This is a genomic window from Bacillus cereus group sp. Bc031 (genome assembly GCF_027716265.1).
In the GTDB taxonomy this organism is placed as follows: domain Bacteria; phylum Bacillota; class Bacilli; order Bacillales; family Bacillaceae_G; genus Bacillus_A; species Bacillus_A paranthracis.
The window spans coordinates 1-56,801 of the sequence record NZ_JAQFUL010000029.1 but is presented as its reverse complement, the minus strand read 5'-3'; the positions used below and the strand labels follow the sequence as shown (position 1 = coordinate 56,801).

Genomic DNA, 56,801 nt, shown 5'->3' with positions numbered 1-56,801 from the left:
TCCATTGAATTTGCATACTTAGTATGCGAATTCAGGAGGTGTTTTTTTCATGTGCCACTATTCGGGTTCACTTCAAATGAGTGATGGGCTTTTTTTATATAATCAGTATTATCTTTTCAACTGCTTCAAATGTTTGAGTTGTGTAACAATCATAATGCTAATAACAACGAGTAAAAACCATGAGCTGATTTTACTTAAGTGAACGAGATTCCAAGCTTCCCGTTGGTTTGGATATTGCCATGCACCGAAAAATGTTGCGATGTTTTCTGCAATCCAAATAAAGAATCCGATAAGAAAAAAGGAGAGAACGAGCGGCATTTTATATGTAACGCCTCGTAATGAAAATTCCACAAATGTTCGAAAGAAAACGATGAATAGAAGTAACGTTAAGAACCATCTAAAATCGTATAGAAAATGATGTGTGAAAAAATTGAAGTAAATCATTGCTCCTAGAGGTATTACAAAAATAGCTTTCGGCCAATGATACATTTGTAAATGTAGTCTTCTCCACGCTTGGCATATGTAACTTGCAACACTTGCATACATAAAGCCGCTGTAAAGTGGAACTCCAAAAACCTTTGAATATGCCTCTTCCGGATAACTCCATGAACCGAAATGAACTTTATATATTTCTAGTAAAAGGCCGATGAGGTGGAAGACAGTAATTACTTTTAATTCGTCTTTCGTCTCAAGGCCAGTCTTATACATAACCCACTGCATAAGAAGGCATACGATGAGTATGAAATCGTAGCGGTATAACCCTGGGATCGAAACGATTTTTGAAAGGGCTAGTGTTAAGAAAATAACGACTGGGAATAAGCAGGATAATGCTTGCTCGTAAGTAAAATGTAGTAGTTGTTTTATATAGAACATTATGTCTCCTTTATTTTTTGTTAGAAAACTCAAAATAATGACTAAGTATACTACAATTTAAAAAATAAACCAGTAGTCTATTTTGCATGTATTTGTAAGTTTTACAGGGGAATTGTAATAAGTATTTTAATATGTAACAAAGCAAAAAATAGTTTGCTATTTAAAAAAAGTGGGGATATAATATCTAAATGAAAATGATAATTATTATCAATATTAATTATAAATAAAAAATAATTATAAAAAACAACTGAATATAAAGGATGAAATGAAACATGTTACATAAGTCTACTATACGTGCTGGCAATAACCGCTGGATACATATTAAGTTCATATGTTTCATGAGCTTAACAATTGTATGTTTAATTGGCTCTATATTTTTAGCTGTTGCATTTGGTGCAAAGGATATCCATTTGCAAACCGTATGGACAGCGGTTTTTGATTATAACCCGAAATTAACGCAGCACCAAATTATTTATGAATTAAGGCTCCCCAGGGTAATTGGTGCAGCAATTGTAGGAGCTGCTTTTGCAGTGGCTGGCGCTGTTATGCAAGGAGTAACACGAAATCCTTTAGCGGATGCAGGTGTGCTTGGCATAAATGCAGGTGCGATGTTTGTAGTAGCACTTAGTTTTGCCTTTTTCCCGCATATGCCGTATTCCTATTTAATGATTGTCTCCTTTATTGGAGCGGTCTTAAGTACAGTGCTCATTTTTATTATTGGATCAGCAACATCAGGCGGATTAACACCGATGAGATTAACGATCGCTGGGGCAGTTATGGCTGCGCTTTTACATTCGTTAAGTTCAGGTGTCGCGATTTATTATGACTTAAGTCAAGATTTAGCTTTTTGGTACGCTGGTGGTGTTGCAGGGGTTAAGTGGGAACACTTGAAATTTTTGGTTCCTATTATTCTCATAACCATTGTTTTTGCGACAATTTTAGGGCGGTCTATTTCACTCATATCAATGGGTGATGATGTCGCTACGAATTTAGGAGTAAAAACGAACCGAACGAGAATACTAGGGATGATTATAGTAGTCATTCTTGCAGGTGTATCTGTTTCAGCTGTTGGCTCTATTGGATTTGTAGGACTAGTTATCCCGCATATTGCTAGAAAATTAGTTGGTGTTAATTATCGACTCATTATTCCTATGTCAGCATTTTTAGGAGCCATGTTATTAGTTGTAGCTGACTTAGGGGCAAGAACAGTAAATCCTCCTAAAGAACTTGCAATAGGAATTATGGTGGCTCTTGTTGGAGTTCCGTTCTTCCTCTATATAGCACGTAAAGTTGGGAGGGAGTTGTAAGTGAAGAAGATTTTAAACACAGATAAAACGAGAGCCGTTACTGTAACTACAATATTCGGTTGTATTGGTATCTTAAATACGGGGACACTTAGCATTGCACCGCTCAAAGTAATTCAAACGCTTTTCGGTCATGGTGATTTTGAGAGTGCAACCGTGCTATACGATTATCGTATGCCAAGAATTATAATCACAATGTTAGCTGGTATTGGCCTTGGGATTTCCGGTGCGATTTTGCAAGGGTTATCAAGGAATGCGTTGGCCGATCCTGGTATTCTTGGATTGCATTCAGGTGCATCTTTCGGGCTAATTATATTCGTTACTTTCTTTCACTCTATTAATGAGAATGCATCGATATTAATACCGTTATTTACATTTGGCGGAGGAGTATTAGCTGCATTTCTTATTATTTTACTTGCGAGTGATCGGTCAAAAGGCTTACTTCCCATTAGACTTATTCTCGTTGGTATTGCGGTTTCAGCTGGCTTTAGTGCAATTTCGTTATTTTTCTCTCTCAAGTTAAATGATGAGACATATACATTCGCTTCTAGATGGCTAGTTGGTAACGTGTGGGGGAGGGATTGGATTCATGTCCTAGCATTATTACCTTGGATTTTCATACTAACCCCGTATGCATGGCTAAAATCTAAAACGTTAAATGCATTGTCACTAGGTGATAGTGTAGCAGCAGGACTAGGTGTTTCTGTTCAAAAAGAACGGTTACTACTTTTAGCTACAGCGGTTGGATTATCTTGCGGGAGTGTAGCGATGGCAGGAGGGATTGGTTTTATCGGTTTAGTTGCTCCGCATATCGCAAGGAAGTTAGTAGGTACTACATATCAACACTTCCTTCCTTTAGCTGGCATTATCGGAATGATTATTTTAGTGCTAGCAGATACGATAGGTCGTTCTATATTTGAGCCAAACTCTATTCCAGCTGGTGTAGTAGTGGCAGCTTTAGGAGCGCCGTATTTTCTATATTTACTTACAAAAACAAAATAAATACTTTAAAGAGGAGAACATATGAAAAAAAACTTACTATTTTATTTAGCATCATGTGTATTTTAGTATTAGCAGCATGTGGTCAAACGAAAGCTAATGAAGAGGAAACGAAAAAAACAGAAAAAAGTAATGACCCAAAAATTGCTTCAATGTCTATTCATTTAACAAATGATTTACTTGCATTAGGAATTACACCAGTAGGTTCTGTAATTGGTGGAGATTTAAAAGATTTCTTACCACACGCAAAAGAACAACTGAAAGATACGAAGAAATTGGGTGTTGTAACTGATCCGAATATGGAAGCATTACTTCAATTAAAGCCTACTGACATTTATGTGGATGAAAAATACGCGGGTAAAGATGTAGCGAAATACGAAAAAATTACAAAAACGCATACTTTCAATTTAGATGAAGGTACGTGGAGAGACCATTTAAAACAAGTTGGTAAACTTGTAAACCGTGAGAAAGAAGCGGATCAATATATTCAAGATTACGAAGAGCAATCAAAACGAGTAAAAGGTTTAATAGATAAAGAGCTAGGTAATAACGAAAAAGTAATGGCAATTCGCGTTACTGCAAAAGAATTACGTGTATTTAGTACGAAAAGACCGATGGGACCAATTTTATTCCAAGACTTAGGATTACAACCTGCAAATGGTGTAGAGAAAATCGATGGAAACCGTCCTTTCGAAGTCATTTCACAAGAAGTATTACCTGACTTTGATGCAGATGCTATTTTCGTTGTTGTAAACAGAGACGATAAAGCAAAAGCTGCATTTAAACAACTTCAAGAAACACCAATCTGGAAAGACTTAAAAGCAGTTAAAGGCAAGCACGTATACATTATCAATGACCAACCGTGGCTTGACTATTCTGCTTTAGGAAACAAAATGGCAATGGATGAAGCGGAGAAAATGTTTACGAAATAATATCGATTCGTCGTTAGGAAGATCCTCTAAATTTAGAGGGTCTTTTTTTATTGTTAGAATAAATGAAAAATTATACAATGAATTTAATTTAACGTAGAGGAGATGTGCCAATGTCAGCGCTTATTGTAAGTATCCCGTTTATGAAACAGTTTATGAAACGAGGGGGTAAATAGGCTCGAATAATTATCCCTGTTATTTAATAAAGGGGGAGTTTGAAATGATGATGAATCTTTTTCAAAATAAAACGATTAAATTATCAGCTATTAGAGAAGCTGATACTGCAGTAATGGCAATGTGGCAAGAAGATAGTGAGTATTTAAGAAATGTCGATACAGATGTAGCGTTTCCGCAATCGTTACAAGAAATAGCAAGTGATGGGCTATTAAAGGGACGGAGATCGAATAGTGTATCTTTGATGTTGAGGACAGTTCAAGATGATCGTTTAATTGGTTTTGTTGCAATTCATGGCATAGAGTGGAATAACAGAACAGGGTTATTAGCAATTGGTATAGGAGCTGCAAATGATAGAGGTAAGGGATATGGAAGAGAAGCAATCCATCTTATTTTAAAGTATGCTTTTTATGAATTGAATTTACACCGTGTCGGTCTGGATGTTATTTCTTATAACAAAGCTGCTATTGAGTTGTATAAAAAGATGGGTTTTCAAATGGAAGGCTGTATGAGAGAAGCAGTGCAAAGAGATGGGAAGTGTTTTGATCGCATGATTATGGGGATATTGCGGGATGAATGGATAGAGCTACAAGGTTAGAAAGTATATTCGAAATTATATATGTAGTATGCAGGAGATATAATGAGAATTGGCGAAAATTTACAGTGTACGGATTGAATTTATAAGGAGTCATGCAAAATGAATTTAGAAAAAGCAAAACCAGTAAATGAAGAGGTCGCTGAATTAAAAGAGTTAATTAAAGAATTGCACGGAAGTGTACATCAATTGCAAAGCGAAGTGCAGCAACTAAGGCACGAAAGACCGGTTGTTGAAGTGAGGAAAGGTGTCCAATTATCGCCAGCAATCGTTGGACAAATTGGTGGTATGATTTTAGGTGGTTTAGCAATTATCGGTATATTTTGGTGAACGAAAAAAGGTATGCAGTTTAGCGCTGCATACCTTTTTTCGTTGTCGTTATTTGTCGGTAAGTCGATATTCTCTGTCGAATCGTCGATATACTTAGAAAATCGTTGATATATTTTAAAAATCGTCGATATAATTTCATGCAATCCAACTTTTACATTAAATAACGTAAATATATATAAGCATGTGATAATAGTAATGCAATGATTGTTAACGGCAAACCAATTTTTAAGAAGTCCATATAAGAGAAAGCATGTCCTTCACGTTTAGCAATACCAGCAACGACTACGTTTGCTGATGCTCCGATTAACGTTCCGTTTCCTCCTAAGCAAGCTCCAAGTGATAATGCCCACCATAGTACTTCGATTTGCGGAGAATCAACAGATAGTCCGAGTCCTGTAGCTAAGTCTTGAATAAGTGGTATCATCGTTGCGACAAATGGGATATTGTCAATTGTCGCAGATGCGATACCTGATACCCATAAAATAAGTATCGCAGCGAAACCGATATCGCCATTTGTGACGCCGATTACTTCTTTTGCGAGTGAAGAAATAAGTCCGATATCAATTAAACCACCAACGAGAACGAATAGTCCGGCGAAGAAGAAAATAGTTACCCATTCAACGTGGGTAAATACATCTTCAATATCATGTTCTTTCACACCGATTAACATAAGAAGTGTAGCGCCTGTCATCGCGATAACTGCAGCATCTACATGAATAATCGAATGAAGTACAAATCCTAAAATAGTTAGTCCTAAAATCGAAATGGATTTTAAAAGGAGGCTTTGATCTTTAATATAATCTTTTTCATTTAATGCCATTAGTTTTTCGATTTGTTCAGGTGTTGTTTTTAGTTTGTTACGGTACATGAAGTAAATAATGCCAAGTGTCACAATAGAAATAATAATTACGATTGGAGCTAAGTTAAGTAAAAAGGCGTTAAAGTCTAAATGCTTGTTTGTTGATCCAATCATAATATTAGGTGGATCACCGATTAATGTTGCTGTTCCACCTATATTTGAAAATAGTACTTCTGAAAGTAAATAAGGAATAGGATTAACTTTTAAAATACGTGTAATGGATAATGTAACAGGAACGATTAATAAAACGGTCGTTACGTTGTCCAAAAATGCTGATCCGACAGCGGTTAATAGGGATAGCAGTAATAAAATACGGATTGGTTTTCCGCCAGCTGCCTTCGCTGCTTTAATGGCCACAAATTCAAAGACGCCTGATTGACTCGTAATATGTACGAGAATCATCATCCCAATTAAAAGGGTGATTGTTTCCCATTGAATATGTGATGTGAAAGCGGTATGTAAATCTACAATTCCAAAAATAATCATAATAGCAGCACCGAATAGTGCAATTACAGCACGATTCAATTTCTCAGAAATAATAAATCCGTACGTGACTAAAAATACGGCAATTGCAAAATAATATTGCCAATTTGCTACTTCATGTGCTGATTGTTCCAATCATGTCACCTTCTTTAAAGTATGTATTCAATTGTAAACATGCATCCTTCTGCATAATTTATATTGTAGCAAATTCAAAAAAGAAAGAAAACTATTTAACAAAGTGAAGGAAAAAATGTGTTTTTTACATATGATATAAAAAAATAAAGAAACACAGTGCAAATTATTAGGAAAAGTGAGAGTTGTCCTCTAATATAGAGATAGCAATTTACATTATTTTTGCGTAAAATGGTTTAAAGAGGTGAATTCCGATGGAAATAGTAAAAGATAGTTCTCTTATTCAAAATGAAATTGAACGTTTTGTAAATAAAGATGTATATATTCATTTAGAAACGACGAATGGAGCGTACGCGTCACACTTTAATGAAAAGATGATGACAGTTGGAGCATTCATTCGAAATGCAATTATTCGCTTTGAGCGCGGGAAAATAACTGGAACAAACCCATACCGAGTTGGTCTAAAGATGGATCATGGCTGGGTATATGCAGAAGGTATTACGCACTGGGAAGTAGACGATAAAGAGCGTTTATTACTAGCAGGGCACGATAATCAAGGCCGCTTAGCAGTTGCACTTGAGTTAAGCTTAACGCCATTTAAGTAAGAAGGAGGGAAACTTATGGAGAGACATGTACTTGTTGTATTTCCGCATCCAGATGATGAAGCATTTGCGGCGGGAGGAACAATTCGCTTATTAACAGATCAAGGAGTACCTGTAACGTATGCGTGCGGTACGCTAGGACAAATGGGACGTAACATGGGTAAGAACGTATTTGCTAACCGTGAAACGATTCCGAATATCCGTGAAAAAGAATTAAAAGATGCATGTGAAGCGATGGGAATCAAAGATTTAAGAATGCTTGGTTTCCATGATAAAACGTTAGAATTTGAAGATATTGATTTCGTTGCAGACAAAATTGAAGCGATTATTCAAGAAGTAAATCCATCTCGAATTATTACATTTTATCCAGAGCACGGCGTACATCCAGATCATGATGCATTTGGCCGCGCTGTCGTTCGCGCCGTATCACGTATGTCAAAAGAAGAACGTCCAGTTATTCATGCGGTTGCGATTACGAAAAACCGCGAAACTGTACTAGGTGAGCCGGATGTTGTAAATAATATTAGTGAAGTATTCGAACATAAATTAGCTGCATTAGGTGCGCACCGTTCGCAAACAGAAGCGATGCTAGAAGAAACACACGTGAAAATCAAAAATAAAGATGCAGCAACATTAAAATGGCTGCAACTTGAACAATTTTGGACTTATAAATGGGAGTAGGCTAGAAGGGTATCTTCTAGTAGCTCTTACATAGAAAAAGCACCGTCACTTGTGACGGTGCTTTTTTGTGCTATTAACAACATTAGCATCATCCCTTGTTCAAGATAGGAGAGCTTTAGCTACTTCCTTATTAGAATGAGGATGTTATAAGAAAGTTATTTGCTTTTATCGTTGTTCGAGATTAAAAAGGTGAATAAATATTGGTATATAATATTTTTTTGTTGAAAAAACAATTAATAATTATTATATATCAAATTGAAAGTTAGTAAGAGAGGTGCTTTGTATGAAATATAAAATGAATGTTATGTACTAAAAAGAAATCGATGGAAATTGGGAATGTTATATATTTTAATAGCAAAAAAAGAAAAGGGAGTTAGAGCACGATTCATAAAACAGTAAAGAAAGTTATCTTAATTGCAGGTGGTTTGTATATTACATATTTAGTAGGTGTAGTCATATTAGCGGAATCTATACCATATCCTACATCATCTCAACAACTTAACGAAGCTGAGAAAGTAGTTGAATGCTATGTAGGTGAAAGTAATGGAGTGAAAATGATAAATACATCTAGCAACTTCACGGCTGAGATGTTCGATCGTATAATTCATATTGAAGGAAATTCAAAAGAGAATTCGGAACAAGTACTTCGAATGGATTTAGATCAAGTTTCTAATGAAAGTGAAAAGATAACCGGAAAATCGATAAATAAAATTTGTAAATCAAATAATGGAGGAAAGAAATTTACGTGTGCTGATGCTGAATAGCTAAAGAGAGGGATGTGTAGCGTTGCGTTGATAACTACTATTCAAGTTAAATAGGAAAAAGCCTCGCAGGGGGCGAGGCTTTAAACAGGGTATTAAAATTTATAGATTCATTAAGAATAGCTTCTTTTGAATAAACTAATTTTAGCATGATAACTCATATATATGTGTTACGAATTTATGAACAAAAAATCAATGATAAGAATATAGAAAAGATAATAATTTATTTAGAATCTATGTCATTACATAAAGTTCAAGTGGAGAAGAGAGTATACTTTTTGTATGGTGTAATAAAGATATAGCCCGCCTACAGAAATAGGCAGGCTATTTTTTATAAAGAAAAGACAACTTAAGGCTAGAGCCCTTGTTAAGAAATAGGGTGAAAACAAGATTTTTTAACGAGAGATAAGGTCGTTCAACAGATAAAGATATCGTATTTGAAACACGTGATTATTCGTGGGTTAAGTTATATTTTTGATAAAAAATCTTTAAAAAGCATTACAATTCCTAGAAGAGATAAGACTTCAATCGAAAACCAAAATACACTTTTTTGAGGTTTTTTAAATTCCATTATTATGGAGAAAAATAAAAAGATAGCAATGAGAAAAAAAATTAAGAGACGAAGTATATCAAACATCAATAGCACTCCTAATAGTTAATTTGTTTCACTATATAGTTATTTCCAATATTACAGAACTTAAGAAGCGACTAATTAATATTAAAGCAAAAAGTTCTCAGAATCCATGAATTAAAAATGAAAAAATTTGAGCCACTGAAAACAGGGGGATTATATATTAATTAGTTTAGCGATTGAAAGAGTAATTTTTTAATCTTGTAAATGTCTGGTTAGTTCAACTAAACAATTAGTGGGGGATAGATACCCCTCTTAATGATTAGAATTTCATTTTATTTGTTTTCTTTTTTATATAAAGTCTTAGAACTGGAATTTAGTAATGGTTTATAAGAAACATATATTTTGAATTGTTTAATAGAATAATATATATTTATATAGATTTAATGATTTTAATTTATTAAAAATGGGGAAATCGATATGAAGGTTAAATTTGCTGTAATAAAAGATGAAAACTTTGACTGTAGTTTATTAAAAACAAAATTACTGAAAACTTTTAAAGAAGTAGATTGTGAAGCAGATATTGTAAAGGTTGAGGATGGAATTTTTGAAAACAATGGTATACAAACGCATTTATTAGAAATAACCATTCATGTTACTGGAAAAAATATTGGGTATAGGTCTGTTTCCGCCAGTATATTTATTGTTCTAGAGAGTTTATCAATGGAACTATTTCGTATTACTATTAGTATACATTAAGCAGCTAACAAAGTAGACTCTTCATAAAATCATACTGACTATATTGAGTTAGTAAACATGAAAATGGTGATGAAAACAATAGAAATTATCTTAGGTGCTCTCATATGCTGGAGAGCACCTTGTTTGCTGTTACATAAACAAGGGATTCCTTTTCTATATTTAATTTATCCTAACGCTAATTTAAATATAGAAGAATGGAAACATAATTAGATTGTACAAATAATTTGGTGCGCACATATACGGAATGTATTCACCGGTAAGAGGGTTGTCTCATAATATATATATAGATTTTTCTATTAAGATGAACAGAGGGTGTGAATATATGGAAGATGTTTACGCTAAAATTGACAGTCTCAAGGCGGAGCAAAAAGAAATGATGAGAGACATTCGAAATTTAGAAACGCGTACCACTATTAATGAGAAAGACATAGCAACAATCAATAAGCAATTAGAAAAAATAAGTACAAATACGACTTGGATTTTGCGAATTATTATTAGTGCGATAATAATGTCAGTTTTAGGATTGATATTAAAAGGAATGATTTAAAAGAAAGAGGGGAGCTCCCTCTTTCTTTTAAATAAATAAGAAACTATAAATTTTCCGTTTCCTTTTCATCTGCATACTTATCCTCTAAGGAAATTAATAGAGGGATTGATATAGTTACAAGAATGATTAAAGTGGTGATAAAAGATTTAGAAAGAGAAAAAGAACCTTCAATTAAAGGTAATAAAAACTTGAACGAAAGTATACTTGTTAGTAAGGAAATTACTAACAAGCTAAAAAGTAATATATTTTTATTCTTTATAGATGCCTCTATAAAGTCTTTAATACAGGCTATTACGACAAATATAGTTAATATGATCAGAGAAATAAAATAATGTGTTACATTTGTCATACTAATAGTAGGATCGTCTATGATATAAGCAAGTAACTTAGATACTAACATGCCTCCAAACAATAAAATAATAAAAGCGAGTAATCCTTCCGATATATAAGTGCTGAAATTATCTTTCTTGTTAAAAAGCTTATAGTTCAGAGTAGATTGGGTTATTTGAATTAGGAATAGGCTAATAATCCATACATAATATACAATTGGTAATTCTCCTGAGAATAGAGAGATTAGGAAGTTTAATAGTGTCCTTAAAATTTCAATCATTACGAAAGTCCTCCTGTTTGTAAGCTTGGCGAAATTAGAAATATGCTAGTCTATCGTTTAATAATTAGATCTAATTATTCAAACTATTTCTAATTATTCCATAAAAAGGTTGTTGATTCAAGGTATCTCTTTAATAAATCTGCCAAGGCCGAGTACTAGAAAAAGAAACACAATATGTAATATAATTGAAAAAGTATATTTAAAAATCGATGTTAATATTACCCTCCTATAAGTATTAACATACGTAATTGAGGTGTTTTCTTTGTTGTTTTATGAGCGAATTTCTATCATGGCCCCTCCTGTTCCGTAGCTAAAGAAAGTCTTTTTATTTCTGAGATTTTCAAAGTTATAGGAGGGTATGAAAAATGAAAAAAGTCTCAGTACCATCACTGTTGTTAATGATTATACTTGTCGCATTTCCGCAAATTAGTGAAACGATTTACACACCGTCTTTACCGGACATTTCAAAGGCGTTACATGTAAGTAATAATGAGGTACAGTTAACACTTAGTATGTATTTTGCTGGATTTGCTTTAGGTGTATTTTTTATTGGATGGTTATCAGATATAATTGGCCGTCGCCCGGCAATGTTACTTGGAATTGTCGTATATGGCGTTGGGAGTTTCTTATGCTTTATTACAAATTCCATTGAAGTTTTATTAGTAAGTCGTTTTATTCAAGCGTTTGGAGCAAGTGCAGGATCAGTTGTGACACAAACGATTCTACGTGAAAGTGTAGAGGGGCATAAGCGCCACGTTATGTTTGCTCAAATTTCGGCAGTTATTGCTTTTACACCAGCGATAGGACCGTTAATTGGTGGCTTTCTTGATCAAATGTTTCGATTTAAAATAGTATTTTTAAGTTTAGTAGTTATGAGTATCGGTATTTTTCTGTATACATTTGTTTCTCTTCCAGAAACAAAAACGGACTCGGTAACGAATAAAATAAATGTGTTTGCAGTTTTAAAGAAGTTAATTACAAATCCGAAAGTAGTAACGTATGGGCTATTAATTGGAGGAGCAAATGGTGTTTTATTTAGCTATTATGCAGAAGCACCGTTTATCTTTATTGAATACTTTCAATTATCGCCTAGTATGTATGGATTTTTAGGAATTGTTGTAGCGTCTGCTTCTATTGTTGGAGCGAAAGTTTCGAAACGTTTACTTGCTACTTATAAACCAGAGAAAATTATATATATCGGTTGTCTCGTAATGACAGGAGGAGCTATCCTTTTATCTGTTATTACGTTTGTTGGACCAAATCCGAATGCAATATATATGGTTGTATTTTTAGTAGCGATGTTTATATTGCTATTAGGAATCGGAGTAGCGCTACCTAACTGTTTAAGTTTAGCATTAGTAGATTTTCAAGATGTTATTGGTACAGCAGGTGCATTGTTTAGCTTAGGGTACTATGTAATTGTAACGATGACAATTTGGGGAATGAGTCAGCTGCATACGGGCTCGTTACTAGTGATGCCACTTTATTTTCTAGCTATAGTCGTTATCATGACAGTGTTTACTAAAGTGTTTATTTTAGGTAAACAAACTTCAAAAACGATTTAAATATGTAATGGTAAAAGGGTCTCATTAAAAATGAGACTCTTTTATATTTTATCCCGCTGTTTTGAAGCAGTAAGATTCCTGCCTCAAAATTAGATTAAAAAAGTTAGTAGTTTATTAATATATTAAATTTCTGGTTGGTATATGAATTGGACGCGTGGGAAATTACGTTATCAACTATAACGATTGAAGTACATGAGATGTGAAACCGAGGAAAAAATGCTCTCCTCGGTTATTTATATTGTAATAATATACATACCGGAATCATATTGAATAGATGTATTTTATTGTTAATTCAGTTAAAATTTAAACGTAATCATGCATATTAATTTATTGAAAAAATAATTGAATTTTTCAGATTAATGAATTAATATAAGGTAAGTAATTTTAAGATTTATAGAATATTGGAAGATGAAAGGTTTTGAGAATTTTATTAGGAGCACAAAACGATTTTAGGATAGCTTTAAAGCTAGTGTAAAATGACGTTTGCTTCATCATTTTCAGGGCCGAAAGGAATTAGGGGAAAGCATCTTGTTTTAAAATGCGGCTATGAATCATCTAAGAGGGGGAAGTGAAGTGGCAAACAAAGAATTGAAAAGAGGTTTAGAAGCACGTCATATTCAAATGATTGCTTTAGGCGGAACAATTGGTGTTGGTTTGTTTATGGGTTCAGCCAGCACGATTAAATGGACAGGTCCGTCAGTTATGCTTGCGTATGCAATTGCAGGTATTTTTATCTTCTTCATCATGCGTGCCATGGGAGAAATGTTGTATATGGAGCCAAGTACAGGATCATTTGCAACGTTCGGTCATAAGTATATTCACCCGTTAGCTGGTTATATGACAGCGTGGAGTAACTGGTTCCAGTGGGTTATCGTTGGGATGTCAGAGATTATCGCGGTTGGAGCGTATATGCAATATTGGTTCCCAGATTTACCAGCTTGGATACCAGGTGTAATCGCAATGGTTATTCTTGGCGCAGCTAACTTAATTTCTGTTAAGTCATTTGGTGAATTTGAATTTTGGTTTGCGATGATTAAAATTGTTACAATTCTATTAATGATTATTGCGGGATTTGGACTTATTTTCTTTGGAATTGGTAACGGCGGAGAAGCGATTGGTATATCGAATCTTTGGTCAAATGGCGGTTTCTTTACAGGTGGTTTTTCTGGATTCTTCTTTGCATTATCACTTGTAGTTGGAGCGTATCAAGGTGTGGAATTAATCGGTATTACTGCTGGTGAAGCGAAGGATCCGAAGAAGACACTTACAAGAGCGATTCAAAGTACAATTTGGCGTATTTTAATTTTCTACATCGGTGCGATTTTCGTTATTGTAACTGTGTATCCGTGGGATCAATTAAGTACAATTGGAAGTCCATTCGTAGCAACTTTTGCGAAAGTTGGTATTACGGCTGCTGCGGGATTAATTAACTTTGTTGTTATTACAGCAGCAATGTCTGGTTGTAATAGTGGTATTTATAGTGCTGGTCGTATGCTATATACGTTAGGTGTAAATGGACAAGCACCGAAATATTTCACGAAACTTTCTGGAAATGGTGTACCTTTATTCGGTACAGTTGGCGTAATTATCGGTTTAGCGGTCGGTGTAGTTCTAAGTTATATTGCACCAAAAAACTTATTCGTATATGTATATAGTGCGAGTGTACTTCCTGGTATGGTACCATGGTTTGTCATTTTAATTAGCCAAATTAATTTTAGAAAAGAAAAGGGAGCAGAGATGAAAGATCATCCGTTCAAAATGCCGTTTGCTCCTGTTACAAACTATTTAACAATTGCCTTTTTAATTATGGTATTAATCGGAATGTGGTTTAACGATGATACGCGCATTTCACTAGTTGTAGGTATTATTTTCTTAGCTATCGTTACAATTAGTTTCTATGCTTTCGGAATAGGGAAGCGAACTCCGTTAGACGTTCAAAATGATCAAGAGATTTCAAGTAAATAAAGATAGTAAAAAGTCCGATTTCTTATTTGGAAATCGGACTTTTTGTTATTAAAACTTTTCTAAAACGATCTTCCCAATTGTACTTCCGCTTTCAAGCAGGGCATGTGCTTTTTTTACATTTTGAGCGTTAATTGGTGTGAATGTTTCATTTAAAGTAGTCTTTAAAATGCCTTCATCTAGTAGTTCGCTTACTTTATTTAATAGTTCGTGTTGCGTAATCATGTCTCCAGTTTCATACATCGCTTTTGTAAACATAAATTCCCAAACGAGTGTAGCACTTTTACTTTTTAAAATACCCATTTCAAGAGGGTGCTCATTTTCTACGATAGAGCAAATTTTTCCTTGTGGTTTAATGAGGTCACATATTGCTTGCCAATGTTGATCTGTATTGTTTAAACAGAAAATATAATCTACATCTTTTAGCCCAAACTCTAATATTTGTTCTTGTAAAGGTTGGTGATGGTTAATGATATAATCGGCACCGAATTTTTCAACCCAGTGTATCGTTTCATTGCGGGATGCAGTTGTGATAACATTTAGTCCGGCCCATTTTGCAAGTTGAATGGCAATTGAACCTACACCACCAGCACCGCCTATAATTAAAATGTTTTTAAAGGAGTTCGTATCTTTCTTATTATAATCAATACCTAAACGTTCGAATAAACCTTCCCAAGCTGTAATAGCTGTTAACGGAAGTGCTGCAGATTCAGCATCACTTAACGTTCTTGGTTTTTTACCAACAATTCTTTCATCAACGAGGTGATATTCACTATAGGTACCTTGTCTCGTAATACTTCCAGCGTAAAACACTTCGTCGCCTTCTTTAAATAACGTACAACTTTCGCCAGTTTGTACAACAACACCACTCGCATCCCAGCCAAGTATTTTCGCTACTTCTTCTTTTTTATCTTTCGGAGATCGAACTTTTGTATCAACTGGATTAACGGAAATAGCGTTAATTTTAACGAGTATATCTCTCCCTGTAGCAACAGGTTTTTCAACTTCCATATCAATTAAACTGTTTTCTTCTTCAATAGGTAAGTATTCATGTAAACCAATTGCTTTCATTTGTATTCCCTCCATTAAAGTAAGAGTCATTTACTCTTTTATTATAGTAGGTGGAGTGTCATTATGTAAAAAAGTTAAGTCTCTTCTATTTTGTAAAAGGCCTGTTTCAGCATCATGTAGTACCGTGTAACTGGAGAGGATCCGCCATCGTTTTGATTTTATAGGCGTTGGATGAAAGTTATACTTATTTTTCCAGTGTACCTTGCAATGAACAATACCGAGTGTTATATTATACTTGTGGTTACTTATTATAAAACAGTACTGAACAATAAATAGTAGTGAACATCAATTAGAATAGGGTGAATGAATATTGAATGTACAATTTAAAAAAGGAGTTTTAGAACTTTGTGTTCTTGTCTTACTTGATAAGCAAGACCGTTATGGGTATGAATTAGTTCGAAGTATTTCCAATCGAATTGAAATATCAGAAGGGTCTGTTTACCCTCTACTGCGTAGATTAACTAAAGAAGAATATTTTACAACGTATTTACAGGAGTCTTCAGAAGGTCCTTCAAGGAAGTATTATACGCTGACGGATAAAGGTAGAACGTATTTGTACCAACTTTTGAGGGAATGGAATGAGTTCTCACAAGGTGTCAATCAATTAATAAAAGAAGGTGTAAGTAATGACGAAAAATGAATTTTTACAACAATTAAATGCATCTCTAAAAAGATTATCTGAAAAAGAGCGTGCAGATATTTTAAAAGATTATGAAGAACATTTTACTTTCGGATTAGAGGAAGGGAAAAGGGAAGAAGAAATTGTAGCTTCATTAGGTTCTCCAGCTCAAATCGCCAAAGAGTTATTAGCAGATTATCATATTGAGAAAGTAACAACAAGTGCAACAACAGGAAATGTTTTTCGTGCAATTTGGGCAGTAATTGGATTAGGTTTTTTCAATTTGTTAATCGTACTTGCACCTGCAATTACATTAGCGGCATTGATTTTTTCAGGTTGGGTTCTAGGTATCTCATTTTTAGGTGCACCATTACTTGTTTTAGTTGATACGATTATACATCCAAATACATTCTTGTTATTTAATCTTTTCGTTTCTTTAGCACTTTGTGGACTTGGATATTTCATTGTTATTGCTATGTTATTTTTAACGAAGTTAGCAACGAAAGGATTTGTTCGTTATTTAAAGTTCAATATAGCACTAGTAAAAGGTGGTTTGAAGCATGATAAATAAGAAGAGTTTCTCAATCATTGCAGGTATTATTTTCATTATTGGTATTATCGGAAGTTTATTCACTTATCGTTCAATTGCTGGGGTACCAATTTCAGAAAAAAAGGTCATTAATAATAATGTGTCAAGCGTCATTATCGATACGAATAATGTTCGTGTTAACATCAACCCTACAACAGGTAGTAACGTGAAAGTAAAATTAGATGGTGAGGTTAATCCAAACGTAAAAAGAACATTAGCTACGGATGAGAAAGATTCAACGCTTCTTATTTCTTATAAAGAAAAACAACAGAGTTGGTTCAACTTTAATATTTCGGAAGTGTTGGCACCATTAACATTAAATGTGTATCTACCTGAAAAACAATATGAATCATTAAAAGTTTCCAATAATAATGGCTATGTTTTTGCTAAAAAACTAAACGCAACAAATTTTAATATCAATACAAGCAATGGACGTGTTGAATTAAGAGAAATCAATTCGCCAAAAATTATCGCGGAAACAAACAATGGAATTATGGATTTCAAAGATGTATTGGCACAAAATATTCATGTGAAATCGAACAACGGACGAATAATGCTAGACCATGTTGAAGGTGAAATAGAGGGGCAAACTAAAAATGGAAGTCTTACTCTGAAAACAAATGAACTGGATCGAAATCTCAATTTTACGACTCACAATGGAAAAATTAATATTGAAACGGAAAAAGAACCAACTAATGTTCAATTTAATGTTGCTGTTGATAATGGTAGAGCGAATATCCTTGATAAATATAATGGAAATACCGTTATTGGAAAAGGAGAAAATATAATTAAATTAAATACACATAACGGAAATATTACAGTGGAAAAACAATAGCATATCTGCCAAATTTAAACTGCAAAATTATTGAAGGTGATTATGAAGTGGTACCTGGTGTTCGGTTATTGTATACACCAGGACATTCTCCAGGACATCAGTCATTATTAATTGAGACGGAAAAAAACGGTCCTGTACTATTAACGATTGATGCATCTTATACGAAAGAGAATTTTGAAGGTGAAGTGCCGTTTGCGGGATTTGATTCGGAATTAGCTTTATCTTCAATTAAACGTTTAAAAGAAATTGTGACAAAAGAGAAACCAATTATTTTCTTTGGACATGATATAGAACAGGAAAAGGGTTGTAAAGTGTTTCCTGAATATGTATAGTGCAAAAAGTCATGAGCTCACGTGCTCATGACTTTTTCGTTTAAATAATTTTTTTTAATAAGTTATAAACTTTTTTGGAACTATCTTCATTTAGTTGATAGTACGTTAGGTTTACATCATCAGGAGTATCTTGCTGAGCAATTATCACTTCGTTATTGTGATGATCAACTACCCATATGAAATACTTTTTATAAGTTCCATCTTCGAAAGTAATCCACATATCACAATCTATTAAATCTGATCCTTCTTCATCTAATGTTAATTTTCCTTTTTTTGCGGTATCCATACTATTAATAAACGTTTTTAATTCATCTGTTTTTGTGAGGAAGAGATCCTTTTTTGTTTTAATGGATTCGACATGTATATCTTTTATTTCCTGTTTTCCTAAAAAGACAGGGGGCTCATTTGGATCCCTTTGAGTGTAAATAATAGTAGCTTTTTTCTTGGGCTTATTTGCTGTATAGAGATCTTGAATAGATTTTCCAGAGTTTATAAACCATATGATCCCACAAATAATCAATGTGCTACAAAGCAGTAAAATAATTTTCTTAATAGAATATTCTCCTCTCTATTACTTCGTATAAAGAGCTTTTCTATTAATATATGATAGGTAAGCGTAAAGTATTATAGTTGAACGTGGCTATTCTTAACAGTTTTAAGAGGGCGATCAACGAGTAAATTGTAAGTAAGCCCAATTAATACGAAAACACCGCCGATAATCTTTCCAGTTGAGAGTTCATTTGTCAGGAAGAAATCAATGATAGTCCCTGCAAATAACTGTCCGATAAAGATGAGTAACGTTAAATAAAATGCTGATATTTTAGGAGTGATATAGTTCGATAATGAAATAACGATAACGCCTACTAATCCGCCTAAATATACAGCGATAGGTATGGATTGTAACGTATGCATTGGAATATACATTGAATCTGAACTGAAAATTAAAAATAACATAGAGAAAAATAAGCCAGTAATATAATTAAAAAACGTGCCTTCCCAATTTCCAATTTTCGCTGCTAAATTCGCATTAATAATTCTAGCAACGACGATAGAAACACCAGCTAAAATAGCGATCATAACATATAACATTTTCTTGCCCCCATTAATAAATTGTCATGATTATAATTCCAGAAGAGATGAAACATAATCCAATTAGTTTTTTCTTTTCAAACTTTGCAACTTTCATTCCTAATAAACCGAAATGATCAATAACGATGGAAGCAATGGATTGACCGAGTAAACTTAATGCGATCGTAATAGAGGCACCAAGGACGGAGAAGCTTATATTGTTAAAAAGAACAGTGAATACTCCAATCGCTCCAGCGCTATATAAAAAAAGTGAAATACTTTTATCAAAATGGATTTTATGTTTGTTTATGATTAAAACGAAAATAACTGCAATTAAACCGACAAAGTGAATGACAACACTTGCTGTATACTTGCCAATTAACTCAGATAAAATCCCATTCAATGGAAGCATAACGGCGATAAGCACGCCAATAAAGACAGAAAGAAAGTTATACAATGTAATATCCCCTTTGTATTTCATATTTGTAATGACTGTATCATGCTGAAATTGTGTATTACTATGACATATGTCATAGTGGAGGAAGAAAATTTTGATTACAATGGGGATGAGTTGTAAAGGTGGGGGACTATGAAGAAAGTATGTAATTCTATTAAATTAGCAAAGTATATGAAACAAAATAATATTGACTCACTTTTTAGTAATGATATGAAACCGTATATGGAACTTATATTTTTTAAGAAGAATGAGTTTATTTGTAGAGAAAATGAAGAGATAGATTATTTATATTTTTTCGTTGAAGGAAAAGCAAAAGCGTTTAATACATTAAGTAACGGGAAATCTGTATTATTATGTTTTTATGATAGTTTGCAGCTGTTAGGAGATGTGGAGTTAATTCATTCTCAAAAGACTGCTTCAAACGTACAAGTAATGGCAGATTCATATTGTGTTGGTTTGCCTTTAGGAAAAGTGAGAAATCAACTATTTCATGATGCGAAATTTTTACGATGTATTTGTGGATCGTTAGCACATAAATTAAACCGACTTTCAAAAAATAGTACCATTAATTTACTATATCCACTTGAAAATAGACTTGCGAGTTACATGTTAGCAGCGGGAGAACGAGCTGTGCAGCATGGGAATCGAATTGTATTTAGTGGGAATTTAACGGAAACAGCGGAATTGTTAGGGACAAGTTATCGGCATTTGTTGCGCACATTAAATATTTTTTGTGATAAAGAGATTATAAAAAAGAACGATGGATGCTTTGAAGTAGTGAATGTGGATGTTTTGAGAGAATTGGCGGCAGATGTTTATAAATAATATAGTAAAGTGGGGATTTAGATGAAAATAGCAATCATTTCAGATGTTCATGGAAATAGTCACGCTTTACAAGCAATATTAAAAGATTTGGAACGTCGCAAGGTCGAAATGATAATAAATTTAGGAGATAGTGTGTATGGGCCGTTAGATCCTTTAGGGACCATTGAAATATTAATGAAGAACGAGATGGTACATATTAAGGGAAACTGTGATCGCATGCTTTGGGAACCTATACAAGAGCAGTCGGCTACACTAACTTTTGTCCAAAATCAATTAACAAAAAATCATATAGATTGGTTACAATAACATCCGTCACAATTTATTATAGAAGATATGTTATGTTGTCATGGTACGCCAATTTCAGATGAAGTGTATTTGTTAGAAGAGATGAATGAAAATGGTGCGATATTAAAGAATGAAAAAAATATTATGGATCAACTTCAAAATATTGAGCAAAAAATAATAGTATGCGGTCATACGCACATTCCTAGAGTTGTGTATTTAGCAAACGGAAAAATCGTTATAAATCCGGGGAGTGTAGGACTTCCAGCATACAAAGATGAGTTACCTGTTATGCATAAAACGGGATCAGGAACTCCGCATGCAAAATATGTAGTGATAGAAGAGGTTTTGGGAGAATGGATAATTGAACAAATTTCAGTTCCTTATAATTGGGAAGAAGCTGCTGGATTAGCTGTTCAACAGGAAAGATATGACTGGGCACAAGCGCTAAAGACTGGGAAGGTAGAATGAAGGGGCAGTTTACTTGATGGTAAACTGCTCTTTTTATTTTGAGTACATATTGAATTATATAAAAATAAAATGTTATCATTATGGAAACGTATGAATATATGAACAATTATTCATATATTTAAGAAGAGGAGGGATTAGAATGAAAGACCTAATTATTATTGGAGCGGGTCAAGCTGGATTAACAATGGGATATTACTTGAAACAAGAAGGGTATAATTTTTTATTACTCGAGGCAGGAAACCGAGTTGGTGATTCATGGAGAAATCGATATGATTCTTTACAGCTTTTTACTCCGCGGCCTTACAGTAGTTTACCAGGTATGGCGTTAATAGATGAAAAAAATGAATTTCCATATAAAGATGAAATTGCAACGTATTTAGAAGAATATGCAAGACATTTTCAATTACCGATCCAATTGCAAACTAAAGTTTTTAAAATAAAGAAAGAAAGAGATATATTCGAATTACATACCCCTACAGAAATTTTACAAACGAAAAAAGTTATTATCGCAACAGGTGGTTTTCAGCAACCGTTTATTCCCTCAGTTTCAGCAAATCTATCATCACATGTTTTTCAAATACATTCATCACAATATAAATCACCATCACAAATTCCTAAGGAGAAAGTACTCGTAGTAGGTGGCGGGAATTCAGGAATGCAAATTGCAGTAGAACTGGCAAAAACTCATGAAGTTACACTGTCTATTAATCATCCTTTAACGTATTTACCGTTACATCTTTTTAGAAAAAGTATTTTCAATTGGTTAGAAAAATTGGGTTTATTGTACGCCGAAGTAAATACAAAGAGGGGGAAATGGTTTCAAAAGAGAAAGGATCCCATTTTTGGATTTGAAGGTAAGGAACTCATTCGTAATGGATCAATACAACTACAAGAAAAAGTAGTAAGTGCATTAGAAAATAACATTATGTTTCAGAACGGTGAAACATATAGTGCAGAAAGCATTATATGGTCAACAGGCTTTATTCAGAACTATAACTGGATTGAAATAGAAAAGGCAGTGGATGAGAATGGATTGCCTAATCATGTAAAAGGAATAAGTCCAGTAAGAGGATTATATTATATCGGCTTGCCATGGCAGTCTCAAAGAGGTTCTGCACTTATTTGTGGTGTAGGAAAGGATGCGGCGTATTTACTTTCTGAAATCAAAAAAATAGATCAGTAGCAGCGACTACTGATCATCCATATGTACATGAATTAGGAGAGGTCAAACATTTATTGACTTTATTATAATTGATTTTCATAAGAATAAAAACTGAAAATTCTAATTTCGTGTTGAGAAAGTTTTTTGTATCGAAATATATAAAAGAATAGGGGGTTTTTAGTAAAAAGAAATATGATATTTATATTTTAATAAATTATGATATAGTTTATAAAGAGTAGATTACATAAAATGTTATTTTATTACATATAAAGTAAGGGGGATGGCTGTGAAGTTTGATGATCAACGCCTACTAGGAGTACGATTAGGTTCTGTACTTGTAACAGAAGAAAATCAATATTTAGTAATAAAGAAAAAAGATCATTATGCACTTTTAAATATACATAATTTAGAATGCACACATGTTGAAGTGCAGCTAGAACATATTGAAGAAATGTTGCAGGAAGATTTCCAAGAAAGTATAACGGAGATTATCGCACCAGAACATATAAAAATTGTTGCGAAAAATGTAATATAGAGAATGAGAGAAAAAGAAAAAACTTCATCTTTTATCGATGAAGTTTTTTTAGTTAATTCGAAGTGAATGTTTTAAAAAATTTATCGCGGTACATGTACATAAGCCATGAGGCTGTAATTAATGAAATAATGATTTGTTTGTTTTGAATTGGTGCCTTGAAAACAAGCCAGCCAACGATATCAAATAATACATGTAGTGTAATTGAAAGAACTACAAATTGTAGTAACGTCTTAAAAAATCTTTTCATAAAGTGTCCCCCTGAAATAAAAGGTTTATCAACAGTGTTGTATATTACTATTATACATTAAATGTGTTTCGTGGTAAAATTTACATAAGTTAGTGAAATAAAACAAATGAAAGCTAGTGAGGAGGAATAGTCATGGAATTTTGGATGATCATACCGATAGCGATCTTTGGGTTTATTTATATCGTCGAAAAGTTAAATAAAATTGAAAAGAAAACGGATGCGAGTTTAAAGCGAATGGAAGATAGGTTACAGCTAATTACGAAAGAAATGGGAATTGTAGATAGAGAACCGGAAATTAATAAAGAGTTGCGTCAGCTTATGGAAGAAGGAAAAACAGTTACAGCAGTTAAGAGAGTAAGAGAAGCTTTTGGTTTTTCTTTACTAGAAGCGAAGCAATATGTTGATAAATTATAAAAAGATCATCCATTTGGGTGATCTTTTTTCACTGCACCATGCGTGTATTTACATAAGCAGCGATTATAAAGTGTCCAATTATAATGATAGGAAATAAGATTTTTACATTAGGAGTAAGGAAGACGCTACCAATTGTGGCAATAACACCAGCAGTTAAATTATAAAGACCAACTATTTTTGATAACTTATCTTTTTCTGGTACACGGCGTTCATTGAATCCTGATAAGAGCCAAGTGTATTGTTTTACTCCGATGAAATAAGCTAGTGCAAATGAAATGATTGCTAGTATGAATAATGATGGGGAAGCGAAGAGAGTCATTGAGAACACCTCCGTTAAAGGGCTATAAATCAATTATAGTATGAATGTTATAATTTAACAAAATATAAGTGTAATAGAAAATGGAGTATGTATCATGAAGGGGGATTAAGTATGAATATTGTGGAATTCCAGAGATATGTATCAAATTTCAGTGAAGAAAAAGGATTTCAAGATACAACAATTGAAGAGCGTACAATGTATACAATGGCGGAATTAGGGGAATTAGCGGAAGTTATATTAAAGCGCGATAAAATACAAGATGCAAAAAGAGAAATCGGTTTAGAAATGTTTGATGTCATTTGGAATATATGTGATTTAGCAAACAAGTTAGAAATTGATTTAGAGAAGGCATTTGAAGAAAAAATGATGATTAATAAAAAACGTGAATGGTAAAAGGGAAGTTAAAAAGCGTACAAAATTTTGTGCGCTTTAATTAATGGTATGAAAAATAGTAAGAAAAGATGGAACAAACACTGAAGATGAATTGTCTATTATAGGTAATAACTATTTCGTTTGAAAGAAAGGGTGGAGAAAATGAAAAAGAATATATTATTAAAATTAGGAGTATGTGTTAGTTTACTAGGAACAACTCAATTTGTTAGCACAATTTCTTCTGTACAAGCATCACAAAAGGTAGAGCAAAAAGTAATGAAAAATGAGGCAGGAACTATTTCGATTTCTCAGTTAAACAAAAATGTATGGGTTCATACGGAGTTAGGTTATTTTAACGGAGAAGCAGTTCCTTCGAACGGTTTAATTCTTACTACTTCAAGGGGGTTAGTACTTGTTGATTCTTCTTGGGATGATAAGTTAACGAAGGAATTAATAGAGATGGTAGAAAAGAAATTTAAGAAGCGCGTAACGGATGTCATTATTACACATGCACACGCTGATCGAATTGGTGGAATAAAAACGTTGAAAGAAAGAGGCATTAAAGCGCATAGTACAGCACTAACTGCAGCACTAGCAAAGAAAAATGGATATGAAGAACCACTTGGAGACTTACAAACCGTTACAAATTTGAAGTTTGGAAATATGAAAGTAGAAACATTTTATCCAGGGAAAGGACATACAGGAGATAATATCGTCGTGTGGTTACCGCAATATAACATTTTAGCTGGAGGTTGTTTAGTAAAATCTGCAGATGCCAAAGATTTAGGAAACGTTGCTGATGCTTATGTAAATGAATGGTCCACATCGATTGAAAATGTGCTGAAGCGATATGGAAATATAAATTTAGTAGTGCCTGGTCATGGAGAAGTAGGGGATAGAGGATTACTTTTACATACATTGGATTTGTTGAAATAAAAAAAGCGAGGAGAAACAATTTTCTCCTCGCTTTCTTCTAACTATATTTAAATGCGAAGTCCGCATACGTTACTGAGATTTTAATTCCAAGTATACAAATACCAGTACCGTCATAATTGCGATAACAACGTAAGTAGCATCAAGCATAATAAGTGTTTTTAAAGTTTCAGTCATCCTCATTCACCCCTGGTATGAAAATATAACATAATCTCTTATCAATTAAATCAGAGATTATAAAGATAACAATGTACATGAAATTTATTAAGTAGATTCTATATAAATATATCATATAAATAATGTAAACAATGTTAAGATAATGTAAATGTATTGTAAAGAAAAGGACGGTTCATCATGTCTGTAAATCTATTCATTTATAAATGCTATGTATCTCTCGTGTGCCGGATAGAACGCAGTTATAATATGTGAAAAATAGATTCATTTTGATAAATCAATCACGATGCTAGATGTTACTACATTTTCCTCTAATACTTCTACCTGTACTTGTTCATCGTTTCTCCAATTGATATTAAAGTTATCTGTCGTATACATTTCCTTAAGAGTGACCTCTTTATATTTTTCTAAAATGCTACCTCTTTTCCCATAATAGATTCTTACAGTTGAACTGGGACTTGGTCCTTTTGATTTTATTGTTTCTCTAAGCTCAATAATATTTATTAAATTTGGAGATTCACTTTTTTGAAAGGTAAAGGAACTGACCACTTTTTGTACCTTCTTAAAAATAGGACCATTCGATTTATTTGATATGTTAAATTCCACAACTTCAGGTACGGATTCTTTGCCTCGCAGTGTTATCGTTGCTTCATAATCATTTTTCCAATCTACGAAAACGTTTGAGGAATCGAGACGTTCTCCCTCATTTGCAATACTTATGTCAAAATGTTCCCATAAGCCGTATTTAATTCTGACGGGAGAGGAACCATGAGAAGAGTCTGAATCTATTTTCACTACTTTAATCGTATTTTTATTATTTGGAGAATGACTTTTTTCTAGTGTAATGTCCTGTAAATACAAAATGTAAGACAAACAGCCTACTACTAAAATAATTGGAATTACAATACGTAAGGCAGTAATTGGACGACCTCGTGTCCTTTTTTTTCTGAGTGCTTTTACTATTTTGTTCAAGGTCTTTTTCAATACTCGTTGGAGCTATTACTTTTGGCGGGCGAATAAGCCACCAAACGAAAGCTATAAGTAGTAAGAAAAGAGGTATTCCTTGAATAAAGAAAAATCCTTTCCAAAAATCAAGTGCAGTACTATATGGAGAATCCGTTGCCATCCCACCTATAAAAAGTGCCATTGGGCTTACAAGTATATTTATCCCTAAAGCGATCAATATGAATGAAAGATTTTTATTTCTAATTTTTCGTGACCCAGCCATAATAAACAGAAATACTGCAATACCGAGTATAAGAAACAGTGTTCCGTAGTAAACCATCATATTATCCCTCCATAACTTTAATTGTACCATCAGTAAGGAAAATTTTGTGAAATGTTAGGTGGATATGATATTTGTATTCCTTAAAAGTGTACCGATATATGATGCAAATAAATCATGTGCAAGTATGAATGCCAGGATATAGTAAAAATATTATGTCAACAATATGAACTGTCACAAATCTTTATATATTATTGTGATTGATATCACATCACTTTTTTTCAATGGATATTATGCTTAGGGTGTAATGAATGATTGGGAGAGGGTGGGATGATATGTTTTGTTATCAATGTGAGCAAACCCCAACAGGCGGATGTAAAGTAATGGGTGTTTGTGGCAAGAATGAAACGATTGCGAGTTTACAAGATACGATTGTTTTTGGGTTAAAAGGAATTGCAGCTTATCGCACACATGCTGCTCAGCTAGGGTATACGGATGCTTTTGTAGATGCTACGACGCAAGAAGCATTGTATATGACATTAACCAATTCTAACTTTAATGAACAAGAACATGTTGATATGGCTATGAAAGTTGGGAAATCAGCTTTACGGGTAATGGAGTTGCTAGATGAGGCACATACGAATCATTTTGGTGTTCCAGAGCCTGTTCAAATTACACAAAACCGTGTAGAAGGTAAAGCTATTGTAGTTACAGGCCATAATTTATTTGCGTTAGAAGAATTATTAAAACAAACAGAAGGAAAAGAAATTAATATTTATACGCATTCGGAAATGTTACCAGCACACGGGTATCCGCAGCTGAAAAAATATAAACATTTAAAAGGAAACATCGGTAAGGTATGGTATGATCAAAGACGCCTTTTTGAAAAATTTACAGGTACCATATTAGCGACAACGAACTGTGTTATGCCAATTAAAGGATCATACTCTGATCGATTCTTTTCATATGATATTGCCGGCTTAGAGGGTGTACAAAAAATTGAAAATGATAACTTTGCACCATTGATTCAAAAAGCGCTAGAACTTCCAGAAGTACATATGGAGTCGGATGAACAGTTAGTAACAGGGTTTCATCATAATACAGTCTTATCATTAGCTCCAGAAATTATTGAGGCAGTAAAAGAAGGAAAGATTAAGCGTTTCTTTGTCATCGCAGGTTGTGATGCACCAGGAAAAGGCGGGGAATATTATCGTGAATTAGCAACGTCACTTCCGCCTGAAACAGTGATTTTAACGACTTCTTGCGGAAAGTTCCGCTTCAATGATGTGGATTACGGCGTTGTACCTGGTACCGAGATTCCGCGCTACATCGACTTAGGACAATGTAATAATTCCATTTCTACAGTGAAAATAGCGGCTGCTTTAGCTGATGCTTTCCAATGCGAAGTGAATGAATTGCCAGTAAGCATTGTCTTATCTTGGTTTGAACAAAAAGCGGTTGCTATTTTGCTTGGGCTATTTAGTCTTGGAATTCAAGATATTCGCATCGGTCCAAAGGCACCTGAATTTATTTCAGCTGGCGTGCTCGATGTATTACAAGAAACATTCGGTTTGAAATTAATTACAACTGCAGCAGAAGATATGGATATGATGTTATCGTAACAAGAGGATGATTGGTCTTATTCAGAAGGAGAGCTAGCTTATAGCGCCCCAAAACAAAAATATAGAATTATTGTTTTGGGGTATTTTCTTTTTTTATCGGGATGGGTAATAGTTGATTTTAGAAAAATATAAAAATCGAGTTGACATTTACAACTACTCAGTCATACAATGTAGTTGTAATAGGTGATACTGAGTAGTGTTGTTTCTTAAAAAAATTTTCACTAAGTAATAGGTAATAGCGGATTTTAGAAGAAATTTGAAAATCAGTTGACATGTACCGCTACTTAGTCATACAATGTAGTTGTAATAAGTAATACTGAATAGTGTAGTTTTACTCAAAAGCTATTCAGTAAAAATTCGCCTTAGTACTCTGTAATACTGAATATAAGTCAGACAGAATAGGGGGTAAAGGAGGATCAGAACATGGAAAATTTAACTGAAATGTTGAAAGGTTCACTGGAAGGGTGTGTGCTGGAAATCATTAGTCGCCGTGAAACGTATGGTTATGAGATTACTCGCCACCTGAATGATCTTGGGTTTACAGAAGTCGTGGAAGGAACAGTCTATACTATCCTCGTACGATTAGAGAAGAAAAAGCTTGTGAATATTGAAAAGAAACCATCAGATATGGGACCGCCTCGTAAGTTTTATTCATTAAATGAAGCTGGACGTCAGGAACTTGAATTGTTTTGGAAAAAATGGGATTTTGTATCGTCAAAAATTAACGTCTTGAAGTCAAACTAGCCTCATAATATAAAATGTTTCGGCTCATATTTGGAGAGTTTCTGGTTCTGCTTTATAAAAAAAGGAGGAAAATAAGATGTTTGAAATATTCAAAAAATTAATTGGTGATAAAAAAGAGTACAGAATGATGATGGCACGTGTTGCAGCACTGCCAGAGGACTATCAGTTTGTGTTTAAGAAAATTCAAAACTACATGTGGAATTTTTCGGCCGGAAACGGGATGGATATGCTGCACATTCAGTACGAATTAATCGATTTGTTTGAAGCTGGTGCAGCGGAAGGCAGACAAGTGTTAGATATTACCGGGGAAGATGTGGCATCTTTTGCTGACGAACTAGTGGCAAACGCTAAAACGTATGTTTCTAAGTATCGTGAAGATTTGAATGAAAGTATTATGAAGAAATTGAGAAAAAAATAAATGCAACAAGTAATACAGACTGATTAGCTGGTCATAAATGTGAATTAACGCCATCGCTATTCAGTTATATTTTTAAACCACTACTAAGTAATACAGATTATCAGTGGTACTAAATAGAGGGTGCAGGTAATTTAATTTTATAAGGGGGAAAAAGTATGAGTAATGCAGCGATTTCTGTAAAAGGGTTAAAAAAAGCTTTTAGAGATAAAGAAGTCTTAAAGGGAGTGGATTTTGAGGTGCAGCGTGGAGAAATTTTCGCGCTGCTAGGCTCAAATGGAGCGGGAAAGACGACAACGGTTAACATCCTTTCGACGCTACTGAAACAAGATAGCGGTGAAGGAAGTATTTGCGGATTTGATATTAAGCGCCAACCAGATCATGTTCGTCAAAGTATCAGTTTGACAGGACAATTTGCAGCTTTAGACGGCATGCTTACCGGGAGGGAAAACTTAATCATGATTGCCAAGTTACGTGGTGTTTCCAATCCTGCTCAAGTTGCTGACGATTTGCTTGATAGATTTAGCCTGACAGATGCGGCCAATCAAAGGGCAGATCAGTATTCAGGCGGGATGAAGCGCCGGCTTGATATCGCGATGAGTTTGATCGGGGCGCCAGCAGTTATTTTTCTTGACGAACCAACGACTGGGCTTGATCCTGAAGCGCGCATTGAAGTGTGGGATACAGTTAAAGAGCTTGCTGGTGGAGGAACAACTATCTTACTAACAACCCAGTATTTAGAGGAAGCAGAACAATTAGCTGACCGTATCGCTATTTTACATGGTGGAAAAATTATTACGACAGGTACTCTTACTGAACTGAAAGAGATGTTCCCGCCAGCAAAAGTGGAGTATATCGAGAAGCAGCCTACATTGGAAGAAATATTCCTTGCGATCATTGGCAAAAAGGAGGAGATGTAAATGAAAAGCAAAACAGGGGTATTACTTGGGCGCTTAATGCGCAATATTATGCGTAGTCCAGATACAATTATTACGGTAGCGATTACACCGATTATGATGATGCTATTGTTTGTATACGTATTTGGTGGGGCTATACAAACAGGAACAGATAACTACGTCAATTATTTATTGCCAGGAATTTTGCTAATGGCTATCGCATCTGGTGTCGCTTACACTTCTGTACGATTATTTACGTATGTAAAGAGTGGGCTTATGGCACGTTTCATTACGATGCCTATTAAGCGCTCATCGATATTGTGGGCTCACGTTTTAACCTCTCTTGTTGCGAATGTACTTACTATCTTAGTTGTTATTCTTGTTGCGCTCTTAATGGGTTTCCGTTCCAGTGCGAATATTCTAGATTGGCTTGGAGTAGCTGGGATACTAGGGATGTTTACGTTAGCGCTAACATGGTTGGCTATCATTCCAGGGCTGAAAGCGAAGTCTATGGAAGGGGCGACAGCATATTCGTACCCACTCGTTTTTCTTCCATTTATTAGTTCGGCCTTCGTACCTACCGAAACGATGCCGAAAATTGTTCGTGCATTTGCTGAAAACCAGCCTGTAACTTCAATCGTGAATGCGATTCGTGCTCTTTTATATGAAGGATCTGTTGGAAGCGATATTTGGATTGCGCTCGCTTGGTGCGTAGGGATCATGATCATCTCTTACTTTTTCGCTAGTAAAGCATTTAAACGTCAGTTAGGGTAAGTGAAATAAATCGTCCGAAATAATATATATCTTTGAAAAAGCACGGAAAGATTTTCCGTGCTTTTATTATTTGTTGTGCTCTCGCTGTAGTAAATAAAATGATATTAAAAAAGGATATCTACCCAGTGACAATGGCTCACTGCTTATGGAGTGTAAAAGCACAATTGCTTTTGTAAATTCTCTAGTATTTCTTCAGGCATTTCCCTAATTGTAATATCTTTCCCTAGGAAAAGTAGCCAATTTACTATTTCCGTTACTTCATCCGAATTGTTAACATTGATAAATGTTTTTAAAATGGCTGTGGATTGGTAAGGATTTGTATAAGATATTGAAATTTTGAAAGGGTGGTATTTTTTGAATTGGGCAATTGCTTTTGGACCAAGTTCAAGTATAAGGTTAATCACTTCATCCTTCTTACTTAGTTTTTCTAAAATCTTTTTCTTATTTAGCTTTTTTTTCGTCGTGTATGGTTCGATATGGATGAGATGATCGACAGGAAACATTCTCTTCTTTTCTTCTTTTAAGTCAAAACCTTCAATGATCCATTGACTTTTTTCTTGATACAGGTGTAATAGATAAATGGAATAAGACTTGATTTCTTTCTCTTCTTTAATGGAAATCAATAAATGTCTATCCAAAAGAAGGATTTGGATGAGTTTTTCTAACATAGGGTGAGGGAGGTCAGAAAGCTCAAGTAGATCAGGGTTATATGGGTTAGTCCCTTCAAACAGCAAGAGTTGATTTAAAAGAACGATATCATCTTGCTGGGTTTCTGAGATGAGTCCTAACAGTTTTTCGGCTAAAGATTGACGACTTTTTAAATAGGGAAGTTGTTGATTTCTTGTAGCCATAAAGGCAATAAAAAGAGCTTTCACTTCGTTATCAGTAAAGCGAACAACGGGCAGGATAGAGTTATGCATAACAAAATATCCCCCAGTCCTCCCAACTTCAGCAACAAGTGGCATGCCCATAGCTTCTATTTCTCTAATGTCCCTAATAGCTGTCGATCGAGAGATGTTAAATTCTCGTATGATTTCTGAAATTGTAAAGTGGGAGCGATTGTTGATATACCGCATAATTGTATTAATCCGTTCAACTTTTTTCATTTGGTTCTCCTAAACAGTATCATTTTTTGACATGATTTAAAGTTATTATAAACTCATCAGATGAAAAGATAAATCATTTGATTCATTTTAAAAGAAGGAAGGTTTTGAATATGAAAAATTATACGATTGAAGAAAAAGATAGCTTTATTGTGTTAGGTATTGGAACTGAAATTAAGAGTGAATATACAGATTTTGTTGGAATAAAAAAAGAAAAGGAAGACTTTTGGTCGGCTGTTAAAGAAGATGGAAGGTTGGATACTTTAAAGGCTCTAGCTACAAATGATTACATTTTTTCTGTGAGCGAAGCGGTGAATAACAAGATGATGTATTATGCGGGCGTCATGACAGAAGCACAAATAGAAGAAGAATCTAGAGTGATTCAGTTTCCTAAGGGAGAATACTTAGTAGTAAAAGGGGAAGACAAAACAGCTGAAGAGCTAAGTAATAAGCTTACTGGTATCGCCTTCGGTCAGGCTTTACGAGAAGCAACAGATTTTGCTTATGTTGGTGGACCAAATACGACGGTTGAGATGGGGAAAAGAAACGGTTTAGTGTTTGGTGAAATGTGGATTCCGGTTGTTAGGAAGTAAATAGTTAAAAGGAGAGATGAAATTGTCCTGTATCGTTGATTTTAAAAATGTAACTACAGTTGGTTTAGAGTCTTCACCTATAGTAGAAGCGCTAGCTGGTTTACGTGCTCATGAAGCCCGTTACTTTATGAATAAATACAAGCATGAATTTATAGTTGTACCAGCTAGTGCAAGCCAGAAGACTCTTGATTATGTGAACCGGATTTTGAAGGAAGAACGTGATATTGAATTTGCGGCGAAACCTTTAGAAACATCGTATTTTCAAGTGGAAAATATTAAGTTTGCATACGTCTTTTATGAAGATGGTCTAGTGATTAACGTCATGTATACATTGGATAACCCGAAGAAGAGGGCTGTTGGATTTAAGCTTTCTGATGGAATGGAGGTACCAACAGAATTGGCAGAGAAATTTAAGTTTGCTAGGCAGAAGTCTAAATTAGCTGGAACAATTCGGGGTTCGTTTTTTGTAATTAAAGGAGAATATAGTGTAAGTTGAAGAATCCAGTCGTTTGTAGTATTTTAAAATGCACGATTATGGAATATGGAGGCTAACAATCTTGAATTGTTGGCCTTTTTTACATTCTTTTAAATAGGGAAGCGGCGCATCGCTATCAAGCTAAGAACATGTGAGATTTTATAAAGTTTTTGGTTAACCAGTAACAAATAAGAACCTAAAATCCACGTCAAGATAGTGAGGAGAGGTATGTAAAAAAATAGATTGGTTGTATGCATAATATACAACGCCTAAAAAGCTACCTTTGCTAAAAACTATTCACCCCTCACATAAATAGAAAGCATTCTTTATGTGAGGGGTTTATTCAATTTAAGTCTATAAAAATTGAATGAAAGCAATGCAAGTTCTCACTTATTTAGAATAAGAGAAAAGATGATGTTTTATTTGTTCAATAAAATAATGATGGTGTATATTATCGTTAGATACACGACTTGCCATAATAGCGCCCTCCATTGAAGAGGCAAGGAAAGAAGCGAGCGAAATAATGTTTATCTCTTCTTTAAGTTCTTGTTTCTCTATTCCTTCTTTTATGAGAGAAGCCATTAACATTACTGTATCATCATAGCCTTTTGCTGCTGCTTTTTGTAATTCTGGAAATACTCCAGTACTTTCAATTGCGCTATTAAGCAATGGACAGCCTCCGGCGATAGGGGGGTTATTAGCTGCATCTTGATATACAAGGAAAATTGCAAGGATTTTATCGATTGCTGTCTTTTTATTTTCCATTGCTTTATGAAAATGACTCCACATAATCTCACCACTTTTGTCGTAGGCAGCAAGAACAATTTCTTCTTTATTTTTGAATCTACGATAAATAGATCCTTTCGGTAGTTCAGTGGCTGTCATTATATCCTGAATGGATGTGCGAGTTATCCCATTAGTATTAAATAAATATAAAGATGTTTCAATAATTTTTTCTTTTACCTTATCAACTTTAGTCATGCTTTATAGTCCTCCTAATAAAAACGAGCTTAATATTCCAGGTAATGTTTACCCTCTATTTTCTTGATTTTTTGTGAGTATAAATAAGTTTGGAACAAAAAATATCTTATCAATTCCTATCTGATGGAAACCTCAAACTGTATTATCCATACTATTCGAATGAATTTTCTGTCAAAAACAATATGACCAGTTGGTTAATTCAGTCATATCATGCAACTAATTTTACCGTATCGACATATGAGTATTATATATAATTTTAATTAATATGTTTAGCTAAAATGTTTGAACTACTCTCATTTTCACTTCGTTTAATTAGGAGATCTTGCGGTTAAAAGCCGTATCACTTCATACTATAAAAGATTAATTGTTAATAATGAATGAGTACTGGAATTTGATTGTAAATCAGGAGTTGAAATATAAATTTATTTGCTTTGTACCGTTTTGATTTTGTAAATAATTTATAAAGCGGGTTTAAAAAACTAGAAACTTATAGTATCATTAGTTTTCAGACCGAACCGTCCGGTCTGGAATTTATATAAGTATATTTAGAAGGAGAACGTTATGCAGAAAGAAAAATCAAAGATTCTAAGTAATTTCATTATGGAGGTAATAAAGTGAGCTTTATAAAAACGAATACAAAAGAACTTATTATGCTAATAGTTTATATACTGTTTGCACTACTTCAAATTGGCTTGTTCATATTATTTGGCATATCCCTTTTAACTAACAGCAACTTAGTTGAATCAGAATTTGCTCTTAGTGCCATCGGTGTGACTGTACCTGCTATTGTAGGAATCATTTTCTTTAGGAAAGAAATTATTGAAAGTTTTACTTATTTTAAAGAGAAAACAATTTTGAAAATAGTAAGCATTCCTATGGTAGTTTTACTTATGATAATTGTGGAAAATTCTATTATGCATTTTCTAAATACAGGTCAGCCAGAGAACCAAGAACAGATCCTTACAAATGGCGCAGAGATGCCTATTATATTCACATTACTTGTATTTGGGATTATAGGACCAATAATTGAAGAAATTATATTTCGCCATATATTAGTAAATCGTTTTTCGGAATATGTTGGTACTGCTATTGCATCCATCGTTTCGATTATAATTTTTACACTTCTTCACACGAACCAACTTTCGGATATTGCTATCTATTTACCTGGCGCGGTGATGCTTACTGCAGCTTATCTTATTTCTAATAGATCCCTTGCATATGTTATAGCGATACATATGTTAAACAATTTTATTCCTTTTATTTAATTGCATATGTCATAGAGAGACACATGCAGTTGAATATTATAAAAAATTAGGAGGGTGTCAAACATGATTGTAACAACAACGTCTGGAATTCAAGGTAAAGAAATTATTGACTATATTGATATTGTAAATGGTGAAGCTATTATGGGGGCCAATATTGTACGCGATTTATTCGCTTCTGTTCGTGATGTTGTCGGTGGTCGTGCTGGTTCTTATGAAAGTAAGCTAAAAGAAGCTCGTGATATCGCAATGGACGAAATGAAAGAACTTGCAAAACAAAAAGGTGCGAACGCTATCGTTGGTATTGACGTAGATTACGAAGTTGTTCGTGATGGAATGTTAATGGTTGCGGTAAGTGGTACAGCTGTACGTATATAAGTAAATAAAAAAACGGATTCCCTCCTTGGAATTTATACTTTCAGGAGGGATCCTGGTTCTGTTGCAGATTTTAAGACTAAAAACAGAAGTTGATAAATCATTGTACGTCAAAAAACCACAGTTTGGGTGTAAACTGTGGTTTTTTATATAGAGGCCCCAACACGTCCCTATTAAGCTAAGCTTATGCAACGTCAATTTTTGTTAGCTTAATAGTAGCCCTATTACAATTAAAATAATATGTCTATATTGTTTTAAGTACTTTTTTATAATAAAACTTAATCAATTTTAATATATGTTATGTATAACATATATTTATCTAAAATAAGGGGGAATATTATGACTGAAATAAACGAATCTTTAGGAAGCGATTTACAAAAAGATGTGAAGTTTTCTATTATAATCCCTGCACATAATGAAGAAAAGTACATTAGAAAATGTTTGGATTCAATTGCAAAAGCATCAGTGGCATATAAAGAGCAAACGGAAGTTATAGTTGTTTTAAATCGTTGCACAGATAAAACAGAGGAAATAGCAAAATCTTATGATTGTATTACATTAAAAAATGAAGATAAAAACTTATCTAAAATCCGAAATGCAGGGGCAGAAATAGCTAGTGGAGAAATAATCGTTACTATAGATGCTGATACGATAATGACAGAGTCTTTGTTATCTAATGTAGATAAATATTTATCTTCAGGTAAATATATTGGTGGTGGGGTGAATGGGAAGTTCGAAAGAATGTCTTTTGAAATATTCTTTTCTGCAATTCTAATTATAATTCCCTTACTTTTTAAGTACGGAGCTATATCTGTGGGGATTTTTTGGTGTTATAGAAAAGATTTTATGGCAATTAACGGATTTAATGAAAACATGCTTATGGCAGAGGATGCAGATTTCGCGAAACGCTTAAAAGAATGGGGAAAACGAAATAATAAGAAATTTGGTACCATTAAAAATGGCATGATAACTTCATGCAGAAGATTTGATACATATGGAGACTGGGCTTTACTTAAAAATCCAAAAGTAATATTAGCTTATCTAAAAGGAAATGATCAAAAATATGCAGATAAGACATATTATGATAATCAAGAAAGATAACGATGGAGAAAAGCGGCAGGAAATAGGGAGAACAGCAGATTTTTTTATACATAATGAGAGCCGAACTTAATTTAATAGATATGATAAGAAAACCATCAATTTGATTAGTCCTTTTCAAATCAATGGTTTTTATTTTTGAAATAAATATGTATTTTTTATAAAAAATATTTTTTGACCCCCATAAAACTTTGTATTCCTCCGAATATGTATAGTGAAGAAAATAAATAGAAGAAAATTGATTATGAAAGAATATTGACGTGTTAATAAAATTACTAGATTAAGTGGGGCATCCGAAATAAAAGGGTGAAATTACCAATGATATAGAGAAGAGTTATTCAAGGATTGCAGATAAAATAGAAACAGAGCAAGCAAAACAAGCGGAAGAAAATAAGAAAGTAGAGTGAAATGTAAGCCTAACTGTAAGAACGATAGAAAAGTTGGCTTTGAAAAATATGAACAACAAGAAGACAAGCCTAAAGAAACTGTGGTTGAATGGTCACTTGTTTAGTGACCATTTTTCTATTTCAAGCAGAAGGAGGGAGAGAGATTACCCGTGTTGAGTTTAGTAATGAAGATCTTAAGAAAACCGAAAATAGAAGATATCGTATGTAACATACAAAATAATGAAGAAGATAAAGAAGCTTTTATCGTACAGTATCAGCCGTTTATTAGAAAATCAATCTCGTCTGTCTGCCGCCGATATATTACAGAACAGGATGATGAATATAGTATTGGATTGTTTGCGTTTAACGAATCAATTGAACAGTATTCATATAAAAAAGGGAAATCTTTTCTAGCGTTTGCTGATCTTCTTATAAAAAGAGATGTAATTGACTATATACGCAAGGAGTCTAAGCATAACCTTGTCTTTTTAAAAGAAGATGAGCAAGAGGAAATGTTAGAAATGCAAGTATCGCTTACGGAGTATATGAAGGAAATAGAAAATGGTAACCGTAAGGAAGAAATTCTCCATTTTCAAAGTGTGTTAGCTGAGTTTAAAATCACATTTTCAGAGCTTGCTAAAGAATCTCCTAAGCATCGTGATACGCGTGAACACTTAATAGAAATTGTAAAGATGATTATAAAAGAAGAGGAAATGATGGAGGAGCTGTTCCGGAAGAAAAAGTTACCGCTTAAACATATTGAACCGCGTGTTAGGGTAAGTCGTAAAACGTTGGAACGGCATAGAAAATATATCATTGCAATGTGTATTATCTTCGCAAACAACTATACATACATTCTTGATTATATAAGGGGAGGGAAGCATGATGAATAAAGGAATTGTGATGGATATAAAAAAACATAGCGTAGTTGTTTTAACGCCAAATGGAGAGTTTATTACGTGTAAAAGAAAAGGGGATTCTTGCATGATTGGAGAGGAAATTTCATTTGATGAGCAAGAACAAAAAGCATCGCGTTTTTCAATCCCTTATTTCTTAAAGCCGGCATCATTACTTGTTGCTTGTTTTCTATGTGCGCTGTTATTTTTCTACAACCAACCGGAAGAAAAAGTATTCGCTTACGTCTCAGTTGATATAAATCCAAGTTTAGAAGTGAGCGTAACGAAGGATCTTCGCGTTATAGATTTACAAGCTTGTAATGATGATGGAAGGCGTATTTTAAAAGAATTGAAGCAATGGGAAAATAAACAATTGCAAGAAGTAATACGTACAATTATAAAGCAGAGTCAAGAGGATAAGTATTTAACGAATGATAAGCAAGTTATGCTAACCGCTATTGCAAAGGATAAGTTGCTAGAACCGAAGTTGGAAAAGGTAATGAAAGAATTAAAGAAAGAATATGAGCTAAAACATATTACAGTCGAATATCAAAGTAGCACGATGCAAGTACGAGAGAATGCTAGAAAAGCTGGAATTGGTACAGGTGTCTATATAATGCAAGAGAATGAGAAGAACAAATCGGTTACGCCGCCTGCCACGCCGTCTAATCCGGTGGAAAACGAAGAAGAGGTGCAATCACAGCCGGAGTCATCTCCTGATGTATCGCCAGATTTGTCTTCTGTAAAAGACAAAAAATATGAGAAGCCAGAGCATAAAGAACAAAAGAAAATAGAGGAACAGCCAACGAAGCAAATAAAAGAAAACAATGGTAGAGGATCTCAGCAAGAAAATAGAGGGAATAAGCAGGAGAATAACGGTAGGGAATCCCAACAAGGAAATAATGGGAATCAGCAAGGAAACAACGGTCGAGAATCCCAACAAGGGAATAATGGAAATCAGCAAGGAAACAACGGAAGAGGGTCCCAAGGAAATAATGGGAATCAGCAAGGAAATAACGGAAGAGGGTCCCAAGGAAATAATGGGCACCAGCAAGAGAACAACGGAAGAGGATCGCAAGGGAATAATGGGAATCAGCAAGGAAATAACGGAAGAGGGTCCCAAGGGAATACTGGGCACCAACAAGAGAACAACGGAAGAGGGTCCCAAGGAAATAATGGGTACCAGCAAGAGAACAACGGAAGAGGATCCCAGAAAGAAAGTGTTGGAAACGAGCAAGGGAACAACGGAAGAGGATCTCAACAAGAAAATAGAGGCCACCAGCAAGGGAATGAAAAGAAGAATCAATAGAAATATAGAAGTGGGAGATTCATTTTAAAGTGAAAAGGAGTTATCTCACTATTGCGGGCAGTAAAACTCCCATCTCAAAATTTGGCTAGGGCAAAGAAGTTAGGTGGGAGTTGGGCTGCTTAAAGTTGTACTTTATTATTCTATCGTTCTATTAAGAAGGAGTATGTGAAAAATATAATGGAGAAAAACATTCAACAAGAGAAAGATAAAGTAAAACCTGTTTTTTATGATCCGAAAGGAAGAAGAAACATAGCTTTTATTTCGTTTCTATGTATTTCAATAGTTAGCGTAAGTATTGTATTTTATTTTTTCTTTCGAAGTATTTTTTCAACACCAGAAATTCCAAATATGAATACAGCTGTACAACAAGATACTAAACTTGTACCAATTAATCAAAAACTTAGTGATCAGCAGTTAAAGAAGGAAGAGTTTAAACCAAATACCGAAACGAAGGATAATAAAAATTTGGTGAATTCGCCGAAGGATAGTAAACAACGTAAAGAAGTGTATGGTTTTTATGTAAACTGGGATGAAAATAGTACCGCTTCTTTAAAAGAAAATATTGATTCATTAACCACGCTAGTACCGAAGTGGTATCATTTAAAAGCAGATTTAACGATTAGAAGTGAGATAAAACCTGAGATAGTAAAGTTAGCAGAAAAAAATCAAGTGAAAATTATGCCTTTACTAACTAACTATACTGAGGAAGCTTCTGGTCCGGATAGTGGGCTAATTCATAAGTTGCTGAATTCCTCAAATGATGTAAAGACAAAGTTTATAAATGATTTAGTAAAGCAAGTTGAAAAGAATCGATTTGCGGGTATTAATATTGACTTTGAGGCCGTACCTGAAAGTGATAGAGAAAACGTAACAAATTTTATGAAAGAACTTACTACGGTCTTTCATAAACATGATTTGCTCGTTACACAAGATGTTCCAGCTAATGATAAGGCTTTTGATTATAGTGCGTTAGCAAAAATAATAGATCGAATGATTGTAATGATGTACGATGAGCACTATGGAGCAGGAGAGCCAGGACCAATTGCTTCAAATAAATGGTTTCAACATACATTGAAAGAACTGAATATTCCGTCTAATAAACTTATAGTTGCTTTCGGTAACTATGGATATGATTGGAAAGTAAATAGTAAGGAACCGGCGAAATCTTTAACTTTTTCAGAAGTTATGGTAATGGCTCATAATTCAGATATGAATATTCAATGGGATAAGATGAGTGGAAATCCTTATTTTAGATATAAAACAGGAGATAAAGAACATACTGCTTGGTTCTTAGACGGCGTTACTCTCTATAATCAAGTGAAAATCGCAATGGACAACAACGCAAAGGGGTTTGCGTTATGGAGATTAGGAGCAGAAGATCCTACAATATGGAAAGTTTTAAAAAATCCGATTGAGGCACAAAAAAATCCTGATGTATTACATAAAATCACTAGTTTAGATGAAGTGAATTATTCTGGACAAGGTGAAATTTTACAGATTGAGAATGAAAAGCAAAATGGATTGAGAGATTTTAAAGTAGGTAAAGATGGTTATCTTAAAGATGAAGTATATCAATCCTTACCATCTGCATACGAAGTGCAACGATATGGAAAACTGAAAGGGAAACAAGTAGTACTAACATTTGATGATGGACCAGACCCGAAATATACGCCGGAAATATTAGATATATTAAAAGAGAATAAGATCAAAGCTGCTTTTTTTGTACTTGGTGAAAACGCACAACTAAATACTAGTATTGTGAAAAGAATATACGATGAAGGGCATGAAATTGGCAATCATACTTTCAAGCATCCTAACGTAGCTGATACGTCTTTACTACGAACAAAAGTAGAACTTAATACGACGCAACGTCTGATCCAGGAAATAACTGGGCATTCTACAGTTTTGTTTAGGCCACCATACGAAGCGGATGCTAACCCGGATTCCTCAAATGAAATATTGCCTATTTTACGGGCACAAAATATGAACTATACAATGGTAGCAGAAAAAGTGGATCCTGAGGACTGGGCAACACCATCAACAAATGAATTAGTAAAGCGTGCTCTTAATCCCGTTTATAAGGGAGAGGGAAATATTATTCTTCTCCATGATGCGGGAGGGAATCGTACCCATACGGTAGAGGCGTTGCCGATCATTATTAAAGACTTAAAAAAGCATGGATATAGTTTTGTAACAATTTCAGATTTAATGAATAAAGAACGTGATGAAATTATGCCTCCTGTTTCTTCTGAGGGGAAGCAATATTTACTTTACAATAAAGCTGTCTTTTCAGGGGCGGGATACTTTAAACATATATTAACAACTATTTTTTATATCGCTATTGGATTAGGGATTTTTCGATTCTTATTCTTAATTTATTTTGCATGGAAGCAGAAAAGAAAAACGCTACCTCACACTATTCATTCGTCCTATCAACCTTTTGTTAGTGTTGTCATAGCAGCATATAATGAAGAAAAGGTGATAGCTAAGACGATTCGCTCAATTTTGGATAGTAAGTATGGAGAATTTGAAGTTATTGTTGTGGATGACGGATCGACAGATGGTACGTCAAAAGTAATGCAAGAAACATTTTATAAACACTCTAAAGTTCGTTTCATTCAGAAAGAAAACGGCGGGAAATCATCGGCAATGAACTTAGGGTTTCAACAATCGCGAGGAGAGATTATTGTCACTTTAGATGCGGATACTATTATTGCGCAAGACGCCATTTCTCTCATGGTTAGACACTTTGAAGATCAAAATGTAGCAGCAGTTTCAGGTAATGTTAAAGTGGGGAATAGACGAAACTTGTTAACTACTTGGCAACATGTTGAATATATAACAGGATTTAATTTAGAACGTAGAGCTTTTGATGAATTAAATTGTATTACAGTAGTTCCAGGGGCTATTGGGGCGTGGCGTAAGAAGAATGTAGTTGAATCGGGATATTTAAGCGAAGATACATTAGCAGAAGATACAGATCTTACTATTACATTTTTACGTCAAGGACATAGAATTGTATATGAAGAAAAAGCGTATGCTTTTACGGAGTCACCTGAAGATGTGAAAAGTCTCATTAAACAGCGATATCGTTGGTCATATGGTACACTCCAATGTCTTTGGAAACATCGAAAAGCGTTATGTAATTCAAAGCATAAAACGTTAGGATTTATTGCATTGCCTAACATGTGGTTATTCCAATATGTTTTGCAATTCATTGCTCCTTTTGCAGATATATTAATGATTATGGGGTTATTTAGTAGTGATCCGCTAAAAGTTTTAGGATTTTATTTTGTATTCTTTTTAATGGATCTTCTCGCATCTCTATTTGCATTTAAATTAGAGGAAGAGAATCCGAAACCATTAGTATGGTTAATTTTACAACGCTTTATTTATCGTCAATTTATGACTTATGTTGTCGTTAAATCTATATTCTCATCGATTCGAGGAGTAGCGGTAGGTTGGAATAAGCTAAAGAGAATAGGAAGTGTAAAACATTCCACGGAACATAAGGAGGCATCTTAAGAGAGCAGGTTATCTGCTCTCTTTTTTATTGATTTTAGTGAGCTGAGTGTAGAGTACATACATCTGTATCTATAAGAGTTCTAATAGTGAGACATTATGTGAAGATACTCCTTTAGTTTCGAGAAAAAGTTTTTTTATATTTTTTTAAAATGACGGACATAAAATCGTATATACCTTCGAATTATATATATGGATAACATAAATATGTATATAAAAGGGGAGCAATAAGATGAAAGAACAAAAAGAAATGTTTGAAGAAATCTCTGAAGTACTAAAGGTATTGGCGCATCCTGTTCGTTTATCATTAGTAAAAATAATGCTTGCAAAAGGTCCTACTAATGTAACAACAATGTATGGGGATTTGGAAATGCCTCAAAGTACAATTAGTCAACATTTATCTAAACTAAAGGCTGCTAAAATGGTTACAGGTACTCGGAAAGGATTAGAAATTTATTATGAAGTAACTGACAATCGCACAAAATCAATATTAGCATGTTTAGTTTAAATGCTGACTTCTATTTCAAAATAAGAAACGCTATTCTTTTCTATGATTTTACAGAGAGAATAGCGTTTTTTATTTTTAAGGAGTATCTTTTTATTAGCTTGATGGTGATATGGTATTATCTCTAAAATAAAAAAATATTGATTTCGCTTTTATTCTTTCTCAGGAGTTTGAGCTCAAAAGGCCGACTATCACTTTGTTTCCAATGCAGTGGACAGTGGAAGAACTTATATTTTTGAATAGAGGGAATTATATGTTTTTGATATATTAATAGTTAGGAACCACAAATAAGGGGTGAAGATATAGAAATGGAATTATTTGATTACTATAAACGAAAAGGAAAGTTGAAACTGTTAATTGGGACGGGTATTTTTATTCTTGCTTTATGCGCTGTATATGAAGATTGGGGACATATTAATTGGGGGCAGTTTATCTTTTTTGTTATCGCTGCTTCTATCTTTTTTGGGATTGGATTTTGGCAGTTAAGAAAAGGAAAGTTGATACAAAAGAATATGATAAAAAGTAATGCAACATTTTGGGATGTTGATACTTTGGTTGTATTAGAATTACCAAAACGAAACAAGCAATTTGGTCTATATCATCCTGATGGTAAGTATATAGCAGGAACAAAGATGGTTTCATCAAATATTCTTTTTTCAGTAATACCCTTTTTACATAATAAAGATGTTTACGGATTAGAAACGAGTAGCGGGGAAATTCTAGCTTATTTTCATACTGAAGTGGACGGATATGATTGGGTAGTCTATGATTCAAATTATAATCAGATTGGTATGTTTAAAGAAAAAATGATACAAGGATTTACTATGATACGAGGTACTTTGATGACAGATAAAGCCACAAAATTGTCAGATGTAGAAGTTGAGTTTGATTTTATTCAAAGTACTCTCCGTACAATAGATGGACGTACATTAGTAATTGGTAAGCAGGGATATATGCCTATAGAATGGAGTGAAAGGTTTATGGGTTTAAATGTACCTACTATTACCTTAGGTTCTAATGCGTCTAATAACGAAAAAATTCTCGGTTTAGGTGTGCTCCTTTATAGTTTACGTACAATTGAGATTAGAAAAAGTCGGGCAAGTGTTTAATGAGGTAGAAGTAGTGTTTATATGCGAAATTGTATAGAAATCTCATTTTTCTAATTATATCTTTTTAGATTGATGGATGTGGGGTCACGTCCATCAATCTAAGAAAACAAGTTAGCCCAAAAACGATAAAAATAAAATTTATAAAAACACAAAATATAAACATTGAGGATTAAACAAAGTATATAGTGCCTTTTTAGTCATGTAATCTTTTGAGCTGATGATCTTTTCCCCATTCAAATAGTTCATTCATAATTTGCATTAAAGATTTCCCGTATTCGCTTATTGTGTACTCAACCTTTGGTGGTACTTCTTGATATACAGTACGATGGATAATCCCATCAGCTTCAAGTTGCCGAAGTTGTTGAGTCAGAACTTTTTGCGTAATGTTTGGGATTTCTCGTCGGATTTCATTTGTTCGCATTTTTCCATCCATCAAAACACATAAAATATGAACTTTCCATTTTCCACCGATTACATCGAGCGTCGTTGCAATTGGACAGTTATCATTTTGATTCATATAACACCTCCAAAGGTACCTCAAGGTTCCTATAGCACCTGAAAGTACGTACTTTTCAATTATATGTAATGCATTCATACTAATATGTAAAGGATTGATTCATTTATAAAGGGGATGGAAAATGATGAGAACACTTGTAATTGTAGCACACCCTCATATTGAAAAATCAAAAATTAATAAAAGATGGATAGAAGAACTTGAGAAACATTCAGATGAAATTACGGTGCATGAATTATATAAAGTGGCACCAAACTGGGAGTTTGATATTGAAGAAGAGCAAAAGTTATTAGTAGAACATGACAGATATATATTCCAATTTCCGCTTTACTGGTACAGCACACCGCCATTATTAAAAAAATGGTTTGATGATGTATTAACATATGGATTTGCATACGGATCAAAAGGGGATAAAGTGAAGGGAAAAGAGTTTGGTGTAGCAGTTTCTATAGGTGGATTAGAAAAAGATTATGAAAATAGCGGAATTACGATGGATGAGTTGACGAAACCATTCCAAGCTACATGCTTATATACAGACATGAAATTTATACCTTCATTTTATTTATATGGTGCCGAATATAAATTAAGTGATGAAGAGATTGATAAAAGTGCACCTGAGTATGTGCAATATGTAATGAACAAGAAGTATTCTAATATATAAGAGGAAATAGCCATTTACTTGTGAAGTAAATGGCTATTTTATATTCTTGTTATATTCACTAAGTGTAATCTTTAGTAAATTAATAGTTAATATGGTAAAATAAAAAACCTAACATATATAAAGGGGAGTTTTACTTGAGAACGATGCAAAAATTATTACAAAAAAGAGCAATGCAATCACCAAATTTGGAAGCGCTTGTAGGCGGAGGGAAAAGATATTCGTTTCAGCAATATAATGAACGAGTAAATCAGCTTGCACATTATTTATTACATAATGGTGTGCAAAGAGGAGATCGCATTGGAATACTATGCAAAAATAATCACCCATTTCCAAGCGTTATGATGGCAAGTTTAAAAATTGGAGCGGTATGTATTCCGCTAAATCATCAGCTTACTGTATATGAATTAGAAACGATTGTAAAAGAAGCGAAATTAAAAGTGTTAGTTATTGATGAAGAATTTAGTGAAGTGTTATTAAATGTTGATGCTGTTAAAGAAATTCCTTATGTAATTCAAACGACAAAAGAAGGCTTTGGTTCATTTGAATTAGAGTTGCAAAAACAGCCAATGACAGAACCGAACGTAGAAGTTCATGAAGAAGATGATGCCATTTACTTATTTACTTCAGGAACGACTGGACAGGCAAAAGCATGCGTAATTGGACATAAAAACTTACATCATTATTTTGCAGAGATTGCAGGACAAAGAGAAATTCCAGCAGGTGAACGCTTTTTATCCGTGCATCCATTATTTCATATGAGTGGCGTGCTTTCTATTTTAAATTGTATTTATCATGGTGTTACGATGATCTTCTTAGCTGATTCGAATCCTACTCTTATTTGGGATAAGATTGAAGAAGAGAAAATTACTACGATGCTTGCATTCCCGGCTGTTTATAGCTATATGCTTGATGAACTAAATAAAAAAGAGCGTAACATTTCAACCTTTAAAGTAGCACAAAGCGGTGGAACAAAAGTGCCAGAAACGCTCATTCAAAAATATATGGAAAAAGGAATCTATATGGTGCAAGGTTATGGTAGTACAGAAGGTTGGGTTGTAACCTCATGGCATCCAATGATGGGAAAAGAAAAGATGTCTTCTGTAGGAAAAACCTTGAAAAATGTAGAGGTGAAAATTGTTCATCCAGAAACAGGACATGAATTAACAACAAATGAAGTTGGAGAGATTCATGTGAAAAGTCCATACATGTTTAAAGGGTATTGGAATAATGAAAAGGCGACAAAGAAGGTAGTAAAAGATAACTGGTTTAACATGGGTGATGCTGGCATGATAGATGACGACGGATTCCTGCATATTATGGGAAGATATAAAGACGTTATTATACGCGGTGGTGACAATGTATATCCAGATCAAGTAGAAGATGTTATTCATGAAATACATGGTGTTTTAGAAGTTGCAGTAGTTGGAGTTCCAGATGACTTTTGGGGAGAGGTTCCAAGAGCTTACATTGTGAAGGATGGCGAAACAACATTAACAGAAGAAAGTATTATTCAGTATTGTAAGGAGAAGTTAGCAAGTTATAAAATACCAGAAGTAGTATTCATAGACGAGTTACCGAAAAACGCTTTAGGAAAAGTGTTGAAGAGGGAATTACGAGATGCGGTTCTTGTGAAATAGAAAATTATAAAACGATGGAGAACCCAGTTATGTATAAGGCATGACTGGTTTTTTATGTATCAAAAACATAATGATTTACTAGATTTTGTATTTTGTGTAAGATAATAAAGAATATTCAAATATTAATTAAGGGAAGAGATGTAAATGAAGCTACCGCTATTACAGGTAGAGACAGAGAGATTGATGATCCGTCCGTTCCAAAATGATGATTATGAAAATTGGTTAGATGGATTTCATAAGAGGTTACCATCGCAGTATAAATATGACGATGGTTATCAAGTTATGGCATCATCAACGAAAGAATGGTTCACGGAATGGATAAGGGGCTTTGATGAAGCAGCACATCGAGATGAGATGTACGTATTAGGTATTTTTCGTAAAGAAGACGGAGCTAATATTGGTAAGCTAGAGCTGATTAAAATTTTACGTATGGACTATCAATGGGCGATGATGGGATATTCCATACATAATCAATACTGGAAAAACGGATATGGCATGGAAAGTGTGAAAGCTGCAGTATCGTTATTTTTTAATCGTCTTCATTTTCATAGAATCGAATTACATATACGTGTTGATAATGAGCCATCCGTTCGTCTTGCGGAAAGAGCCGGTTTTTCTTTTGAATGCAAGAGAGAGGCGTTTTCATTAGAGAATGGTAAGTGGATGGATTTTCTTATTTATTTTAAAAATAAGGAGATGAATATATGAGAGTTCTAATTACAGGTGGAAATCGCGGATTAGGGTTACAGTTAGTAAAAGTGTTTCATGAAAATGGACATATCGTTTATCCGTTAGTTAGAACTGAGGTTGCGTTAACACAATTGAAGAAAATGTTTAGTTGCAGATGTTTTCCTATATTAGCAGACTTATCGGCTGATGAAAGTACAGAACAAATTAAGAAACAGCTTGAGGAATATACAGAGTATATTGATCTAGTTATAAATAACGCAGGAATTACTGGAAAGGAGACTGAGGTTTTACATACGAATTCAGAAGAGTTAACGGACTTATTTAATATTCATTGCTTAGGTGTAATTCGAGCTGTAAAAGGTACATATGTGGCTTTAGCTAAATCGGATCATCCGAGAATCATAAATGTGTCCTCTCGGTTAGGTTCATTGCATAAAATGGCCAACAAAGAGTTTCCGCAAGGCCATTTCTCATATTCATATCGAATTGCTAAAGCTGCACAAAACATGTTAACGCTCTGTTTACAACAAGAGTTTGAGGATAAAGGAATTCGTGTAACTGCTATTCACCCTGGAAAATTAAAGACTGAAATTGGTGCTTTTGATGCGAATATGACCCCGGCTGAAGGAGCAAAAAATATATATGATTGGATAATAGATTCAAATGAGGATGTTTCAGGGAAGTTTATTGAGCCAGGTGTAGGTGAATTAAAGTGGTGATATACGATCTTGCAATCATTCAGAATTTGTTTGGCCCTTCTAAAAAAGTATTAAATGGCTTACCACATGCAGTAACGATTGAAGAAATAGAAGAAGATGTTTTGTATAACGTACAAACATATAAAGAAAAGATAAGTAGATTTGAAGAGGTTTGTTTTAATTGGGAGTTAAAAAGAGCGAGTATTGTATTAAACAAAAGGTTTAGTAGTTATAACTCAAGTGTGAGGGTGTTACTTGATGCAGGTTTTTCTTTGCACGCAGCAAAGGTAGAAGTATGTAGAGAATTGAACAATATAGAAGAACTTGAAAGACAATATACATATCGATCAATAGCAGAAGGAACGTTATCGGAAAAAGAATTTAAATATATTTGGGAACAATGTATGTCGGGTTCAGGGAATCAAACTTCAATTTTAACTATCGATGAACATTTTTATTCTGTACAAACAGAGTTAGGTAAGGGTTGGGAAAAGTCATGTATTGTTTTTTATGATAAAAATGAGCTGATTGGTATGTCCATACCGCATATAGAAACTGGAACAGAAAGTGAAGGACGATTATTTTATTTTGGGGTAATGCCTTGTTATCGTGGGAAAGGAATTGCTTCCCGGCTGCATCTTCAATCTTTACATATGTTAAAGGAAATAGGGGCTACTTATTACATCGGAAGCGCACATACTTCAAATGAAAAGATGCAGAGAATATTTTGGAGAAATAATTGTTCGTTGAAAACGGAGATAGAGCTTTATTATAAAATTTTTAAAGAAGGTTAGGAGAAAAGAAGATGAAGACTATAAACGTATTTCATTATGACGCATTTACGAATAAACCGAATATGGGTAATCCAGCAGGTATTGTATTAGATGCAGATGGATTAACAGAAGAGGAAATGCAGCGTATTGCTGAAAAAGTTGGATTTAACGAAACAACTTTTGTTCTTTCCTCAGAAGTAGGAGATATAAGAATGCGCTACTTTACACCTGGTTTTGAAATGGATTTATGTGGTCATGGGACAGTTGGGACAATATTTGCCTTGCGTGAAAGAGGTTTATTAGAAGAGAAAGCAAGCCTTACGATTGAAACGAAGGCCGGGATTTTACCGATACAAATAGGTGTAAATGAAAATGGAGAAACCTTTATTAAAATGAGGCAGGCAGCACCTCAGTTTAAAGAATTTACAGGTTCAAAAGAAAAATTAGCTCATAGTATCGGTTTAGAAGTAAATGATTTAGATGTAAGTTTACCGATTGTATATGGAAGTACGGGGAACTGGACCGTAATTGTACCGGTTAAAAATCTAGATGTATGTGAGAGAATGAAGCCTAACAATGAGGTGTTTCCATCGGTATTAAAAGAAATACCTAACGCTTCTATTCATCCAGTTTGTTTAGAAACTTATGATGAACAGGCAAAAATGCATGGACGTCATTTTTCATCAGCTTATGCTGGAACGATTGAAGACCCAGTGACAGGAACAGCTTCAGGTGTAATGGGGGCGTATTATGCGACGTATGTGGAGAAAGATTTTGACCGTGAAATAGAGTTAATCGTTGAGCAGGGACAGGAAATATATAAAGATGGTCGTGTAACAGTATATGTAACGAAAGATGTAGAAAATGAGAAGTTACAAATAGATATTGCTGGTACAGCTGTGTATGTGAAAGAGTTTGAGGTTTTAATATAAAAAAAGAAAGCCCGGCATACATCCGGACTTTCATTATCTGTTCAATACTTCAATATACGAAGCATCTCCAGTTGTTCTTAAAGCAGAGCGGAAATTGTTATTTTCTAACGTTTTAGCGACTTGTTGTAACTGCTGTGCATCATCATGATGGATGAGTAAGCTGTCAGCACCGCTTTCCTCTATATGAATGTGTTCGACATTTCCGATGGCATCATGTACAGCTTTTAAAAATTCAGGTTTCATATTGTCCTCCTATATGTATGTAACGTTGTTGTTAGTATTTCCTTATTTTTGAAATATAAAAGTAAATGAAAGGAGAAATAAAAATGAATATAACGCAGTTTAATGAATATATAACATCATTATTTGGAGAGCATCTTCATAAATACGGTGATGATGAATATGGATTTACTCATATAAGTAAAGATGAATTTCACAAAATTGGTTACACAACAAATTTGACGTTAGAGACGATTGAAGAAGGGTATAAAAATGGAGTCGACATGATAGTTACACATCATGCACCGTGGAGTTTTTTATTTGGAATGGAAGAGGCTTGTATTGAGAAATTAAAACAATATGAAATGAATCATTTTTGGATTCATTCGCCGTTAGATTTTATTGAATTTGGTACGTGTACATCATTATTTAATGAAATTGCGATAGATACAATTTTAGAATACTCTACGTATGAGGAAGAGGAATTACCTGGAATAGGAGAATTTAAAGCACCGATTGCATTTTTAAACTTGGTTGAAAGGCTTGAAGAAAAAATGGAAGAGAAAGTGAAGAGCTGGAGAAACCATGATAAACCAGTAAAACGAATTGCGATTTTAACTGGTGCAGGGAACAATACAAATTTGATTGAACGTGCATTAGAAAAAGGGTGTGACACGTATATAACTGGAGAAAAAACATTATATACAGTGCAACATGCGAAATTTAAAGGCATTAACTTAATAGTAGGTAGCCACACATTTACAGAAGTTTTTGGTGTAGAAAGTTTAGCTCGTAAGTTAAAAGAAAGAGATAATTTAATAGAAATTACTAGATTAAATGAAGATCATTTGGAGTGAAGAAATTGTATCACATTATCATAAATGGAATGAATTATTTGATGAAATATTGAAGGAAGCAGTTGCAATGAAATAAAATTATTTTTTGTTATATTAAGATTTTTAGGAGGAATTCCCTTATATTTGTCAAATAATAGTAAAGTTGTCTTTTGAATTGAAGAAATCTTCGGGATTAAAGGGTGAGGGAATGGACATTTCAACAATCGCTGCACAACTAGTTAAGGAGAAAGTGATTTCACATTATCCAACTAGCGTAAAAGTGCTGAACGGGGGAACGACAAGTACTGTATATTTGTTGGATGAAAAATACGTTGTAAAACTTAATGAAGCGGAAGTAATACGTGAAGAAGCTATTTTTCTTTCTTTTTATGAAAGGAATACTTTGTTTGCAAATCTTTTGTATAAGGAACCTTTACATACATATATTGTGTATTCGTTCCTTGAAGGTAGTACTTCGTGCGGACGAGGACAAAAAAGAATTACGCTTAGTACCCTTGTAAAAGAAGTTATTAATAAGTATGAAATAGTTTCACGTATAGATGGCTGGGGATGGAAAGAAAGTCCGGTTCAATCTTGGAATGAATTTTTAACGACAAATGTGGTGGAAGCTCATAAAAATGTAAGACCGTACATAAGTGAGGAAGAGTATAGAAAAGTTCTTAAGTTAGCGAATAGGGATGCTGGAATAAATCAGCCATTTTTATTACATGGTGATCTTGGATTTCATAATTTTATATTTCAAGGAAATGAGTTGCATGGTGTAATTGATCCCCTACCAGTGTTAGGAGATCCTATATACGATTTAATTTATGCGTTCTGTTCAACCCCGGAAGATGTAACGAAAGAAACGATTGATTATGCGATGAAACAATGTGTATTTCATAAAAAAGAACGTGATTTATATGAAGAAATAGTTATAGGATTATATTTGCGTATAGATACGTGTTTAAGACATCACCCGAAAGATTTAGAAGATTATTTAGTAGCTTGGCGTTATTGGATGGACGAGGTTGAGGTGACTTTATAGTACAAATATTTTTGGGGGGGATCGTGAAATGAATGTTTCAGAAGCGAAAAAGGATTTAGCAATCAAAACGAAGCGAGGATTACCGATTATATTAGCTGGTGTTTTATTTTGGATAGTTATGAGTATAATGGGCTTTGTTCTTTCTGAAAAACAAGTGGTGTGGGTATATTTAATCGGTATGGGATGTGTGTTTCCTTTTGGATTAATGATAGCTGCTATATTGAAAATTGATATGTTTGCGAAAGGAAATCCGTTAGGGGTTTTGGCAGGATTAATTGGTGGGATAAATGTATTGAATATTCCGCTTGTATTACTTGCCTATTTTCAATTTCCAGAATGGTTACCTTTTGTAGTAGCGATGTTAATAGGTGTTCATTTTATCCCGTACGTGTGGATTTACGAAAGTAAAAGTTACGGTTTATTGTCAGTAGGGACTGTATTTGTAACGTCAGTTTGCGGGATTCTTTTTGCAGAAAAAGGATTCACTGTCATTCCATTATCCGTTACGGTTGTTTATTTACTTACTTTTATCAGTTTATTAATTGAAAATAAAAAAGTAAATCAGTATCAACAAAAATCAGCTTAATAAAAATAGAGGGATAGGGGAAATTATGATGAAAAATTTCGTTTGTACAACGTGTGGCGTGCAGTATGCAGCGAGTGTAGAAGAATCGGTGAGTTGTCATATTTGTGATGAAGAGAGACAATATGTGAATCCGAAAGGGCAGTCTTGGACGACGCTAGAAAGCTTACAAACAAGTGATACATATAAAAATGAAATAATCGAAGAGGAAAATGGGCTTTTTAGTATTACAACAAAACCAGGATTTGCGATCGGTCAAACGGCATATGTAGTGAAAACAGAGTCATATCGTTTACTGTGGGATTGTATTACTTATTTAGATGAAACGACAATTGCGAAAATAAAAGAGCTTGGTGGACTAGATGGAATTGCCTTGTCTCATCCTCATTATTATTCAACACAAGTAGAATGGGCGGAGACATTTGATGTACCGATTTATATACACGAAGATGATAAAGAGTGGGTGATGCGCCCGAGTAGTCGTATTATTTATTGGTCTGGTGAGTCTTTACAATTAGCGGATGGATTGGTTATTCATCGTTTAGGTGGTCATTTTAAAGGTGGATCTGTCTTACATTGGGAAGAAGGTAATGATGGGAAAGGAATTTTGTTAACAGGTGATATTATTCAAGTTGTAGCGGATGAACGATGGGTAAGCTTTATGTACAGCTATCCAAACTTAATTCCATTACCAGCGAGAAAAGTGGAAGAAATGGTGAATCGAGTGAAGCCGTTACAGTTTAATCGTTTATACAATGCTTTTCATCGAGTAGTAAAAGAGAATGCAAATGAGGCAGTGGAACGTTCTGCTGAAAGATATATTAAGGCGGTAGAAGGAAAGTTGTTTCATACGTAAAAGGAGAGTTAGTTTTATGAAAACGTTAGTATGCTTTGGGGATAGTATTACAGCTGATGAAATGTTTTTCAATGGAACGCCGAGGTTAACACCACGTTTGCGAGAGATGTTTCCGAATTGGAACGTAGTGAATGCAGGTGTTCCAGGTGATAATACGTTTGATGCGTTAAAAAGGATTAAAGAAGATGTATTATCACATAAACCAGATTTCGTAACAGTTTTTCTTGGCACGAATGATGCAGTCTCTTTTTCGCAAGGGTCATTACAAGCATACAAAGAAAATTTAGAGAAGATTGTGAACCATATTTCTTCAGGTAAAGTACTGCTTATTAGTCCTGCCCCAGTTGATGAAGAAAGACAGCATAATAGAACAAATGAAGTACTCGGTCAGTATGCAGACGTGGTAGAGGAAGTGGCGAAAGAAACAGGAAGCTATTTTCTAAATTTGTATGCTGAAATGATTCAAGAACGGAATTATAAAAGGTTTGTAGAAAATGATGAAAGAGATGGGCTACACGTTGGACCAGAAGGCTATGAGTATGTAGCGAAGTTAATTGGTGAAAAGTTAAAAGGGATTTTATAAAAAAGCAAAGCGATATCGCTTTGCTTTTCATTGTTTTTAATAGCTCAATCTAGAAATGCTTGTTGCAATGCTTTCAGTCCATCACTGTAAATGCCATGAAAAAGGTTTATTGCCTCTTCATCACTAACTTCAACAGGAGTGAACGTACCAGACCACTCTACTACCGATGTGTTACTTTCAGTACCTTCTTTCACCTGGATTGTAGATAGATAATTAGTGACTGGGAATGGTGCATTCATGATTGAATACGTGTAGTATCGTTCTTTCTCATTGAATACTTCTAATCGTTCTATAATCGTGTCACCATCTGGATTAGCTAGGTGACGTACACGACCGCCTTCCGTTAATTTACTGTTAGGTATATAAGGTAACCAGTCTGGAAGGGAGTTGAAACCTCCGATTAATTGCCATACTTGTTCAGGTGAACCGAAAATTTCCATAGATGTAGTAGTATGTGCCATGTTCATTACGCTCCTTTTCATCCCGGTATTTGCGGGTAAATAATCAGTGGGGATTGCCCCACTGATTAAGGTTTCAATTTATTTTACGTTGATTGGTAGTGGTGCATTAGGTGCTACTAGTTTTTGTTCACGCATTTCTTCCCAGAATGCTGCTGGAATTACTGTATTTAAGGCGTTTTGGTCTTCTACAATTCGTTCCGGTTTACTTGCACCAGGAACAACGGCAGCAACTGCTGGATTCGCTAGTGAAAATTGTAATGCAGCAGCTTTGATACTGATTTCGTGACGATCTGCAAGAGCTTTGATTTTCTCAACTTTTGCAATGATTTCTGGTGATGCTTTTTGATATTCGAAGTGAGCACCCCCAGCAAGAATACCTGAGCTATATGGGCCACCAACAACAATATCCATATTATGCTTAACAGCTGCAGGCATTACTCGTTGCAATGCACGCTCGTGGTCTAGTAATGAATAACGACCAGCTAGTAAGGATATATTTGGCTGCGCTTCTTCTAAATCAAGCATTAGTTCAATTGATTCTACTTTGTTTACTCCAAGTCCCCAGCCTTTAATAACGCCTTCTTCACGTAAACGTGTTAGTGCACGGAATGCTCCTGTTCGAGCTGTTTCAAATTGTGAAATCCACTCATCACCATAAAAGTCTTGAGCTAAATCATGAATGAAAACAAAGTCTAGACGATCTGTTTTTAAACGTTTTAAACTTTGCTCGATAGAACGAAGTGTTGCATCTGCACTATAGTCATTGATCATTTTATTTTTGCGGCCAAATTCGAAAAGTCCGCCTTTTTCACCTAAATCACGTGCAGATGGATCTTCTAGTTCATCTGAAATCGTTCGACCGACTTTTGTGCTTAAAAAGTAATCATCACGATTTCTTTTTGATAGTGCTTCGCCAAGACGAATTTCTGCTAAACCAGATCCATAAAGTGGAGCTGTATCAAAGTAACGAACGCCATTCTCCCAAGCAGCATCCACTGTAGCGATTGCTTCTTCTTCTGGAATATTACGGTACATATTTCCTAGTGGTGCTGTACCAAAACCAATTTTTTCTTTTAGTAATTTACTCATTATAAATATCCCCCTAAAATGTATTTAAAAATTAATTCATCATTGTGAATGGATGTGAAAATGAAAACATGTCATTTCATCGTCTGACAAAAGGCATGATAAAAGTATATAAACAGTTAAAATTGTACGTTAGCACTAAAAGGTAACGTAGGTAATTTCTAGCACTGCATGACTCACTCAACTCTTACAAATGCTATTATGAAATGTATTTTACATAATGAAAAGTACGTACTTTAAAGTGATATAGATACTAAAAAGTAATACAGGTACTTTTTAGTGCCGTACTACTCATCTGCTGTTTACGTATGCTATTATGAAACATGTTTAATAGGATAAAAAGTACGTACTTTAAGGTGCTATAGATACTTAAAAGTAATATTTAAATCTTTAGCTTACTTGCCTTATCACATTATTAAAGACCTGCGGTAGTATGTCAACTGAAAAACAACAGAATTTTTAGTTATCAAAGTACTATTTATTTAAAAAAGAC

The 56,801-nt window shown here is 34.2% G+C and carries 62 protein-coding genes and 3 pseudogenes; 49 read left to right on the top strand and 16 right to left on the bottom strand.

Going from position 1 to position 56,801, the window contains the following annotated elements; translation table 11 throughout:
* Nucleotides 1-108: 108 nt before the first annotated feature.
* Nucleotides 109-873 carry a DUF817 domain-containing protein gene (locus PDQ33_RS13450; protein WP_012644513.1) on the bottom strand — a complete coding sequence of 255 codons (765 nt, stop codon included), beginning with the start codon at nt 871-873 and terminating at the stop codon, nt 109-111.
* Between the two features lie 272 nt (nt 874-1,145).
* On the opposite strand from PDQ33_RS13450, the gene PDQ33_RS13445 reads away from it, so the two are divergent.
* The 5 genes from PDQ33_RS13445 to PDQ33_RS13425 all read left to right on the top strand — a co-directional run bounded on the left by PDQ33_RS13445 (nt 1,146) and on the right by PDQ33_RS13425 (nt 5,204).
* Nucleotides 1,146-2,180 carry a FecCD family ABC transporter permease gene (locus PDQ33_RS13445; protein WP_000902711.1) on the top strand — a complete coding sequence of 345 codons (1,035 nt, stop codon included), beginning with the start codon at nt 1,146-1,148 and terminating at the stop codon, nt 2,178-2,180.
* On the top strand, nt 2,181-3,179 hold the full coding sequence (locus PDQ33_RS13440; RefSeq protein ID WP_270755893.1) for a FecCD family ABC transporter permease: 999 nt from the start codon (nt 2,181-2,183) through the stop codon (nt 3,177-3,179). It abuts the gene before it with no gap.
* Nucleotides 3,180-3,232: 53 nt separating this feature from the next.
* A complete protein-coding gene (locus tag PDQ33_RS13435; RefSeq protein WP_270755892.1) occupies nt 3,233-4,108 on the top strand; it encodes an iron-hydroxamate ABC transporter substrate-binding protein in 876 nt (291 codons plus the stop codon).
* Between the two features lie 217 nt (nt 4,109-4,325).
* Entirely contained in the window at nt 4,326-4,877 is a 552-nt protein-coding gene (locus tag PDQ33_RS13430) for a GNAT family N-acetyltransferase (RefSeq protein ID WP_061130371.1), read from the top strand.
* Nucleotides 4,878-4,976: 99 nt separating this feature from the next.
* On the top strand, nt 4,977-5,204 hold the full coding sequence (locus PDQ33_RS13425; RefSeq protein WP_001047302.1) for a hypothetical protein: 228 nt from the start codon (nt 4,977-4,979) through the stop codon (nt 5,202-5,204).
* Nucleotides 5,205-5,355: 151 nt separating this feature from the next.
* Here the strand turns inward: PDQ33_RS13425 and PDQ33_RS13420 are convergent, their stop codons facing one another.
* Nucleotides 5,356-6,681: an ArsB/NhaD family transporter gene (locus PDQ33_RS13420; RefSeq protein WP_270755891.1), complete on the bottom strand. Its 1,326-nt coding sequence runs from the start codon at nt 6,679-6,681 to the stop codon at nt 5,356-5,358.
* A 251-nt stretch (nt 6,682-6,932) separates the two neighbouring features.
* Here PDQ33_RS13420 and PDQ33_RS13415 point away from each other — a divergent pair, with 251 nt between their 5' ends.
* The 5 genes from PDQ33_RS13415 (at nt 6,933) to PDQ33_RS13395 (ending at nt 10,599) form a co-directional block, all read left to right on the top strand.
* Nucleotides 6,933-7,283: a YojF family protein gene (locus PDQ33_RS13415; RefSeq protein ID WP_000407039.1), complete on the top strand. Its 351-nt coding sequence runs from the start codon at nt 6,933-6,935 to the stop codon at nt 7,281-7,283.
* Nucleotides 7,284-7,298: 15 nt separating this feature from the next.
* A complete protein-coding gene (gene bshB2, locus PDQ33_RS13410; RefSeq protein WP_270755890.1) occupies nt 7,299-7,961 on the top strand; it encodes a bacillithiol biosynthesis deacetylase BshB2 in 663 nt (220 codons plus the stop codon).
* 383 nt (nt 7,962-8,344) lie between these two features.
* A complete protein-coding gene (locus PDQ33_RS13405) occupies nt 8,345-8,725 on the top strand; it encodes a hypothetical protein (RefSeq protein ID WP_061130368.1) in 381 nt (126 codons plus the stop codon).
* A 1,048-nt stretch (nt 8,726-9,773) separates the two neighbouring features.
* Nucleotides 9,774-10,052, top strand: coding sequence for a hypothetical protein (locus PDQ33_RS13400; protein WP_061130367.1), 279 nt, complete (start codon nt 9,774-9,776; stop codon nt 10,050-10,052).
* Between the two features lie 322 nt (nt 10,053-10,374).
* Entirely contained in the window at nt 10,375-10,599 is a 225-nt protein-coding gene (locus PDQ33_RS13395; protein ID WP_000390469.1) for a hemolysin XhlA family protein, read from the top strand.
* Nucleotides 10,600-10,642: 43 nt separating this feature from the next.
* Here PDQ33_RS13395 and PDQ33_RS13390 read toward each other — a convergent pair whose 3' ends face one another.
* The gene (locus PDQ33_RS13390) at nt 10,643-11,209 is read right to left on the bottom strand and encodes a DUF5823 family protein (RefSeq protein WP_061130366.1); all 567 of its coding nucleotides are present in this window, start codon (nt 11,207-11,209) and stop codon (nt 10,643-10,645) included.
* Between the two features lie 365 nt (nt 11,210-11,574).
* Between PDQ33_RS13390 and PDQ33_RS13385 the strand changes: the two genes are divergently transcribed.
* Together PDQ33_RS13385 and PDQ33_RS13380 are read left to right on the top strand one after the other, a co-directional pair.
* Entirely contained in the window at nt 11,575-12,774 is a 1,200-nt protein-coding gene (locus PDQ33_RS13385; protein WP_270755889.1) for a multidrug effflux MFS transporter, read from the top strand.
* A gap of 573 nt (nt 12,775-13,347) precedes the next feature.
* A complete protein-coding gene (locus PDQ33_RS13380; RefSeq protein WP_001284419.1) occupies nt 13,348-14,739 on the top strand; it encodes an amino acid permease in 1,392 nt (463 codons plus the stop codon).
* Between the two features lie 48 nt (nt 14,740-14,787).
* Here the strand turns inward: PDQ33_RS13380 and PDQ33_RS13375 are convergent, their stop codons facing one another.
* On the bottom strand, nt 14,788-15,807 hold the full coding sequence (locus tag PDQ33_RS13375) for a zinc-binding alcohol dehydrogenase family protein (protein ID WP_000643770.1): 1,020 nt from the start codon (nt 15,805-15,807) through the stop codon (nt 14,788-14,790).
* A 310-nt stretch (nt 15,808-16,117) separates the two neighbouring features.
* On the opposite strand from PDQ33_RS13375, the gene PDQ33_RS13370 reads away from it, so the two are divergent.
* The 4 genes and pseudogenes from PDQ33_RS13370 to PDQ33_RS29065 all read left to right on the top strand — a co-directional run.
* A complete protein-coding gene (locus tag PDQ33_RS13370; protein WP_001102641.1) occupies nt 16,118-16,447 on the top strand; it encodes a PadR family transcriptional regulator in 330 nt (109 codons plus the stop codon).
* A complete protein-coding gene (locus tag PDQ33_RS13365) occupies nt 16,434-16,997 on the top strand; it encodes an HAAS signaling domain-containing protein (protein ID WP_000164531.1) in 564 nt (187 codons plus the stop codon). Before PDQ33_RS13370 ends, PDQ33_RS13365 begins: the two co-directional genes overlap by 14 nt.
* Nucleotides 16,987-17,850 (top strand): DUF4097 family beta strand repeat-containing protein, encoded by an 864-nt coding sequence (locus PDQ33_RS13360; protein WP_333563395.1) that lies wholly within the window; start codon nt 16,987-16,989, stop codon nt 17,848-17,850. The genes PDQ33_RS13365 and PDQ33_RS13360 overlap by 11 nt, the downstream gene beginning before the upstream one ends.
* A gap of 5 nt (nt 17,851-17,855) precedes the next feature.
* Nucleotides 17,856-18,182: pseudogene (locus tag PDQ33_RS29065) on the top strand (MBL fold metallo-hydrolase); the annotation flags it as partial.
* 40 nt (nt 18,183-18,222) lie between these two features.
* Here the strand turns inward: PDQ33_RS29065 and PDQ33_RS13355 are convergent.
* The 3 genes from PDQ33_RS13355 to PDQ33_RS13345 form a co-directional block, all read right to left on the bottom strand.
* The gene (locus PDQ33_RS13355; protein ID WP_061130362.1) at nt 18,223-18,717 is read right to left on the bottom strand and encodes a hypothetical protein; all 495 of its coding nucleotides are present in this window, start codon (nt 18,715-18,717) and stop codon (nt 18,223-18,225) included.
* Between the two features lie 89 nt (nt 18,718-18,806).
* Nucleotides 18,807-19,271, bottom strand: a complete 465-nt coding sequence (locus tag PDQ33_RS13350; RefSeq protein WP_000967614.1) for a DMT family transporter — start codon at nt 19,269-19,271, stop codon at nt 18,807-18,809.
* Between the two features lie 13 nt (nt 19,272-19,284).
* Nucleotides 19,285-19,731, bottom strand: a complete 447-nt coding sequence (locus PDQ33_RS13345; protein ID WP_061130361.1) for a DMT family transporter — start codon at nt 19,729-19,731, stop codon at nt 19,285-19,287.
* Nucleotides 19,732-19,839: 108 nt separating this feature from the next.
* On the opposite strand from PDQ33_RS13345, the gene yeiL reads away from it, so the two are divergent.
* The 4 genes and pseudogenes from yeiL (at nt 19,840) to PDQ33_RS13325 (ending at nt 22,982) form a co-directional block, all read left to right on the top strand.
* Nucleotides 19,840-20,532, top strand: coding sequence for a transcriptional regulator YeiL (yeiL, locus tag PDQ33_RS13340; RefSeq protein ID WP_270755887.1), 693 nt, complete (start codon nt 19,840-19,842; stop codon nt 20,530-20,532).
* Nucleotides 20,533-20,553: 21 nt separating this feature from the next.
* Nucleotides 20,554-21,285 (top strand): annotated as a pseudogene (locus PDQ33_RS13335) (metallophosphoesterase family protein).
* Between the two features lie 139 nt (nt 21,286-21,424).
* The gene (locus PDQ33_RS13330; protein ID WP_061130359.1) at nt 21,425-22,468 is read left to right on the top strand and encodes a flavin-containing monooxygenase; all 1,044 of its coding nucleotides are present in this window, start codon (nt 21,425-21,427) and stop codon (nt 22,466-22,468) included.
* A 265-nt stretch (nt 22,469-22,733) separates the two neighbouring features.
* Entirely contained in the window at nt 22,734-22,982 is a 249-nt protein-coding gene (locus tag PDQ33_RS13325; RefSeq protein WP_000666946.1) for a hypothetical protein, read from the top strand.
* A 52-nt stretch (nt 22,983-23,034) separates the two neighbouring features.
* Here PDQ33_RS13325 and PDQ33_RS13320 read toward each other — a convergent pair whose 3' ends face one another.
* Complete coding sequence (locus PDQ33_RS13320) at nt 23,035-23,229, bottom strand: hypothetical protein (RefSeq protein WP_061131050.1); 195 nt, start codon at nt 23,227-23,229, stop codon at nt 23,035-23,037.
* Between the two features lie 132 nt (nt 23,230-23,361).
* On the opposite strand from PDQ33_RS13320, the gene PDQ33_RS13315 reads away from it, so the two are divergent.
* Nucleotides 23,362-23,643: a hypothetical protein gene (locus tag PDQ33_RS13315; RefSeq protein ID WP_270394145.1), complete on the top strand. Its 282-nt coding sequence runs from the start codon at nt 23,362-23,364 to the stop codon at nt 23,641-23,643.
* Nucleotides 23,644-23,671: 28 nt separating this feature from the next.
* Here PDQ33_RS13315 and PDQ33_RS13310 read toward each other — a convergent pair whose 3' ends face one another.
* Nucleotides 23,672-23,962, bottom strand: coding sequence for a DUF3784 domain-containing protein (locus tag PDQ33_RS13310; RefSeq protein WP_000171761.1), 291 nt, complete (start codon nt 23,960-23,962; stop codon nt 23,672-23,674).
* Nucleotides 23,963-24,073: 111 nt separating this feature from the next.
* Here PDQ33_RS13310 and PDQ33_RS13305 point away from each other — a divergent pair, with 111 nt between their 5' ends.
* Together PDQ33_RS13305 and bla2 are read left to right on the top strand one after the other, a co-directional pair.
* The gene (locus PDQ33_RS13305) at nt 24,074-24,355 is read left to right on the top strand and encodes a MazG nucleotide pyrophosphohydrolase domain-containing protein (RefSeq protein ID WP_001028126.1); all 282 of its coding nucleotides are present in this window, start codon (nt 24,074-24,076) and stop codon (nt 24,353-24,355) included.
* A gap of 141 nt (nt 24,356-24,496) precedes the next feature.
* Nucleotides 24,497-25,270: a BcII family subclass B1 metallo-beta-lactamase gene (gene bla2 / locus PDQ33_RS13300; protein WP_061131049.1), complete on the top strand. Its 774-nt coding sequence runs from the start codon at nt 24,497-24,499 to the stop codon at nt 25,268-25,270.
* 435 nt (nt 25,271-25,705) lie between these two features.
* On the opposite strand, the pseudogene PDQ33_RS13295 reads toward bla2, so the two are convergent.
* A pseudogene (locus tag PDQ33_RS13295) lies at nt 25,706-26,759 on the bottom strand (hypothetical protein).
* 242 nt (nt 26,760-27,001) lie between these two features.
* Here PDQ33_RS13295 and hcp point away from each other — a divergent pair.
* The 5 genes from hcp to PDQ33_RS13270 all read left to right on the top strand — a co-directional run bounded on the left by hcp (nt 27,002) and on the right by PDQ33_RS13270 (nt 31,117).
* Entirely contained in the window at nt 27,002-28,288 is a 1,287-nt protein-coding gene (gene hcp, locus PDQ33_RS13290) for a hydroxylamine reductase (protein ID WP_270755886.1), read from the top strand.
* 423 nt (nt 28,289-28,711) lie between these two features.
* Nucleotides 28,712-29,032: a PadR family transcriptional regulator gene (locus PDQ33_RS13285; protein WP_000429483.1), complete on the top strand. Its 321-nt coding sequence runs from the start codon at nt 28,712-28,714 to the stop codon at nt 29,030-29,032.
* A 76-nt stretch (nt 29,033-29,108) separates the two neighbouring features.
* On the top strand, nt 29,109-29,450 hold the full coding sequence (locus tag PDQ33_RS13280; protein ID WP_270394143.1) for a DUF1048 domain-containing protein: 342 nt from the start codon (nt 29,109-29,111) through the stop codon (nt 29,448-29,450).
* 155 nt (nt 29,451-29,605) lie between these two features.
* Entirely contained in the window at nt 29,606-30,367 is a 762-nt protein-coding gene (locus PDQ33_RS13275; RefSeq protein ID WP_000063321.1) for an ABC transporter ATP-binding protein, read from the top strand.
* Nucleotides 30,368-31,117, top strand: coding sequence for an ABC transporter permease (locus PDQ33_RS13270; protein WP_270755884.1), 750 nt, complete (start codon nt 30,368-30,370; stop codon nt 31,115-31,117).
* A 143-nt stretch (nt 31,118-31,260) separates the two neighbouring features.
* Here the strand turns inward: PDQ33_RS13270 and PDQ33_RS13265 are convergent, their stop codons facing one another.
* Entirely contained in the window at nt 31,261-32,223 is a 963-nt protein-coding gene (locus PDQ33_RS13265) for a helix-turn-helix transcriptional regulator (protein ID WP_000755048.1), read from the bottom strand.
* 110 nt (nt 32,224-32,333) lie between these two features.
* Here PDQ33_RS13265 and PDQ33_RS13260 point away from each other — a divergent pair, with 110 nt between their 5' ends.
* Both PDQ33_RS13260 and PDQ33_RS13255 read left to right on the top strand, forming a co-directional pair.
* Nucleotides 32,334-32,813, top strand: coding sequence for a GyrI-like domain-containing protein (locus tag PDQ33_RS13260; protein WP_000801047.1), 480 nt, complete (start codon nt 32,334-32,336; stop codon nt 32,811-32,813).
* Nucleotides 32,814-32,829: 16 nt separating this feature from the next.
* Nucleotides 32,830-33,309 (top strand): hypothetical protein, encoded by a 480-nt coding sequence (locus tag PDQ33_RS13255; protein WP_025991629.1) that lies wholly within the window; start codon nt 32,830-32,832, stop codon nt 33,307-33,309.
* Nucleotides 33,310-33,678: 369 nt separating this feature from the next.
* Here PDQ33_RS13255 and PDQ33_RS13250 read toward each other — a convergent pair whose 3' ends face one another.
* Entirely contained in the window at nt 33,679-34,269 is a 591-nt protein-coding gene (locus PDQ33_RS13250; protein WP_047376240.1) for a TetR/AcrR family transcriptional regulator, read from the bottom strand.
* Between the two features lie 614 nt (nt 34,270-34,883).
* Between PDQ33_RS13250 and PDQ33_RS13245 the strand changes: the two genes are divergently transcribed.
* The 8 genes from PDQ33_RS13245 to PDQ33_RS13210 all read left to right on the top strand — a co-directional run bounded on the left by PDQ33_RS13245 (nt 34,884) and on the right by PDQ33_RS13210 (nt 44,731).
* Nucleotides 34,884-35,534 carry a CPBP family glutamic-type intramembrane protease gene (locus tag PDQ33_RS13245; protein ID WP_000008257.1) on the top strand — a complete coding sequence of 217 codons (651 nt, stop codon included), beginning with the start codon at nt 34,884-34,886 and terminating at the stop codon, nt 35,532-35,534.
* Nucleotides 35,535-35,597: 63 nt separating this feature from the next.
* Complete coding sequence (locus tag PDQ33_RS13240; RefSeq protein WP_000637502.1) at nt 35,598-35,909, top strand: YbjQ family protein; 312 nt, start codon at nt 35,598-35,600, stop codon at nt 35,907-35,909.
* Between the two features lie 336 nt (nt 35,910-36,245).
* Nucleotides 36,246-37,007: a glycosyltransferase gene (locus PDQ33_RS13235; RefSeq protein WP_270755881.1), complete on the top strand. Its 762-nt coding sequence runs from the start codon at nt 36,246-36,248 to the stop codon at nt 37,005-37,007.
* A 553-nt stretch (nt 37,008-37,560) separates the two neighbouring features.
* Nucleotides 37,561-38,283 carry an RNA polymerase sigma factor SigI gene (gene sigI / locus PDQ33_RS13230; RefSeq protein WP_061131045.1) on the top strand — a complete coding sequence of 241 codons (723 nt, stop codon included), beginning with the start codon at nt 37,561-37,563 and terminating at the stop codon, nt 38,281-38,283.
* The gene (gene rsgI / locus PDQ33_RS13225; protein ID WP_076872373.1) at nt 38,273-39,595 is read left to right on the top strand and encodes an anti-sigma-I factor RsgI; all 1,323 of its coding nucleotides are present in this window, start codon (nt 38,273-38,275) and stop codon (nt 39,593-39,595) included. The genes sigI and rsgI overlap by 11 nt, the downstream gene beginning before the upstream one ends.
* Before the next feature lie 177 nt (nt 39,596-39,772).
* Nucleotides 39,773-43,120 carry a glycosyltransferase gene (locus PDQ33_RS13220; protein WP_270755896.1) on the top strand — a complete coding sequence of 1,116 codons (3,348 nt, stop codon included), beginning with the start codon at nt 39,773-39,775 and terminating at the stop codon, nt 43,118-43,120.
* A gap of 229 nt (nt 43,121-43,349) precedes the next feature.
* Nucleotides 43,350-43,625, top strand: coding sequence for an ArsR/SmtB family transcription factor (locus tag PDQ33_RS13215; protein WP_000662957.1), 276 nt, complete (start codon nt 43,350-43,352; stop codon nt 43,623-43,625).
* A gap of 305 nt (nt 43,626-43,930) precedes the next feature.
* On the top strand, nt 43,931-44,731 hold the full coding sequence (locus PDQ33_RS13210) for a hypothetical protein (protein ID WP_000418468.1): 801 nt from the start codon (nt 43,931-43,933) through the stop codon (nt 44,729-44,731).
* A 193-nt stretch (nt 44,732-44,924) separates the two neighbouring features.
* Here PDQ33_RS13210 and PDQ33_RS13205 read toward each other — a convergent pair whose 3' ends face one another.
* On the bottom strand, nt 44,925-45,248 hold the full coding sequence (locus PDQ33_RS13205; RefSeq protein WP_001072984.1) for a winged helix-turn-helix transcriptional regulator: 324 nt from the start codon (nt 45,246-45,248) through the stop codon (nt 44,925-44,927).
* A gap of 124 nt (nt 45,249-45,372) precedes the next feature.
* Between PDQ33_RS13205 and PDQ33_RS13200 the strand changes: the two genes are divergently transcribed.
* From PDQ33_RS13200 to PDQ33_RS13175, 6 genes are all read left to right on the top strand, one after another.
* Nucleotides 45,373-45,906, top strand: coding sequence for an NAD(P)H-dependent oxidoreductase (locus PDQ33_RS13200; protein WP_270394548.1), 534 nt, complete (start codon nt 45,373-45,375; stop codon nt 45,904-45,906).
* 134 nt (nt 45,907-46,040) lie between these two features.
* Nucleotides 46,041-47,543 carry a class I adenylate-forming enzyme family protein gene (locus PDQ33_RS13195; RefSeq protein ID WP_061131043.1) on the top strand — a complete coding sequence of 501 codons (1,503 nt, stop codon included), beginning with the start codon at nt 46,041-46,043 and terminating at the stop codon, nt 47,541-47,543.
* Nucleotides 47,544-47,687: 144 nt separating this feature from the next.
* Nucleotides 47,688-48,251 (top strand): GNAT family N-acetyltransferase, encoded by a 564-nt coding sequence (locus tag PDQ33_RS13190; protein WP_000775364.1) that lies wholly within the window; start codon nt 47,688-47,690, stop codon nt 48,249-48,251.
* On the top strand, nt 48,248-48,952 hold the full coding sequence (locus PDQ33_RS13185; RefSeq protein WP_001264490.1) for an SDR family NAD(P)-dependent oxidoreductase: 705 nt from the start codon (nt 48,248-48,250) through the stop codon (nt 48,950-48,952). Before PDQ33_RS13190 ends, PDQ33_RS13185 begins: the two co-directional genes overlap by 4 nt.
* Complete coding sequence (locus PDQ33_RS13180; protein ID WP_000638674.1) at nt 48,949-49,725, top strand: GNAT family N-acetyltransferase; 777 nt, start codon at nt 48,949-48,951, stop codon at nt 49,723-49,725. The genes PDQ33_RS13185 and PDQ33_RS13180 overlap by 4 nt, the downstream gene beginning before the upstream one ends.
* Before the next feature lie 11 nt (nt 49,726-49,736).
* Nucleotides 49,737-50,636, top strand: coding sequence for a PhzF family phenazine biosynthesis isomerase (locus tag PDQ33_RS13175; protein WP_076872370.1), 900 nt, complete (start codon nt 49,737-49,739; stop codon nt 50,634-50,636).
* Between the two features lie 33 nt (nt 50,637-50,669).
* On the opposite strand, the gene PDQ33_RS13170 is transcribed toward PDQ33_RS13175, so the two are convergent.
* Nucleotides 50,670-50,879, bottom strand: coding sequence for a hypothetical protein (locus PDQ33_RS13170; RefSeq protein ID WP_000801653.1), 210 nt, complete (start codon nt 50,877-50,879; stop codon nt 50,670-50,672).
* Between the two features lie 83 nt (nt 50,880-50,962).
* Between PDQ33_RS13170 and PDQ33_RS13165 the strand changes: the two genes are divergently transcribed.
* From PDQ33_RS13165 to PDQ33_RS13145, 5 genes are all read left to right on the top strand, one after another.
* Nucleotides 50,963-51,712, top strand: coding sequence for a Nif3-like dinuclear metal center hexameric protein (locus tag PDQ33_RS13165; protein WP_061131042.1), 750 nt, complete (start codon nt 50,963-50,965; stop codon nt 51,710-51,712).
* Between the two features lie 187 nt (nt 51,713-51,899).
* Nucleotides 51,900-52,739, top strand: coding sequence for an aminoglycoside phosphotransferase family protein (locus PDQ33_RS13160; RefSeq protein ID WP_061131054.1), 840 nt, complete (start codon nt 51,900-51,902; stop codon nt 52,737-52,739).
* A gap of 28 nt (nt 52,740-52,767) precedes the next feature.
* Nucleotides 52,768-53,325, top strand: coding sequence for a DUF7010 family protein (locus tag PDQ33_RS13155; RefSeq protein WP_061131041.1), 558 nt, complete (start codon nt 52,768-52,770; stop codon nt 53,323-53,325).
* A 25-nt stretch (nt 53,326-53,350) separates the two neighbouring features.
* The gene (locus PDQ33_RS13150; protein ID WP_270755876.1) at nt 53,351-54,178 is read left to right on the top strand and encodes a hypothetical protein; all 828 of its coding nucleotides are present in this window, start codon (nt 53,351-53,353) and stop codon (nt 54,176-54,178) included.
* Between the two features lie 16 nt (nt 54,179-54,194).
* Entirely contained in the window at nt 54,195-54,761 is a 567-nt protein-coding gene (locus PDQ33_RS13145; RefSeq protein ID WP_061131039.1) for an SGNH/GDSL hydrolase family protein, read from the top strand.
* A gap of 44 nt (nt 54,762-54,805) precedes the next feature.
* On the opposite strand, the gene PDQ33_RS13140 is transcribed toward PDQ33_RS13145, so the two are convergent.
* The gene (locus PDQ33_RS13140) at nt 54,806-55,222 is read right to left on the bottom strand and encodes an SRPBCC family protein (RefSeq protein ID WP_001992947.1); all 417 of its coding nucleotides are present in this window, start codon (nt 55,220-55,222) and stop codon (nt 54,806-54,808) included.
* Nucleotides 55,223-55,300: 78 nt separating this feature from the next.
* Nucleotides 55,301-56,311: an aldo/keto reductase gene (locus PDQ33_RS13135; RefSeq protein ID WP_000040533.1), complete on the bottom strand. Its 1,011-nt coding sequence runs from the start codon at nt 56,309-56,311 to the stop codon at nt 55,301-55,303.
* Between the last annotated feature and the right edge of the window lie 490 nt (nt 56,312-56,801).

Excerpts from the sequence above, each read along its gene's own strand:
- PDQ33_RS13450 (WP_012644513.1), bottom strand. The coding sequence starts at position 873 with ATGTTCTATATAAAACAACTACTACATTTTACTTACGAGCAAGCATTA.
- PDQ33_RS13445 (WP_000902711.1), top strand. The coding sequence starts at position 1,146 with ATGTTACATAAGTCTACTATACGTGCTGGCAATAACCGCTGGATACAT.
- PDQ33_RS13435 (WP_270755892.1), top strand. The coding sequence starts at position 3,233 with ATGTGTATTTTAGTATTAGCAGCATGTGGTCAAACGAAAGCTAATGAA.
- PDQ33_RS13430 (WP_061130371.1), top strand. The coding sequence starts at position 4,326 with ATGATGATGAATCTTTTTCAAAATAAAACGATTAAATTATCAGCTATT.
- PDQ33_RS13425 (WP_001047302.1), top strand. The coding sequence starts at position 4,977 with ATGAATTTAGAAAAAGCAAAACCAGTAAATGAAGAGGTCGCTGAATTA.
- PDQ33_RS13415 (WP_000407039.1), top strand. The coding sequence starts at position 6,933 with ATGGAAATAGTAAAAGATAGTTCTCTTATTCAAAATGAAATTGAACGT.
- bshB2 (WP_270755890.1), top strand. The coding sequence starts at position 7,299 with ATGGAGAGACATGTACTTGTTGTATTTCCGCATCCAGATGATGAAGCA.
- PDQ33_RS13400 (WP_061130367.1), top strand. The coding sequence starts at position 9,774 with ATGAAGGTTAAATTTGCTGTAATAAAAGATGAAAACTTTGACTGTAGT.
- PDQ33_RS13395 (WP_000390469.1), top strand. The coding sequence starts at position 10,375 with ATGGAAGATGTTTACGCTAAAATTGACAGTCTCAAGGCGGAGCAAAAA.
- PDQ33_RS13390 (WP_061130366.1), bottom strand. The coding sequence starts at position 11,209 with ATGATTGAAATTTTAAGGACACTATTAAACTTCCTAATCTCTCTATTC.
- PDQ33_RS13385 (WP_270755889.1), top strand. The coding sequence starts at position 11,575 with ATGAAAAAAGTCTCAGTACCATCACTGTTGTTAATGATTATACTTGTC.
- PDQ33_RS13375 (WP_000643770.1), bottom strand. The coding sequence starts at position 15,807 with ATGAAAGCAATTGGTTTACATGAATACTTACCTATTGAAGAAGAAAAC.
- PDQ33_RS13365 (WP_000164531.1), top strand. The coding sequence starts at position 16,434 with ATGACGAAAAATGAATTTTTACAACAATTAAATGCATCTCTAAAAAGA.
- PDQ33_RS13360 (WP_333563395.1), top strand. The coding sequence starts at position 16,987 with ATGATAAATAAGAAGAGTTTCTCAATCATTGCAGGTATTATTTTCATT.
- PDQ33_RS13350 (WP_000967614.1), bottom strand. The coding sequence starts at position 19,271 with ATGTTATATGTTATGATCGCTATTTTAGCTGGTGTTTCTATCGTCGTT.
- PDQ33_RS13345 (WP_061130361.1), bottom strand. The coding sequence starts at position 19,731 with ATGAAATACAAAGGGGATATTACATTGTATAACTTTCTTTCTGTCTTT.
- yeiL (WP_270755887.1), top strand. The coding sequence starts at position 19,840 with ATGAAGAAAGTATGTAATTCTATTAAATTAGCAAAGTATATGAAACAA.
- PDQ33_RS13330 (WP_061130359.1), top strand. The coding sequence starts at position 21,425 with ATGAAAGACCTAATTATTATTGGAGCGGGTCAAGCTGGATTAACAATG.
- PDQ33_RS13320 (WP_061131050.1), bottom strand. The coding sequence starts at position 23,229 with ATGAAAAGATTTTTTAAGACGTTACTACAATTTGTAGTTCTTTCAATT.
- PDQ33_RS13315 (WP_270394145.1), top strand. The coding sequence starts at position 23,362 with ATGGAATTTTGGATGATCATACCGATAGCGATCTTTGGGTTTATTTAT.
- PDQ33_RS13310 (WP_000171761.1), bottom strand. The coding sequence starts at position 23,962 with ATGACTCTCTTCGCTTCCCCATCATTATTCATACTAGCAATCATTTCA.
- PDQ33_RS13305 (WP_001028126.1), top strand. The coding sequence starts at position 24,074 with ATGAATATTGTGGAATTCCAGAGATATGTATCAAATTTCAGTGAAGAA.
- bla2 (WP_061131049.1), top strand. The coding sequence starts at position 24,497 with ATGAAAAAGAATATATTATTAAAATTAGGAGTATGTGTTAGTTTACTA.
- hcp (WP_270755886.1), top strand. The coding sequence starts at position 27,002 with ATGTTTTGTTATCAATGTGAGCAAACCCCAACAGGCGGATGTAAAGTA.
- PDQ33_RS13285 (WP_000429483.1), top strand. The coding sequence starts at position 28,712 with ATGGAAAATTTAACTGAAATGTTGAAAGGTTCACTGGAAGGGTGTGTG.
- PDQ33_RS13280 (WP_270394143.1), top strand. The coding sequence starts at position 29,109 with ATGTTTGAAATATTCAAAAAATTAATTGGTGATAAAAAAGAGTACAGA.
- PDQ33_RS13275 (WP_000063321.1), top strand. The coding sequence starts at position 29,606 with ATGAGTAATGCAGCGATTTCTGTAAAAGGGTTAAAAAAAGCTTTTAGA.
- PDQ33_RS13270 (WP_270755884.1), top strand. The coding sequence starts at position 30,368 with ATGAAAAGCAAAACAGGGGTATTACTTGGGCGCTTAATGCGCAATATT.
- PDQ33_RS13265 (WP_000755048.1), bottom strand. The coding sequence starts at position 32,223 with ATGAAAAAAGTTGAACGGATTAATACAATTATGCGGTATATCAACAAT.
- PDQ33_RS13260 (WP_000801047.1), top strand. The coding sequence starts at position 32,334 with ATGAAAAATTATACGATTGAAGAAAAAGATAGCTTTATTGTGTTAGGT.
- PDQ33_RS13255 (WP_025991629.1), top strand. The coding sequence starts at position 32,830 with ATGAAATTGTCCTGTATCGTTGATTTTAAAAATGTAACTACAGTTGGT.
- PDQ33_RS13250 (WP_047376240.1), bottom strand. The coding sequence starts at position 34,269 with ATGACTAAAGTTGATAAGGTAAAAGAAAAAATTATTGAAACATCTTTA.
- PDQ33_RS13240 (WP_000637502.1), top strand. The coding sequence starts at position 35,598 with ATGATTGTAACAACAACGTCTGGAATTCAAGGTAAAGAAATTATTGAC.
- PDQ33_RS13235 (WP_270755881.1), top strand. The coding sequence starts at position 36,246 with ATGACTGAAATAAACGAATCTTTAGGAAGCGATTTACAAAAAGATGTG.
- rsgI (WP_076872373.1), top strand. The coding sequence starts at position 38,273 with ATGATGAATAAAGGAATTGTGATGGATATAAAAAAACATAGCGTAGTT.
- PDQ33_RS13220 (WP_270755896.1), top strand. The coding sequence starts at position 39,773 with ATGGAGAAAAACATTCAACAAGAGAAAGATAAAGTAAAACCTGTTTTT.
- PDQ33_RS13215 (WP_000662957.1), top strand. The coding sequence starts at position 43,350 with ATGAAAGAACAAAAAGAAATGTTTGAAGAAATCTCTGAAGTACTAAAG.
- PDQ33_RS13210 (WP_000418468.1), top strand. The coding sequence starts at position 43,931 with ATGGAATTATTTGATTACTATAAACGAAAAGGAAAGTTGAAACTGTTA.
- PDQ33_RS13205 (WP_001072984.1), bottom strand. The coding sequence starts at position 45,248 with ATGAATCAAAATGATAACTGTCCAATTGCAACGACGCTCGATGTAATC.
- PDQ33_RS13200 (WP_270394548.1), top strand. The coding sequence starts at position 45,373 with ATGAGAACACTTGTAATTGTAGCACACCCTCATATTGAAAAATCAAAA.
- PDQ33_RS13190 (WP_000775364.1), top strand. The coding sequence starts at position 47,688 with ATGAAGCTACCGCTATTACAGGTAGAGACAGAGAGATTGATGATCCGT.
- PDQ33_RS13185 (WP_001264490.1), top strand. The coding sequence starts at position 48,248 with ATGAGAGTTCTAATTACAGGTGGAAATCGCGGATTAGGGTTACAGTTA.
- PDQ33_RS13175 (WP_076872370.1), top strand. The coding sequence starts at position 49,737 with ATGAAGACTATAAACGTATTTCATTATGACGCATTTACGAATAAACCG.
- PDQ33_RS13170 (WP_000801653.1), bottom strand. The coding sequence starts at position 50,879 with ATGAAACCTGAATTTTTAAAAGCTGTACATGATGCCATCGGAAATGTC.
- PDQ33_RS13165 (WP_061131042.1), top strand. The coding sequence starts at position 50,963 with ATGAATATAACGCAGTTTAATGAATATATAACATCATTATTTGGAGAG.
- PDQ33_RS13160 (WP_061131054.1), top strand. The coding sequence starts at position 51,900 with ATGGACATTTCAACAATCGCTGCACAACTAGTTAAGGAGAAAGTGATT.
- PDQ33_RS13155 (WP_061131041.1), top strand. The coding sequence starts at position 52,768 with ATGAATGTTTCAGAAGCGAAAAAGGATTTAGCAATCAAAACGAAGCGA.
- PDQ33_RS13150 (WP_270755876.1), top strand. The coding sequence starts at position 53,351 with ATGATGAAAAATTTCGTTTGTACAACGTGTGGCGTGCAGTATGCAGCG.
- PDQ33_RS13145 (WP_061131039.1), top strand. The coding sequence starts at position 54,195 with ATGAAAACGTTAGTATGCTTTGGGGATAGTATTACAGCTGATGAAATG.
- PDQ33_RS13140 (WP_001992947.1), bottom strand. The coding sequence starts at position 55,222 with ATGGCACATACTACTACATCTATGGAAATTTTCGGTTCACCTGAACAA.
- PDQ33_RS13135 (WP_000040533.1), bottom strand. The coding sequence starts at position 56,311 with ATGAGTAAATTACTAAAAGAAAAAATTGGTTTTGGTACAGCACCACTA.